This window comes from Brevibacterium samyangense (assembly GCF_039529845.1).
GTDB classification, from domain to species: domain Bacteria; phylum Actinomycetota; class Actinomycetes; order Actinomycetales; family Brevibacteriaceae; genus Brevibacterium; species Brevibacterium samyangense.
This window is the reverse complement of the sequence record NZ_BAAANO010000020.1, coordinates 4,980-49,620: the sequence shown is the minus strand read 5'-3', so window position 1 is coordinate 49,620 and position 44,641 is coordinate 4,980. Positions and strand designations below refer to the sequence as shown.

The window sequence follows — 44,641 nt, the reverse complement described above, 5'->3', positions numbered from 1 at the left end:
GACCCGAGGGGACAACCGCGTCAGCGGTTCTCGAACGCGTCCTTCGCTGCGGCGACGAGACGCGGGTCGCGGAACGCGGCGAGTGCGGTGGCCGCGAGGACGACGGCGCCGTCGGCGATCGTGGCCTCGGCCTCCTGCCCACCGGCCGCCGCCGTGAACTCACGCGTGTGGTTCGAGATCCCGTCGACGAGCGAGATCATCGGGTGCAGCGAGGGCACCTCGTAGCTCACATTGCCCATGTCGGTGGACCCGCCGGGACCCGCCTCCGGATCGATCTCACGGCCGACGGCGGCGAACGCCTCGGCCGCCAGGTCGACGAGCACCGGGTTCGAGATCATCGCGAGGTACGCCGGGGTGTTCTGCGCGATCGTCACCTCGCACCCGGTCGCGAGGGCGGCACCCTCGAAGCACTTCTCGACCTTCGGCACGAGCGTGCCGAGGAGGTACTCGCGGTCCTGCGCCCGGACGAAGCAGCGCAGCGAGGTGTGCTCCGGGATGATGTTCGGCGCCTGCCCGCCGTCGACGACGATCGTGTGGATGCGGGCGTCCGACTGGATCTGCTGACGCAGCAGACCGATCGCGGTGAGCGCGAGGGTCGAGGCGTCGAGCGCGTTGATGCCGTCCTCCGGGGAGGCCGCCGCGTGGCTGGCGCGGCCCGTGAAATCGACGTCGAGGGCGACGCGGGCGAGCGAGTCGAAGTCCGCGTCGTTCTGCCCGCTCGGGTGGATCATCATCGCGAGGTCGACGCCCTCGAGGACACCGCCCTCGATCATCGGCACCTTGCCGGCGGCACCCTCCTCACCGGGCGAGCCGATGACGAGGAGCTTCGCCGGGGTACCGGGGTTCGCCTCGAGGGAGTCCTTGACGAGCGCGGCCGCGCCCAGGCCGGACGCGGCGATGATGTTGTGCCCGCACGCGTGGCCGATGCCCTCGAGCGCGTCGTACTCGCAGAAGATCGCGATCGTCGGCGTCGTGTCGTCGGCGTCCGGGGTCTGCCACCGGCCGGTGAACGCGGTCGGCAGGTCCGCGAAACCGCGCTGCACCTCGAAGCCGAGCCCCTCGAGTTCCTGTGTGAGGCGTTCGGCGGCATGCACCTCGGTGAAGCGGATCTCCGGGTGGGCGTGGATGTCGGCGGCGACGTCGAGCAGCAGCGGCAGCCGTGCCGCGAGCGGACCTGCCGTGAGTTCTTCCACGATGGGGGTGGTGACGGTCATGGGGTGTCCTTCCGAGTTCGCGAGTGTGTCCGGGTGCGATGGGGAGTGGCGCCGGCCCGAGGCGCCACGCGGCCGGGAGCCGCGGGGCGCCTCGGGCGTGGATCAGGTGTGACCGGAGGTCACAGCATGATCGAGTGGCCGGGGCCGACCGGCAGACCGAGCAGACCCCACACGAGGAACTGCACGAGCCAGACGGCCCAGATCACGAGGGTGAACGGCAGGATGAGGCTGAACAGCGTGCCGAGTCCGGCCTTCGGGGCGAAGCGCTGCATGAGGCCGAGGACCACGGGGATCATCGGGTTCATCGGCACGAGCGTGTTCGTCGCGGAGTCGGTGATGCGGAACGCGGCCTGGGTGGCGGCGGGGTCGACGCCGGCGAGCATGAACATCGGGACGAAGATCGGTGCGAGGAGCGTCCACAGCGCCGATCCGCTCGAGATGAGCAGACCCGGGATCGTGACGAAGAGGCTGAAGATGAGGAGTCCCCACACGCCGTTGAGGTTCGTCGTCTCGAGGAAATCCGCACCCGAGGACGCGATGACGAGGCCGAGGTTCGTCCATCCGAACCACGCGATCGCCTGGGCCGCCGTGAAGATCACGACGATGAAGGGCACGAGTTCCTTCACGGACTCGGCCATCATCTCCGGCACCTGCTTCGCGTTCGTGAGCGTCTTCGCGGTGATGCCGAAGGTGACGCCCGCGAGGAGGAAGAGGAGCATGAGGAAGACCGGGATCGAGCTCATGAACGGCGACCGGAGGATGGCGCCCTCCTCACCGCGCAGGGGGGAACCGGCCGGGAGGACAGCGGCGACGAGGACCGCGATGTAGAGGACGAGGACGATCGCGGTGTTGCGCAGGCCCTTGCGCTCGGCCGTGGTGAGCGGCTCGGAGTCCGCGGTCGCATCGCCCTCGTAGGTACCGAGGCGCTTCTCGACGAAGCCGGTGGTGAGGGTGATCGCGACGGCGATGATGATCGTCGAGGCGGCCATGAAGAAGTAGTTCGAGACCGGGGTGACGACCGCTTCGGGATCGACGATCTGGGCCGCGGAGGTCGAGATCCCCGAGAGCAGCACGTCGGTGCCCGCAGGAATGACGTTCGCGCTGAAGCCCGCGGTGACGGCCGCGTAGGACGCACCGAAGCCCACGAGCGGGTGACGGCCGGCGACCATGAAGGCAACGGCGGCGAGCGGCGGGATGATCACCATCGCGGAGTCGGACGCGAGGTTGCCCATGATCGAGATGACGACGACGACGATCGTCACGAGCTGCTTGGGGGCCGCGAGGACGGCTCCGCGCATGAAGACGCTCAGCAGGCCCACACGCTCGGCGAGGCCGATGCCGAGCATGACGGTGATGATGAGGCCGAGCGGCGGGAACGACACGAAGTTGTCGATCGCGCTCGTGAGGGCGTAGACGAGCCCCTCGCCCGAGAGCAGGCTCTGCACCTGCAGTGTCTCGCCCGTCGCCGGGTCGGTGGTCGTCGCACCCGTCATCGCGACGAATGCCGACACCACGGCCACGAGGGCGGCGATGATCGCGAAGAGGTAGAAGGGGTGGGGCAGCTTGTTACCCACGCGCTCGATGCCGGCGAGAACCTTGGTGATTCCCGTGACGTTCGGGCCGAAGGCAACACCTCCCTGCTCGAACTGCGTCTTCTGGTCGGTACCAGTCATGAAGAATTCTCCAGATGTATCACTGTCCAATGATCGGACGACTGCGGAACACCCTAGGATGCGGATCACTTTTCCGTGAAACTTGGCGGAAAACACACCCTGTGATGATGAAATCGATGGAAACGTACACAGGAGACCGCACGAGCACGGCCGAGATGTCCGAAACGGACTACGCGGTCTTCGATGCACTCGCGGACGACCCCCGCCGCCCCTGGTCGGATGTGGCGCAGCTCACCGGACTTTCGGCCGTCACCGCACGGCGCAAGTGGCAACGCATGGTCGAGCGGGGCGCCGCCTGGGTGACGACGCATCCCGGTTTCGGTTCGGGTGCGGTGTACGCCCACGTCGAGGTGCAGTGCGCGCCCGGCGCCACGGAGTCCGTCGCCGCCCGGCTCGGCGCGCATCCCCGCATCCTCAGCGTCACAGAGGTGACCGGGGACTACAACCTCTTCCTCGTCGTCGCGGCCGAGGACATCGGGGAACTGCGGCGGATCCTCCAGCTCACGATCGGCGGCTCGGAACTCGTGAGGGGCGTGCGGTCGTCCGTCATCAACCGGGTCTACAGCGACGGGTCGACGTGGCGGGCGGGTGCGTTGCCGGGCAGCCGTTCCGTGTCCGCTCCCCCGGCGCCGGTCCGTCCGGGGATCGCCGACCCGCGCGCCCGGACCGTCCTCGGCGTGCTCGAACCCGACGGTCGTGCCCCCACGACCGCGGTTGCCGAGGCGCTCGGCACCTCGGAGGCCCACGCCCGCCGGTTCGTCAAGGAGACGGTGCGCACCGGCACGCTCGTCCAACGGATCGATCTGTCGCTCGAGCACTCCGACTGGCCGCACGGCCTCGCGCTCCACATGGTGGCCCCGGCGCACAGCCTCGATGCCTCCGCCGCCCGGATCCGGTCGATGCCCGGCACGCGACTGTGCACCGCGATCTCCGGTGGGCCGTACAACCTCTACGTCGTCGTGTGGTTACACACCCTCGAGGAGGCCGTCGAGGTGGAGAAGCAGCTCGTGAGCGAACTCGACGTCACGGTCGCGAACCGCAGCATCCTCCTCCACTACCACAAGCGGATGGGCCACCTCTTCGACGCGGACCGCAGGAGGATCGGCCACGTGAGTTGGTTGGGCGAGGAGGGGTAGGGGCCGATCCGTCTTCAGCTGCGGTCGTGACTCAGGGCGACCAATTCTTCGTCCGTGAGGATCTTGAGCTGCACCGTCTGCGCGTCGAATTCGCCGAGACGGGCAAGGCCGACTGCGTACGGAAAGACGTAGATCTCTGCGACGAACACCGAGGTGGGAGCTTCGGTGTTGTCGGCGCCTGTGTACTCCCAGACGAAACCGGGAACCTCCGCGACCTCGCCGCCGTCGACCTGCACGGTTCCGATGATGCCGCGACGGAGTCCGGGGTCCGCGGTTTCGGCCATCACCGTCATCGACAGAAGGGCATCGAGCGCTGCGTCCGGACCGCGGAGACCACGCAGTGCCAGCAGTGCTGCGCGACCTGCCCGCCCGGGCTCGCGCCGAACCAGGGCGCTCGTATCGTTCGGGTCCGTCACCGTCGACACCACTGCGTGGGCCGGCTCACCGGGGAACGCGTAGCGGATCTCGTCGATCGGCGAGAGCGGGTGACGGAAGTCCTCGGTGAACCATGCGGGCACGAGCCCTTCGTCGTGAACGAGGCCGCACACCGCGCGGGGAATCCCGTGTTCCACAGCTCTCTCCTCGCCTCGTGGGTGGTCGCGCACCCGGTGCTCGACACCCTAAGTGGATCACACGCGGGTGAGAAGGGTGATGACCTCGTAGTGATTCGACTGCGGGAACATGTCCATGACCCGCGCCTTCACCGGCTTCAGGGACGGCATCCGCGCGAGGTCCTTCGCGAGGGTGACGGCATTGCAGCTCGAGTAGAGCACGTGCTCCACTCCGGAATCCTCGAGCCAGGCGGACAGGTCCGCTCCGATCCCCCGCCGAGGCGGATTCACCACGACGAGATCCGGCACCTCCCCGACCGGCCGGGTCCGCGCCCACACCGTCGCGTCCGCGGCCTCCCACTGCATGCCCTCGAGCCCGAGTTCCGCCGCCGTGGTGCGGGCGCTCTCGATCGCCTCGGCGCTCAGCTCGATCCCGGTGACGGTGCGGCCGGGCGCCGCGAGGTGGAGGGCGAATCCGCCGACACCGCAGTACAGGTCCCACACCGACGACGGCGCAAGCGCCTCCACCCAGTCGCGGCCCTGCCGGTAGAGCGCCGCGGCGACCTCGGTGTTCGTCTGGAAGAAACTGCGCGAACGCAGGTGCAGGTTCATGCCGTTCACGTGCATGCGGAGGGAATCCGCCTCCGTGAGGAGGATCTCCTCGGGCCCCTCGAGGATCGCCTTGTGCTCGGGCTGGATGTTCGCGCTCGCGACGACGAGGGCCGGGAGCCGTTCCTGCAGACCGGCGAGGTGTTCCCGCAGCGCCGGGACGAGGTCGGTGGACCGGAGGACGAAACGGATCATGAGGTCACCCGAGGGCGCCTCGGTGACGAGGATGTGCTTGAGTTCCCCGCGCCTTGCCGGGACGTCGTACGGGGTGAGGCGGGCGGCCCGCACGAGGTTCGAGAGGACCCGGAGGGCCTCCTTCATCCCCGGCGAGCACAGCCCGCATTCCCGGAGGTCGACCCCGCGCCTGTCCGCGTCGAGGATGCCGAGCGTGGGGTGCCGGGTGGTACCACCGACGACCATCTTCGCCTTGTTGCGGAACCCGGACTCCTCACCGATGAAGGGATCGACCCATTCGACGTCCGGGTATGCGGCGAGGAGCGACTGCGCGTGCGCGACCTTCCCTGCGACCTGCTCGGTGTGCGGGACCCCCATGAGGGTGCACGACCGGCAGGTCCCGGCGTCGTAGTAGTCGCACTGCATCCCGCGGTCCTCGTTCCCCGTCGTCCTCACCCTGCGGAAGAGCTCAACCCTGCGCGAGGGTTCAGTTCCCGGCTTCCATCTCGCGGGAGCGGTCGGCGCAGGCCTCGGCCGCGCGGGCCATGACGCCGCGGATGTCGTCGTTCTCGAGGGAGGCGAGCGCAGCGGCGGTGGTGCCGCCCTTCGAGGTGACCGCGATTCGGAGGTCCGCCGGGCGCGGGTCCGAGGCGGCGAGCTGGCCGGCGCCGTTCGCCGCGCCGACGACCATGCGGGTCGCCGCCTCACGGCTGAGGCCCTGGGCGATCCCGGCGTCGATGAGCGACTCCATCACGAGGAAGAAGTAGGCGACGGAGGAACCGGCCATCGCGATCGCCGCGTGCATCTGCTCCTCGGGCACCGGGATGACGTCACCGGCGCCGGCGAGCAGCTGCGCGAGTTCGGAGATCGTTTCCTCGGACACGCCGTCCGCCGCGAGGGAGATGACCCCGAGTCCGATCGACGAGGGGGTGTTCGGCATGATGCGGACGACCGCGTGGCCCGGTGCCCCGGCCGCGAGCTGGGCGAGGGAGACCCCGGCGGCCATCGACACGACGACGGCGTTCTCGGCGATCGCGCCCTCGAGGTCGGCGAGGGTGTCGGCGATCATCCACGGCTTCACGCCGAGGAACACGTAGTCGGCGCCGGCGGCCGCGGTGCGGTTCGCGGCGGCGTCGGACTCGAGGTCGAGAACGGTGATGCCCAGCTTCTCGGCGAGTGCCTGCCCGGAGGCGGTCGATCGGGTGGTGGCGACCACCTCGGCGGCGGAACCGAGTTCCCCGGCGAGCACTCCCGCCAGCAGCGATCCGCCCATGTTCCCCGTACCGATGAAAGCGAGCTTCATACCTGTTCCGATCCTCCCGTGTGACGAATGCCTGTGTGGCGGGTGATTCCGTGGGCACCTGCACGATCCCGTGCAGGTGCAACCTCTCCAGTGTCCCGGAGTCCGGACGAGGGGGCGAATCCGGTCCGGGATTCCGCCGAAGCGCGGGCCGGGTGGGCAGGTCCCTCCACTCCGGTCCGCCCCGCCGGTCTCAGGAATGCGGGTGCGTGGCGAGGCCGAGGTGCCGCCGGGCGAACCCGAGGGATTCGGCGAGCATCTCCTCCCGGGTGGAACGCTTCGCGACGAACCGGGTATTCACCTCGACGACGACGTCGCCGTGCCAGTTCTGCTTCGCGAGGTACTGGAGGGTCTCGGCGACGGGCATGGTGCCCCGGCCGGGCACGAGGTGCTCGTCCTTGAGCGAACCGGCTCCGTCCGTGAGGTGCACGTGCCGGAGCTTCGGGAAGAGCTCCGCGACCGCCTCGAGGGCGTTCGTGCCGGCGGTGGAGGCGTGGGAGAAGTCGAAGGTGACGGCGTCGTAGTCCTGGCCGATCGGGTTCCAGTGCGGTGAGTACACGTGGACCTCCCGGACGCCGGCCCGCCACGGGTACATGTTCTCGACCGCGAGCGTCACACCGGTCTCCTCGGACACCCGGCGCACCCCGCTCACGAAGTTCCGTGCGTACTCCCCCTGCCACCGGAAGGGCGGGTGGACGACGACGGCACCGGCACCCACCTCGGCGGCGAGGCGGCACGTGATGCGGAGTTTCTCCCAGTGGTCCTTGTGGAGCACTCCCGGCATGAGGAGGAGCGTGGGCGCGTGGAGGCTGAGGACCGGCAGTCCCGTGCTCTGCACGAGGTCCTTCATGAACGCCGCGTCCTGGGTCTCCTCGTGGTTCGTCACCATGATCTCGACGCCGTCGTAGCCGAGGCGCTCTGCGGTGGAGAAGCACTCGGTCACCGTCATCGGATACACGGAGGACGTCGAGAGCCCGATGCGGATGGGGTTCTCGGAGATGTGGATCTCGGAGTGGTCGTACACGGGGTACTTCGCGAGGTATTCGCGGTGCAGACGCGACCTCGACCGGGCCTGATTGGGCACGGTCAGGGGCGCGCGCTTCGATGGGCGTGGTGTGCTCGCGGTTCCGTCACTCACGCATCGATTCTAGGACGCGGGCGTCATTCCGGCGCGGCCATCCGCTCCATGGAACCGAGGAGATCGAGTTTGCGCATGATGATGCCCTCACGCAGTGCCCACGGGGAGATCCGCATGTGACCGATCCCGAAGATCGTGAACGCCGCCTCCGCGACGATGGCACCGGCGAGTACCTGCCCGGCACGGGCCTCGGAGACCCCCGGGAGGAGGGCGCGTTCGGCCGGGGTCCGCGCCGCGAGACGCTCGACGATGCCGGTGAGGTCGGAACGACGGAGTTTGCGGGGGACGTAGATGCCGTCCCCGCTCGGGGCGGCACCGGCGAGGCGCGCGAGGGACCGGAAGGTCTTCGAGGACCCGACGACCTTCTCCGGTTTGCCGACCCGGTTGATGTCCCCGGCGATCCGACCGATCGTGAAGCGGGCGTGTTTGCGGAGCGCTTCGATGTCCGCGTCGCTCGGGATGTCCGCGGAGAGGAACTCCGAGTGCATCCGCCCGGCGCCGAGCGGCACCGAGGTCGCCGCATCGGGGAACTCGTCGCGGCCCGCGGCGATCTCGAGCGAGCCACCGCCGATGTCGAGGAGGAGGATGTTCCCGGCCGACCAGCCGAACCAGCGGCGGGCGGCGAGGAAGGTGATGCGGGCCTCGTCCTCACCGCTCATCACCTTGAGTTCGATGCCGGTCTCCTCACGGACCCGGGCGATCGTCGCCTCCCCGTTGGGGGCGGAGCGGATGGCGGAGGTGGCGAAGGCGAGGATCTCCTCGGCCCCCTGTTCCTCCGCGATGCGCTGGGCGTCCCGGCAGAACGCGACGAGGCGGTCCTGACCGAACGAGGAGATCGTCCCGTCGGGGCCGAGGTTCTCCGCGAGCCGCAGGACCTCCTTGTGGGAGGTCGCGGGCATGGGCGGGGCTCCCACATGGGCGTCCACCACGAGGAGGTGGATGCTGTTGGAACCGATGTCGAGGACTGCCAGGCGCATAGTGAGGGATTCTATTCCGTTCTACGCCGGGCTCATGCCGGGTCCGGCCACGTCGTGCGCTGCACGGAGAACTCGGGAGACCGTTTGGCGAAGAACGCCTCCTGGCCCTCCGCGATCTCACGGTCGTACGCAGCGGCGAGGCGTTCGGTCGTCGCTGCGTCGAACTCCTCACCGGCAAGCAGTCGGACGGTGGCGCCCTGGCTCAGTGCAGAACGGGACACGACGGTCCGGGCGAGCGCGAGTGCGGCATCGAGCGGGGCCGGGTCCACCGCATGGAGGAACCCGAGGCGCTCGGCGACCTCGTGGTCGATGAGGTTGCCGGTGACGAGGAGGTACTTCGCCCACGAGGTGCCGAACACCTCGGCGAGGCGCCGTGAGGGTCCCGGCGGGTACACGAGTCCCAGCTTCGCGGCGGTGACTCCGAACCGGGAGCCGGGGGCGGCGATGCGGAAGTCGCAGGCGGCGGCGAGTTCGGTTCCGCCGCCGATGCAGCTGCCCCGGACGGCGGCGATGGTGGGGATCCGGGCCTCGGCGAGGGCCGCCTCGGCGGTGGAGTTGAGGTCCCAGAAATCGGTGAGCGGAACGGCGAGGTCGTGGATGTCCGACCCGGCCGAGAAGTGGTCGCCGGCGCCGGTGAGGACGAGGACGCGCAGGTCCGGGTCCTCCTCCGCGGTGGCGACGATGTCCGGGAGGGCCCGCCACATGTCGCGCGAGAGCGCATTGCGGGCGGCGGGGCGGTCGATGACGAGGGTTCCGATCCCACCGGAGACGGTGAGATCGAAACCCTCGACCAGCGGATAGTTCTCGGTCATGAGAAGGGAACCCGGGCCTCAGGCCCCGGCGGCATCCTTGGCCGGAACGCTGCGCTGCTCCTGGCCGTGGTAGGCGCTGAGCGGGCGGATGAGCGCATTGGAGGCCTGCTGTTCCATGATGTGCGCGGTCCACCCGGTGATGCGGGACATCACGAAGATCGGGGTGAACTGCGGGGTGTCGAAGCCCATGAGGTGATAGGCCGGTCCCGAGGGGTAGTCGAGGTTCGGGTAGATGCCCTTGCGGCCGACGAAGTCCTCCTCGAAGGCGGTGTAGAGCGAGTAGAGGTCGCTCGCGCCCTTGACCTCGACCATCGCCTCGAAGGCCTTCTTCATGGTGGGCACACGGGAGTCACCGTTCTTGTAGACGCGGTGGCCGAAGCCCATGATCTTCTCCTTGCGCTCGAGTGCCGCATCGAGCCAGGCCTTCACGTTGTCGGCCGTACCGACCTCTTCGAGGGTCGCCATGACGGCCTCGTTCGCACCACCGTGGAGAGCACCCTTGAGGGCGCCGACGGCACCGGCGACCGAGGAGTACATGTCCGAGGTCGTCGAGGTGATGACGCGGGCGGTGAACGTCGAGGCGTTGAAGGAGTGCTCGGCGTAGAGGATCATCGACACGTCGAAGCAGCGGACGACCTCCTCGGCGGGAACCTCGTCGAAGACCATCTTGAAGAAGTTCGCCGAGTACCCGAGGTCAGTCGTCGGCGGGACCGGGTCGAGGCCGTGGCGGCGCCGGTGGTCGATCGCGACGATCGTGGGCAGCTGCGCGTAGAGGCGCTGGGCCTTCTCGTAGTTCGCGTCCTCACCGGTGGTCTCCGCCTCCGGGTCGACCGCGCCGAGGTACGCCACCGCGGTCTGCACGACGTGCATGGGGTGGGTGTCCTGGGGCAGCGCGAGGATGAGGTCGACGAGCTTCTGGTCGACCGCACGCTGCGAGCGTTCCTTCGCGGTGAACTCGGCGAGCTGCTCGGCGGTCGGGAGTTCTCCGTTCCAGATGAGGTAGGCGACCTCCTCGAAGCTGCAGTTCGCGGCGAGCTCCTGCACGGGGTAGCCGCGGTAGGTGAGCGAATTGGTTTCCTGCACGACCTTGGACACCGCGGTGGAGTCGACGACGACGCCCGCGAGTCCCTTCCTGATCTCCTGCTCGGTCATCGGTGACCCTCCTGTGAGAAATTGAAGATGTCGGTGTCGAAGCTGTTGTACGCCGCGTAGTCGATGGTCTCGTAGAGATCCGCCCGGGTCTGCATCCCGTCGACGAGGGACTCCTGCGTCCCCTCGGCGCGGATGGTCTCCAGACCGCGCTTGATCGCCCCCATCGCGATCCGCAGCGTCGTCACGGGGTAGATGACGAGCTTGACGCCGGCGTTCGCGAGCTGCTCGGTCGTGAACAACTCGCTCTTGCCGAACTCGGTCATGTTCGCGAGGATCGGCACGTCCACCGCAGAGGCAAACTTCTCGAACTCCGAGAGGTCCTTCATCGCCTCCGGGAAGATCATGTCCGCGCCCGCATCCGCATAGGCTCGGGCCCGGTCGATCGCCTTGTCGAGGCCCTCACCGGCGCGGGCATCGGTGCGGGCGCAGATGACGAAGTTCTCGTCCCGGCGGCCGCCGACCGCGGCGGAGATGCGCTTGCTCATCTCCTGGACGGAGACGACCTCCTTGCCGTCGAGGTGGCCGCACCGCTTCGGGTTCACCTGGTCCTCGAGGTGCATCCCGGAGATTCCTGCGTCCTCGAACTCCTGGACGGTGCGAGCCACGTTCATAGCCTCTCCCCAGCCCGTGTCCGCATCGATGAACGTCGGCAGGTTCGTCACCCGGGCGATGTTCCGTCCGTGTGCGGCGACCTCGCTCAGCGTCGTGAGGCCGATGTCCGGCAGGCCCATCGCGGCGGAGAACGCACCGCCGGAGATGTAGACCCCCTCGAACCCGGTCTGTTCGATGATCTGTGCATTGATCGGGTTGATGGCACCGGGGAACTGGACGATGGAGTCACCGGCCAGCAGTTCCCGGAACTTCGCCCGGCGCTCGTGGGCCGGAACGGTTGCGCCCAACATCAGAAGATTCCCTTCGATCCGGAGTGCTCGAGTCCCTCGACGACGAAGGACAGCTGTGCGACGTCCGCGGCGGAGAGGTCCGCGAGGTTCTGCGCGAGGTCGAGGAAGCGGTTCTGCTCGGCCTCGGTGACGATGCCCTCGGCGAGCGTCCGGAACTTCTCGATGTAGTTCTCGCGGGCGAACGGGCGGGCGCCGGCCGGGTGGGCGTCGGCCACGGCGAGTTCGTCCTCGAGAACCGATCCGTCCTCGAACTCGACGACGACGCGACCGCCGAAGGCGACCTCGTTCGGGTCCGTCGAGTGGTACCGGCGGGTCCACTCGGGGTCCTCGGTGGTCTCGATCTTGTGCCACAGCGCGATGGTCTCCGGGCGGCCGGCACGCTCGGGGGCGTAGGACTTCTCGTGGTGCCAGCCCTGATCCTCCATGGCGACCGCGAAGATGTACATGATCGAGTGGTCGAGGGTCTCGCGGGAGGCCTTCGGGTCCATCTTCTGCGGGTCGTTGGCACCGGTTCCGATGACGTTGTGGGTGTGGTGCGAGGTGTGGATCGTGATCTTCCGGATCTTCGAGAGGTCCTCGATCTGCCCGCCGAGCTTGCGGGCGAGGTCGATGAGCGCCTGGCCCTGGTACTCCGCGGAGTGCTCCTTCGTGTAGGTGTCGAGGATCGCGCGCTTGGACTCACCGATCGCCGGCAGCGGCACGGTGTAGCGGGCCTCCGGGCCGGAGAGGATCCAGGCGATGACGCCGTCCTCACCCTCGTAGATCGGGGAGGGTGCGCCCTCGCCGCGCATCGCCCGGTCGACGGCCTCGACAGCCATCTTGCCGGCGAACGCCGGGGCGTGGGCCTTCCACGAGGAGATCTCGCCCTTGCGGGACTGACGGGTGGCGGTCGTGACGTGGAGGGCCTGACCGACGGCCTGGTAGACGACCTCGGTGGGGAGCTTGAGGAGGGCACCGATACCGGCGGCGGCCGAGGGGCCGAGGTGCGCGACGTGGTCGATCTTGTGCTCGTGGAGGCAGATGCCCTTCGCGAGGTCGACCTGGATCTCGTAACCGGTGGCGATGCCGTTGATGAGGTCGGCGCCGTTCACGCCGACGTGCTGGGCGACCGCGAGGATCGGCGGGATGTTGTCGCCGGGATGCGAGTACTCCTTCGCGAGGAAGGTGTCGTGGAAGTCGAGTTCACGCACGGCCACACCGTTGGCCCAGGCGGCCCATTCGGGGGAGACCCGGGCGTCGAGAGGACGACCGAAGACGGTGGCGCCCGGTGCCGGGGTGGTGTGCGGGAGGGCCTGTTCGCGGGCGTGGGTGGGGGCCGAGCGACGGACCGAGGCGGCGGCCACGGAGGCGTTGTCGATGACGCGGTTGATGACCATGTCCGCGACGTCGGCGTCGACCGCGACGGGATCGGTCGCGACGGAGGCGATCTTCCAGGCCAGCTGGTCCTCGCGGGCCAGGTTCTCGGAGCTCTTGTAGGTGCGGACTTCGTGGTTGATCACGGAGGTTCTCCTTGTGTCGTCGTTGATCGTCGCACGGCCGGGTCCATCGGCCGCCCCGGTGTCGCCACACACTCTAGGCGCAGGCTCTGACACCGCAGTGGTGCAGGTGACAGTTTATCTCGACATCAAGTTACTTACAGGCCCGAAACACCGCAGGCTTAACGATCGTTCAGTGCCGTGTCCTGTGTCACCATGAGTGCATGACGCGGACCGCCCTGGACTTCGACGACAACTGGCTCGACCCCGACGAGATCGCCTCCCTGCGCCGGCGCCTCCCGATCTCCTATGTGAACGCCGTTCCGGTGCGCCTCGGCGACGACGGCGTCCCGGAGAAGATCGGACTCCTGCTGCGCACGCGCGAGGACGGCACGCTCGGACGGGAGATCGTCGGCGGCCGCATCCGCTTCCACGAGACCATCCGCAGTGCCCTCATGCGCCATGCGGAGAAGGACCTCGGACCGCTCGCCCTCCCGCAGCTGCCGCCGTCGATCGTGCCCTTCCACGTCGCCGAGTACTTCCCGACCGAGGGCTTCTCGAACCTCTACGACCCACGCCAGCACGCGATCGCCCTCTGCTACGTCCTCTCGGTCCAGGGCGAGTGCCAGCCGCGCAAGGACGCCCTCAGCCTCGACTGGCTCACGCCGGAGGAGGTCCTCCGCGAGGACGTCCTCGCGGAACTCACGCACGGCCAGGAGAACATCGTGAAGGCGGCCATCGGGCATCTCGGGCTGTACCCCTGAGCCCGGACCTCCGGTCCCCCACTCCCGAGCCGGCGCGTCCGACCCTGTTTCCGGCCCTTGCCCGCCGCCCCTCCGAGGGACTACATTCCTCGGCATACGACAGGGGAGCGCCGTCCAGGGGCGCTGAGAGTGCAGTGACTGCAGACCCTCGAACCTGATCCGGATCATGCCGGCGAAGGAAGTCGAGCTCTTTCTCCCCTCCTGCCCTCAGGAGGTTCTCATGAACACCGTTCCGTCCACCCGTCCGGCCACCGGCTCCGGATCCGCCCGCTCCCGTTTCTCGTGGCGCGTCGTCGACATCGTCGTCGCCTCGGTCCTCGCGGTCGCCGTCGGCGTCGTCTTCTGGGCGTGGAGCGCCTCGTGGTCGTTCCTGTCCCTCGGGTTCGCGGCCTTCCCCCCGGCCGCCGGTCTGCTCACCGGAGTGTGGGTGCTCGCCGGTCCGCTCGGTGCGCTCGTCATCCGCAAGCCCGGCGCCGCCCTCTACTGCGAGGTGCTCGCGGCCACCGTCTCCGCGGTCCTCGGCACCCAGTGGGGCCTCCAGGTCCTCGTGTCCGGTGCGGTCCAGGGTCTCGGCGCCGAGCTCGTGTTCCTCCTCCTCGCGTACAAGCGGTTCGGCCTGCCCGCGGCGCTGCTCTCGGGGCTCGGGGCCGGTCTCTTCCTCGCCGTGAGCGAGAACCTCATGTACAACGCGCTGTGGGCGCCGTCGTGGCAGCTCGTCTACGCGGTGTGCGCGGCGATCTCCGGAGTCGTCCTCGCCGGGCTCGTGAGCTGGCTCGCCGTCGGGGCGATCGCCCGCACCGGTGCGCTCTCCGCCTTCGCCGCCGGCCGCACCGCGGCGCGCGTATGACCCCGGTGGTTCCCGGGCCCGAGGCGCCACGCAGCTCCCGGCTCTCGGCACCGTCGGAAGCGGCACCGTCGGAGGCGGCACCTGCCGACCCCCGCCGGGAGGCGGCTCACCCGCCCCGGGCGCGGGGCGCCTCGGGCGTGGAGGAGGGCTTCGGGTGGCGGCACGCCGCCCGGAAGGACCCCGCGTTCACGGACCTCGACCTCGAGATCCCGGCGGGGCAGAAGGTGCTGCTCGTGGGCGCCTCGGGCGCGGGGAAGTCGACGTTCCTCCACGCCCTGTGCGGGGTGATCCCCGCGGAATCCGGCGAGAGCTCCGGAACGCTGCTCGTCGACGGCGCACCGCCGGACCCGCGGTCCGGAATCACGGGACTGGTGCTCCAGGACCCGGATTCGCAGGTGGTCCTCGCCCGGGTCGGTGACGACACGGCGTTCGGCGCGGAGAACCTCGGGGTGTCGCGGGTGGAGATCGCCCGGCGGGTTCCCGAGGCGCTCGCGGCGGTCGGCCTCGACGTGCCCCTCGGCCATTCGACGGCACTGCTGTCCGGTGGGCAGAAGCAGCGCCTGGCGATCGCCGGGGTCCTCGCGATGCGGCCGCGGCTCCTCGTCCTCGACGAACCGACCGCGAACGTCGACCCGGCCTCCGCTCCGGGGATCCGCGACGCCGTGCTCGCCGCCGTCGACCTCACGGGAGCGACGCTCGTCCTCGTCGAGCACCGGTACGAACTGTGGGCGGAGCACGTCGATCGCGTCGTCGTCCTCGGGCCCACAGGAGTCGAGCGGGACGGCGCGCCGGAGGAGATCCTGCCGGAACTGCTGCGGTTCGGCGCCGACCCGGATGCCGGGAGGTCCGGGGCCGGACGGACGGCGGATGGCACCGGTACCCCGCGCACTCGACCGACGGCAGCAGCAGTACCCCGTACGGAGGAGTCGACGGCCTTCGCTCCCGTCCTCCTGCATACCGCCGACCTCGCGGTCGGCCGCCGCGCACCCGGCGTCCGCCCCACACCCGTCCGCACCGGGATCGACCTCGAGGTGCGCGCCGGGGAGGCCCTCGCCCTCGTCGGTCCCAACGGTGCCGGGAAGACGACCACTGCCCTCACACTCGCCGGTCTGCTGTCGCCCCTGGCCGGCCGGGTCACCGCAACCGAGGCGCTCCTCCCGCCCGGCGTCCGGCACCCGGAGCCGCACCGCTGGCCGGCGCGGCGCCTCGTGAGCGCCATCGGCACGGTGTTCCAGGAGCCCGAACACCAGTTCGTGCGACAGACGGTGGAGGCCGAGGTCGCGCTGGGACTGCGCGGATGGAAGGACCGGGAGGCCGCCGGCGCGCGGGTGTCGGAAGTGCTGGAGCGCCTCGGGCTCTCCCGGTTGGCGCAGGCGCACCCGCAGACCCTCTCGGGTGGCGAGAAGAGGCGACTGAGCGTCGGGTGCATGCTCGCTCCCTCGCCGCCGCTGCTCGTGCTCGACGAGCCGACCTTCGGTCAGGATCCCGTCACGTGGCGGCAGATGCTCGCGCTCCTGCGGGAGGAACGCGCGCGTGGGACCGGCATCGTCCTCGTGTCGCACGACGAGGACTTCCTCGAGGCGCTCGGGGCGAGGCGTCACGACTTCGGGGTATCCGATCCCGGTCGTGAACGGGTCGGCGAACGTCCCGCACGGATCGGAGTGAACGCGTGACGGCTGATTCCGTTCCCGGCCTGAACCACGGTGTCGCTCCGGATGTGAACGTCCGGCCCGCTCCCCCGGTGAATCCCGTCGCTGCGCTCGGGGCCGGACTCCTCGTCACCCTCACGGTGCTGCTGAGCGTCGACCTCGTGTCGGCGGGGATCCTCCTCGCGTGCGAACTCGCGCTCGTGCCCGTCGTCGGCGTCGGTGTGCGCATTTTCGTCCGGCGCACGTGGTTCCTTCCGCTCCTCGCCCTCTCGGCCGGCTGGGGTACTGCGCTGCTCGCGGAGAAGACGGGCGAGGTCGTATTCGCGCTCGGTCCCGTCGTCCTCACGACGGATTCGCTGCTCGCGGGGGCCGCGATCGCGGTACGTGCGCTCGCGCTCGCGGTCCCGGCCGTCCTGCTCGCGCTCACGACGGATCCGACGGACCTCGCCGACGGACTCGTACAGAAGGTGCGACTGCCCGAGAGGTTCGTCCTCGCCGCGCTCGCGGCCGGGCGACTCGTCACGCTCCTCGTCGAGGAGTGGCGGATCCTCCGGATGGCCCGACGGGCGCGTGGCCTCGGCGCACGGACGGCTGTCGGGGAGGTTTTCGACGGGGTCACGAGTTTCTTCCCGCTCGCGTTCGCGCTCCTCGTCCAGGCGGTCCGCCGCGGCACCCGCCTCGCGATGGCGATGGAGGGAAGGGCGTTCGGGACGACCGGGCGCACGTGGTCGCGGGATTCGGTGTTCACCGGTCCTGACGGAGTGCTCGTGGCGGTCACGCTCGTGGTGTGCGCGGTGGCGGTGACGGCCGCCGTACTCACCGGTGCCTGGAACCCGATCCTCTGAGCATTCACCGTCGCCGATCATGCGGATTTCGGCCCCGAAACCGCACGATCGGCGACACCGAAGCGAGGACGGGGCCGTGCCCGACCATTCACATCGCGATTCCCCGAGGTGTCCCCGTCGAAGTCGCTAGTGAATGCTGGGTTTCGGCGAAACCCGGCATTCGATCGGGATCTCAACGGCCGGACCGCAGGGAATCGCGACGTCGAGGCGCGCGTACCCGCGCGGCTTCGCTGCGCTCACCTCAGCCCGCCGAGGGCCTCCTTGAGTTTCTGCCGGTACGCCTGGACCGCCTCGGGCGAGGGGAGCTTCGAGGCCTCCACGGCGACGGTCGACTTGTGCGGCGCCTTCGCTCCCGAAGAACCCGCCGAGGCGCCCGGTGCCTTCGCGGAGATCGTCGCCGTGAGTTTCGTGCCAGAGGCCAGGGTCGCCCTCCAATACCGCCACTTCGGAGTGACCGAGGTGCTCGGATCCCCCGCGAGCGCGTCACCGTCCAGTCCGCCGAGGCGGGCGAAGAGCTCCGTGAGGGCGGCGAGCGCCTCATCGGGATCACCGGAGTACGTCTTCGACGCCGACACCTTGAAGGTCCCGTCGGCCATCTGACCGGGGATGCGCCGCCCGATCACCTGTTCGTAGGCGACCGCCGCGCCCTGCGCCCACCACTCGTGGTTGGCGACGCGTCCCTCGAAGAGGTCCGCCGCCACGCGCGCCATCGCATGGTGCTCGAGACCGGCCCCACCGGCGCTCCTCATCGCCTTCTCGATCTCCGTCCAGCTCAGACCTGTGGCGTTCTCGATCGCGGCGATGTTGCTCGGGCGGGTGCCGGTGGCACCGGTGGCGGGGTTCTCGCTCATGGTTCAATCCTGCCGGGACAGGGGCGCGGTGGCCAGGGCCGGTTCCGCGAAAACCGTTTCGAGCGCCTCGACGACGGTCGCGATCTCCGGGCGGACCGCCATGTCCTCACGGGCCATGACGACGATCGTGCGACCGGGGTACCGCGCCGGTCGCACGAGACGCACTCCGTGCGGGGCGAGTGACATCATGATGTCCGTCGCGAGCGTGTACCCCATCCCGCCGGCGACCATGGCCATCGCCATCGCGGTGTCCATCGCGATGTGGGTCTCCCGCGGGACGAATCCCGCCTCGGTGCACGCGAACCGCAACCCGCGCCCGAAGGTCGTGTCGTTGGGGGCGAGGATCCAGTCCGCATCACGCAGCGTGTCGAGGTCCGGATCGGGAGCGCCCTCCGGCACGACGACCCCGAAGTCCTCCTCGCGCACGACGTGCATGAGCAGACCCCGCTGGGGTGCGAGCGGCGACGCCGGATAGTCGATGCCGAGGCCCACGTCGATCCGCCCGTCGAGCACGGCCTCCTGCATGATCTCGACGTCGACCTCGCGTGCCTGCAACTGGATCCCGGTACCGCGCAACTGCGCATATGCCGGGGCGAACGCGACGACGGACGCGGAACCGAAGACCCCGAGGGTGACGACCTGCCCGGCACCGGCCGGTCGGCCACGCATCGCCTCCTCCGCCTGCACCTCGGCGGCGAGGACTGCACGGGCCCGCGGCAGCAACAGCCCTCCCGCCTCGGTGAGCGCGAGGCGCCGCCCCCGGGACACCACGAGGTCCGTCCCCACGACCCTCCGCAGTGCACTCATGTGCTGACTCACCGCACCCGGGGTGTAGCCGAGGTGCACGGCCGCACGGGTCATCGTCCCGTGTTCGGCGACGGCGACGAAGGTCCGGAGCTGCCCGAGGGTCCACTGCATGGACACGAGCCTAGACGTCATCAGCAGGATTTTTAAGTATCACTGATATGAACACTCACGAACTATCGATTGCCCTGAAGGTAAAGGGCGCGCATTCTGGAACCCGAACCGGTTCGCATCCCCGCGAGGGCACTCGCATCCCCACCCGGCACCCGCCGGGCCCGACACCCCCGAACGTGAGCCACCATGACCGCAACCCCCACACCCCCGGCCGTGCCGTCATCCGCCTCCGTCGTCGTCATCGGCGGCGGCATCATGGGCGTGTCCACCGCCTACCACCTCGCACAGGCGGGCGTCGAGGACGTCGTCCTCCTCGAGCGCGACACGCTCGGCAGCGGCTCGACCTGCAAGGCCGCCGGCGGCGTCCGCGCGTCCTTCTCCGACGAGGCGAACATCCTCCTCGGCGCCCGCTCCCTCGAGACCTACCGCAGTTTCCCCACCCTCTTCGACCAGGACATCGACCTGGTCACGAGCGGCTACCTCTTCCTCCTCGACCGGGAGGAAGACGTCGCGGTGTTCGAGAGCAGCGTCGAACTCCAGCGCTCGCTCGGCGTCCGCTCCGAGATGGTGACGCCCACCCGCATCGCCGACCTCTCCCCGCTCGTGCGCACCGAGGACCTCGTCGCGGGCGCCTGGGGACCGGACGACGGCCATGCGACACCCGAATCGGCGGTGGCGGGGTTCGCCCGGGCCGCGCGGCGCCTCGGCGTCCGGATCCTCCAGCACACCGCGGTCACCGGCATCGCGGTCGAGGACGGGCGGATCACCGGCGTGGAGACGAACGCCGGCCCGATCGCCACGGGGACGGTCGTCTGCACGGCCGGGGCATGGTCGGGCGCACTCGGGGCGATGGTCGGCGTCGACCTGCCCGTCACCCCGCTGCGCCGCCACATCATGGTGACCGCCCCCGTCTCCTTCGACGCCCGGTCGATGCCCTTCACCCTCGACGTGTCGACGAGCTTCTACTTCCACTCCGAGGGTTCCGGCATGCTCCTCGGCGCACCCGACCGCACGGACGCGTGGGGCTTCGACATGCACCAGGACCCGCGCTGGTCGGAGTACCTGTGCGAGCTCATCGAGCACCGGGCACCGGGGCTCGCGGATGTGCAGGCGCATCGTGGCTGGGCGGGCCTCTACGAGGTCACGCCCGACCACAACGCACTCATCGGACGGGCCCACGAGGTCGAGGGGTTCCTGTATGCGTGCGGCTTCTCCGGCCACGGCTTCCTCCAGGGTCCGGCGGTCGGCGAGGTCCTCCGGGACCTCCACCTCGGCACCACACCCGTCGTCGACGTCTCCGGGCTGTCGGCCGACCGCTTCGCCGCCGAGAGCCTCCGGCCCGAGGCGTACATCATCTGACCTCCGTGCCGCCGTGCACCCGCCCGGTGGCGGGCCCTCCCCACTCATCCGACCCACCGTTCATCCGATTCCGGGCGCCGCAGAACCGGCCCCACAGACGAAAGGTTCCTCATGACCACGGCCCCCGCCGTTTCCCTCCCCACCTCCGAATCCGTTCTCTCCCTCGCCGAGGCGGGCCTGAGCGCCTGCGGCGTCGACCCCGCCGCCCTCTTCGTACCCGAGGCGCCGGGCACCGTCGCCGCCCGCTCACCGATCACCGGGACGGTGCTCGGCCACCTGGCCGCCCACGGTGCCGAGGACGTCGACCGGACGATCGCCTCGGCGGTGGAGGCCTTCGCGGCCTGGCGCACGGTGCCCGCCCCGGTGCGCGGGCGCCTCGTGCAGCGCTGGGGGCAGTTGCTCGGTGAGTTCAAGGACGACCTCGCCGCGCTCGTCACCGTCGAGGCCGGGAAGACGCCCTCCGAGGCCGCCGGTGAGGTGCAGGAGATGATCGACATCTGCGAGCTCGCGGTCGGGCAGTCGCGCCAGTTGTACGGCAAGACCCTGCCCTCGGAACGGCCGGGACACCGGCTCATGGAGACCTGGCACCCGCTCGGCGTCGTCGGCATCGTCACCGCGTTCAACTTCCCGGTCGCGCCCTATGCGTGGAACACCGCACTCGCGCTCGTCTGCGGCGACCCGGTCGTGTGGAAGCCGTCCGAGGCAACGGTGCTCTCCGCGCTCGCGACGACGGCCCTGCTGAACCGGGCGGCGGCGGAGGTCGGCGCTCCCGAGAACCTCGCGCAGGTGCTCGTGGGCGATCGGGCGGTCGGCGAACTCCTCGTCGACGACTCCCGGGTCGCGCTCCTGTCCGCGACCGGTTCGGTGCGGATGGGCCGGGAGATCGGGCCGCGGGTCGCCGCGCGCTTCGGCCGCGTCCTCCTCGAACTCGGCGGGAACAATGCGGCGGTCGTCGCCCCGAGTGCTGACCTCGACCTCACCCTTCGTGGTGCCGTGTTCGCCGCCGCGGGTACCGCCGGCCAGCGCTGCACGACGTTGCGCAGGCTCATCGTCCACGAGTCGGTCGCCGACTCGCTCGTCGAGCGGATCGTCGCCGCGTACGGCACCCTCTCGATCGGCTCGCCGACCGAGGACGGGGTGCTCGTCGGCCCGCTCATCGGGGAGGCGGCGTACGCGAAGATGCAGTCCGCGCTCGAGGCGGCCGTCGCCGAGGGCGGCGCCGTCCTGTGCGGCGGTGGCCGGGTCCTCGAGTCCGAGGCGCCGGACGCGTTCTACGTGGAACCGGCCGTCGTGCGGATGCCCGCGCAGACCCCGATCGTCTTCGAGGAGACCTTCGCCCCCATCCTGTACGTCATGGAGTACACGGACCTCGAGGACGCCGTCGCGATGAACAACGCGGTGTCCCAGGGGCTGTCCTCGGCGATCTTCACCTCCGACCTCTCCGAGGCCGAGTACTTCCTCGCGCACTCGGACACCGGGATCGCGAACGTGAACATCGGGACCTCGGGCGCGGAGATCGGGGGTGCGTTCGGCGGCAACAAGGAGACCGGGGGCGGCCGCGAGTCCGGTACCGATTCCTGGCAGGCGTACATGCGACAGGCCACGAACACGATCAACTACTCCGGCGAACTCCCCCTCGCTCAGGGCGTGGAGTTCATCTGAACGGTGCCGTCCTCCCCCTCTCCCACTGTCGGGGAGGGCGAGAACACGGGAAAGTTCCGTGACGGAGGCTCGCGCGAACCTCCATCACGGAACTTTCCCGTGTCCGCCGGTGACAGGTACCGCTCCGGTCGCGCCGGCCACCTGTGTCCGTGGCTGATGCCAGACTGAGGGCATGGCGTACACGTGCACTCAGTGCGGTCATCGGACCGCGAAATGGCTCGGGCGGTGCCCCGGCTGCGGCGAATGGGGAACCCTCGAGGAATCGAGCGGCACGGGTACCGCGATCAAGACGAAGGCCAAGCCCGCACCCGCCGGACAGAAGGCCTCCCCCATCACCGAGGTCGACGCGACTCTCGCGCAGAGCCGCCCCACCGGGGTGAGCGAGTTCGACCGCGTCCTCGGCGGCGGACTCGTCCCCGGCGCCGTCATCCTCCTCGCGGGTGAACCCGGCGTGGGCAAGTCGACGCTCCTCCTCGACGTGTGTGCCCGTGCCGCCCGCACCGGCAGCCGCGTCCTCTACGTCACGGGAGAGGAATCCGCAGGTCAGGTGCGGCTTCGGGCCGAACGCATCGGCGCTCTCGAGGAGAACCTCCTCCTCGCCGCGCAGACGGACCTCGGGATCGTCCTCGGCATGCTCGACACCGAGAAACCCGACGTCCTCGTCATCGACTCCGTGCAGACCCTCTCCTCGAGCGATGTCGACGGTGTTCCCGGGGGCGTCACCCAGGTCCGGGAGGTCGCCGCCGGCGTCATCCGCGCCGCGAAGGACCACGGCATCCCCACCGTCCTCGTCGGCCACATCACGAAGGACGGGACGGTCGCCGGTCCCCGCCTGCTCGAACACCTCGTCGACGTCGTCTGCCAGTTCGAGGGCGACCGCCACTCCCGCCTCCGCATGCTGCGGGCCTCGAAGAACCGTTTCGGCCCCACCGACGAGGTCGGCTGCTTCGACATGACGGAGGCCGGCATCCACAGCCTCGCGGACCCTTCGGGACTCTTCCTCTCCCGCTCCCGGATCGCCGCCCCCGGCACCTGTCTCACCGTCACCCAGGAGGGCCGCCGCCCCATGACGGTCGAGGTCCAGGCCCTCGTCGACTCGAGCAGCAACGGTCCCGGCCGCCGTACCGTCACCGGACTCGACTCCGGCCGCGTCGCCATGATGATCGCGGTGCTCTCGAAGCTCATCGGCCTCGGCTCCCACGACGTCTTCGTCGCAACGGTGGGCGGCGTCCGCATCGCCGAGCCCGCCTCGGACCTCGCGATCGCCCTCGCCCTCGCCTCCGCCGCCTCGGACCGCAAGCTCTACTCCCGCCTCGTCGCCATCGGGGAGATCAGCCTGTCCGGGGAGATCCGACCGGTCCCGGACATGGAACTGCGCCTCGCCGAGGCCGCCCGACAGGGCATCACGAACGGGGTCGTCGCCCGCGGCGCACTCGAGAACATCCGCACACCCGAGGGCATGCGACTCAAGGAGTGCGACACCGTTCAGGAGGTCATCGAACTCCTCCTCGGATCACCGGAGAGCGCCCCCGAGAAAGCCGGGTGACCTGCGGTCGACCACCGCACGATCACTGCATGTCCACCCCGTTCGGGACGGGGAACCCCACTGTCGTGGACACCTCCGAGCGCGCGGAATCCGCGTATAGGCTTGCCCCGTGCGCAACTCCCTCTTCACGGACCCCGTCCCGACCGGCGACGCCGAGGCCGCGAGCCACGAACTCATGCTCGCCACCCTCGCTGCGGTCGCCCCCGGTACCGAACTGCGTGACGGCCTCGAACGGATCCTCCGCGGCCGGACCGGAGCGATCATCGTGCTCGGCACCTCCCGCGTCGTCGAGAGCATCAGCACCGGCGGGTTCCCCATCGACATCGAGTTCTCCGCGACCCGCCTGCGCGAGCTCGCGAAACTCGACGGGGCAGTCGTCCTCGACCGCAATGCGACCCGGATCCTCGCCGCCGGGGTCCAGCTCCTTCCCGATCCCACGATCGAGACCGGGGAGACCGGCACCCGCCACCGCACCGCCGAACGCTCCGCGAAGCAGACCGGGTTCCCCGTCATCTCCGTGAGTCAGTCCATGCAGATCGTCCAGCTCTACGTGCACGATCAGCGTCGGGTTCTCCAGCCGTCCGAGCGGATCCTCTCCCACGCCGCCCAGGCCGTCGACACCCTCGAGCGTTACAAGTCGCGGCTCGACGAGGTCGAGGAGAGCCTCACGTACCTCGAGATCATGGACCGTGCGACTCTCGCCGATGTCCTCGTCGTCCTCCAACGGCAGGAGATGGTCCGTCGCATCAGCCGGGAGATCGAGGCGTACATCCTCGAACTCGGTGCCGACGGCCGCCTCATCACCCTCCAGCACGAGGAACTCATGGGGTCTTTCGGAGACTCCCAGGAATCACTCCTGCGCGATTACCTCGATGCGATCCCGGGACACGAGGACGTGTCCACCGCCCTCGACAACCTGGCTCATCTCACGAGCGCCGACCTCATCGACATCGACCGGATCGCACGCACACTCGGCGCCTCCGCGTCCGCGGAGTCCCTCGACCTCGAGGTCTATCCGCTCGGCTACCGGGTCCTGTCCTCGATGCGGCGGGTACCCCCGATCGTCGTCGAGCGCATCATCGAACACTTCGGCCGCTTCACGAACCTCCTCGCCGCGACCGGGGAGGAACTCCTCGAGGTCGAGGGCGTCGGCGGGAACCGTGCGAAGATCATCCGGGAAGGGCTCGATCGCCTCGTCGCCGAGGTCACCGACCGGTAGTCCCTTCGAAAAGTCTCCGGACCTCCAAAACGTCCCGGCCGTCCAGGTACATTTCCGCCGTCCCCTCCCGGGGCAACGAACCTCCCGCCTCACGGTCCCTTCCGCAGCACCACGTGCACGACCAACCCTGCGAGGAGCGCCCAGAACGCCGCCCCGATCCCGGCCACGGTGATCCCGCTCGCGCCGATGAGGAACGTGACGACCGCCGCCACCCGGGTCGACTCGATCCGCACGGCCCCGGCGATCGAGGACGCGAGCGTCGGCAGCAGAGCGAGGCCCGCGACGGCCGCGAGCACGGTCGGGGACACCGCGACGAGCGAGGTGAGCGCCGTCGCGAGCACTGCGAGCACGAGGTACACGCATGCGGTGAACCGCACGACCTTCCAGCGCTTGTCGGGGTCCTCCAGGGCCTCCGGGGACACCGCGAGCGCGGCACTGATCGCCGCGAGGTTGATCGCATGCCCGCCGAACGGCGCCCCGAGCACGGTCCCGATCCCCGTCACCGTCATCGACTCCCGCCACGGCACCGTGAAACCATAGGACTTCAGCACCGCGACGCCGGGCACGTTCTGCGAGGCCATCGTCACGATCGCGAGCGGCACCGCGAGTCCGATGACCGCCTGCCACGTGAACTCCGGGACCACCGGTACGAGCACCGGTAGCACCGGCCCGTCCACTCCCCCGTTCTGCACCGCTTCGATGCCGAGGACCGCCAGTCCCACCGCGAATGCCGCCGGAGCAGCCCAGGTCGGGGCCAGCCGCATGAGGACGAGCCACACGAGCACGATCGGCACGATCGCGAGCGGATCCTCGAGCACCCCGGTCACCGGTGCCAGGCACAGCGAGACGAGGACGCCCGCGAGCATCGCCTGGGCGATCGACGTGGGGATCGCCGCGACGAGGGCGGAGAGCGTGGGCCACAGTCCGGTGAGCACGATGAGCACACCCGTGACGACGAACGCGCCCAGCGCCACCGGCCACCCGCCCTCGGGCTCCACTCCGGAGGCCAGGAGCGCCGCCCCGGGTGTCGACCACGAGAGCACGATCGGGAGCCTCGTCCGGATCGCGAGCCACAACATGCCGAGTGCCTGGGTCACACAGAGGATCACGAGCCCGGAGGCGGCCTGGGAACCCGAGGCGCCCATCGCCTCGAGCCCGGCGAGGACCACCGCGGAGGAACTGGCGAACCCGACGAGGGCGGTCGTGAGCCCGGACAGGGCGATCTGGCGTCGTTCCATGTGAGCCACCTTATAAAGCCGGCACCCGGACGGTTCGGGACCCGTCACATACCGGCCGGCCGGGCGCCTCGCTCATTCCGGGAGGAACACCCGCACATCCTCCGCGATCCGCTCGGGGAACTCGCCGTTGATCGCGTGCGAGGCGCCCGGATACACCCGCACGGTGCCGTGCTGCAGTTCCGCCCGCGCGGTCCGGGCGACCGCCTCGGCGCGGTGCATGGGTGAATCGCCGGCCACGAGGACGAGCACCGGCACCGTGATCCCACCGAGGCGCCGGGCCGGGATCCGAGCGATCGCCGGCTGTCGCACGTCGTACGCCTGCATCCCCGCCTCGATCATCCGTCCGACGGGTTCGTCCTCGACCGGGACCCCTCCGGCGCTCCAACTACTGAACGTCTCCCGCCACGCCTTCGGGAACCACCGCACGCTCGCCGGGATCGACCGGAGGTCCACCTGCCACGACAGCCCGGCGAACACATTCACCGGTTCGACGAGCACGAGGGACGCGATCGATTCCTCCGAGGCGAGGGCACAGTTCACGGCCGTCCACCCGCCGATCGAGAGCCCGCACAGGTGGAACCGCCGTTCGGGAAGCGTCCGGAGCACCTCGTGCAGCCACGCCGCCTGGTCGGCGGCCGAGGCGATCGGTGCGGTCTGCACGCTCCGGCCCGGTTCGCCGAGCAGGTCGAGGACGTACACCGGGGCGCACTCCCGGAGGCCGGCGAGGTTGTCGGCGAAGACCGGAGCACCGGACCGCGTACCGGGCAGGAGGACGAGCGGGGCGTGTGCCCGGGCCTCCCGCGTCGTCGGCGCGTAGTAGTACACCCGTACGGTGCCGTACGCGGTCGGCAGGTCGCGGATCTCGTCCGGGATCGGCATGAGCGCCATCGCCGCGTCGTACGCCGCGAGGTACCGCCGCCGGACCTCCGGCGAGGTGAAACCGCCGAGGCGCCGCTCCCCCTCCGCAGACCGCCGCAACCGGGGCACTGTCAGCCTTCCGACTCCGCGTCGTCGGCGGGCTCGCCTGCGCCGTCCTCACCCTCCGGCGCTGCGGACTCCTCGGCCGCGGACTCCTCCGCCTCCGCCTGCTCCCGCTCCCGGCGTTCCTTCTCCTCGCGCTCGGCGACGACCGCGGGGTCCTCCTCGAGGACGAAGTCGACGGCGGCGCTCTCGGTGTCCCCGAGCTTCACGACGAGTTGGTAGTCGCCGGGTTCGAAGGCGTCCGCCGTCCTGTTGCAGTTCTCGTCGACGGGGATCCGGTTCCACTGGAGGGAGGAGCGCTTCTCGGAACCGGCCGCGAACACCTGCTCGACGTCGGCGGCGTCACCGTCGGCAGCGGGGTCCGCGCAGTACCGGGTCGTCCACACGACCCTGCCGTCGTGCTTGACCATGTACTCCTGCTGGTTCGTCCCGACTGCGATCCTGCATGCCGCCGAGTGGTTGTTCTTCACGATGTACTCGAACGTGACGGTCGCGTCGTGCGCGTACGACTCCTTGTCGGGCCTGCCCGTGAGTCCCACCGCATCGGTCGGGCACATGCCGCTCGCCTCGCTCTCCTCGGGAGCCGGAGCCGCGGGGTCCTCGGTCACGGCCTCGGTGGGTGCCGCGTTCATCTCGGTGGACCCCTCCCCCGCGGCCCGCACCTGGGCCTGGATGCCCTTGACGAGCAACCACCCCGCGAGCACGAGGAGAACCACGACGACGAGAGCGAAGACGAGCACCGCGAGCCTGCGGCGTCGGTAGACTGCCGGGGTCGGTTTCCGCGTACGCGAGCCGGAACGCGCGGTGGACCGGGCGGAGGCACGCGTGGCGGACGCGGCGTTCTTCGCCTGCGTACGACGTGGCTGGGAGCCGGGAGGACGAGCACTGGGAGACATCACTGTGAGCCTACGACCAGGACGGGAAAGCGCCGGTGGGACACACCGGGAAGCACCCGTGCCGGTGGCATCCGCCGTGCACCCCCGGGTCCTCGAATGGTTCGCGGACAACGCCCGGGACCTGCCCTGGCGTACTCCCGGGACCTCGGCGTGGGGTGTCCTCGTGAGCGAGGTGATGAGCCAGCAGACCCCGATGAGTCGGGTCGCCCCGAAGTGGGAGGCGTGGATGGCCACCTGGCCGACGCCGGCGGACCTCGCGGCCGCGCCGACGTCCGAGGTCCTCATCGCCTGGGACTCCCTCGGATACCCGCGCCGGGCGCTCCGGCTGCAGGAGTGCGCCCGGGCGATCACGGAGCGCCACGACGGCGTCGTCCCGTCCACGGAGGAGGAACTCCTCGCACTGCCCGGCATCGGGTCCTACACCGCGGCTGCCGTCGCGTCCTTCGCCCACCGCAACCGCGCCACCGTCCTCGACGTCAACATCCGCCGCGTCCTCTCCCGCGTCTTCGCCGGAGTCGAACACCCGATGGCCGCGCTGTCGAAGAAGGAAACGGCCTGGGCCGCGGGCCTCGTCCCCACGCACGACCACGTCGAATGGAATGCCGGAGTCATGGAACTCGGGGCCCTCGTGTGCACGTCCCGCTCACCGCGGTGCGCGGAGTGTCCACTGCAGGACCTCTGCGTGTGGAACCTCGCGGGCCGTCCCGCCGCTCCCGAACGGAAGCCTCGGACGCAGTCATGGGCGGGCACCGACCGGCAGCTGCGCGGCGCGATCATGAAGGTACTGCGGACCGCCACCACCGCCGGGCTGCCCACCCGGCTGCTCACCGCCTCGGCGCTCGATCTCACGACCACGGACGAGGAGACCCTCGCCGGTCTGCCCGCACCGGTGGTCGCGGCCGTCGAGCGCGTCCGGGATCTCGGAACGGCCGACCGCATCGACCGGCTCGTGACGGACCTCGTGTCCGACGGCCTCGCGGTCCTCGAGGACGGGCGGCTCCGCCTGCCCTGATCCCACCGCCGGGTCACCCCGGCCGCCGGCTCAGAGGTGGCGGATCATCCGCGTGTTGCCAAGGGTGTTCGGCTTCACGCGGGCGAGATCGAGGAACTCCGCGGTGCCCTCGTCGTGGGACTGGAGGAGCTCCTGGTAGACGTCCGGCGACACGGGGGTGCCGGCGATCTCCTCGAATCCGAGCGAGCCGAAGAAGCCGGTCTCGAAGGTGAGGCAGAAGACGCGCTCCACCCCGATCGCCCGGGCGTCGTCGAGGATCCGCTCCACGAGGGCCCGGCCGGCGCCTCGGCCCCGGTAGTCGGGATTCGTCGCCACGGTCCGGATCTCCGCGAGGTCCTCCCACATGACGTGGAGTGCCGCACAGCCGACGAGGGTCTCCTCCCCCGACTGCGCATCCCGGTCGACGACGAGCCGGAACTCCTGCAGGCCCTCGAAGTAGCTCACCGGCGGCTTCGCCACGAGGATCCGGTCGAGGGCGAGGGGTGCGACGAGATCGCGGATCGCACGGACGTCCCCGGCCCGGGCCCGGCGCATCACCAACCCGGAGGGGAGGAGGGTCTCGTCGAGGGCGGTCGCGGTGGGGAGGTCCATGCGTTCATTTGTACACCGCGCAGGCCACGGGGCGTGAATACACCGGAAGGGCCGATCGGAACGCGCAGGTTCCGACCGGCCCTTCCGATCGTGGTGGGGATACCCCGTCGCCGAGGCGCCCCACCGGGGAGTGCGTCACTCCCCTGCGTGCGTCACACCGGGAGTCAGGCGCCCTGCTCCGCCGGCTCGAGAGCATCGCCCTCGACGTCCTCCGGCAGTTCCGTGCGCATGCGCTCGTTGTCGACACCCTCGAAGGTGAAGACCGCGTCCACGCCCTCGCCCTCGATGTCGACCTTCACGTGCTGACCGTTCTTCAGTTCGCCGAAGAGGATCCGCTCGGAGAGCTGGTCCTCGATCTCGTGCTGGATGGTGCGGCGCAGCGGACGTGCACCGAGCACCGGGTCGTAACCGCGGTCGGCGAGGAGGTCCTTCGCCGCCTGCGTGAGCGAGATGCTCATGCTCTGGTCCTTCATCCGCGTGTCGAGACGGGCGATGAAGAGGTCGACGATCTTGACGATCTCGTCCTTGCTCAGCTGCGGGAACACGATCGTGTCGTCCACGCGGTTGAGGAACTCGGGGCGGAAGTGCTGCTTGAGCTCCTCGTTCACCCGCTGCTTCATGCGCTCGTAGTCGTTGGCGGTGTTGCCCTCGACCTGGAAGCCCATCTGCACACCACGGTTGATGTCCCGGGTACCCAGGTTCGTCGTCATGATGATGATGGTGTTCTTGAAGTCGACCTCACGGCCCTGCGAGTCGGTGAGACGACCGTCCTCGAGGATCTGCAGGAGCGAGTTGAAGATGTCCGCGTGGGCCTTCTCCACCTCGTCGAACAGCACGACCGAGAACGGCTTGCGGCGAACCTTCTCGGTGAGCTGGCCGCCCTCCTCGTATCCGACGTAGCCCGGGGGCGAACCGAACAGACGCGAGACGGTGTGCTTCTCGGAGAACTCCGACATGTCGAGCGAGATGAGCGAGGACTCGTCGCCGAAGAGGAACTCGGCGAGGGACTTCGCGAGCTCGGTCTTTCCGACACCCGTGGGGCCGGCGAAGATGAACGACCCCGAGGGACGCTTGGGGTCCTTGAGGCCGGCACGCGTGCGCCGGATCGCGCGGGAGATGCTCTTGATCGCATCCTCCTGCCCGATGACGCGCTTGTGCAGCTCCTCCTCCATCTTGAGAAGGCGCGAGGACTCCTCCTCGGTGAGCTGGTAGACCGGGATACCGGTGGCGAAGGCGAGCACGTCGGCGACGAGTTCCTCGTCGACGATCTGGGCCTTCGCGGCGTTCCCGCCCGCCTTCCACTCCTTCTCCAGCTCATCACGCTTGGCCTGGAGCTTCATCTCCGCATCGCGCTCATTGGCGGCGAGCTCGAAGTCCTGTGCGTCGATCGCGGCCTCCTTGCGGTGGCGTGCGTCGAGGATCTTCGAGTCGAGCTCCTTGAGCTCCGGCGGAGCCGACAGCCGCGTGATGCGCAGCTTCGCACCGGCTTCGTCGATGAGGTCGATCGCCTTGTCCGGCAGGAAGCGGTCGTTGATGTACCGGTCCGACAGGTTGACGGCGGCCGCGAGGGCACCGTCGGTGATCGTCACCTTGTGGTGGGACTCGTAACGGTCGCGCAGACCCTTGAGGATCTCGATCGAATCGGACAGGGTCGGCTCCGGCACCTGGATCGGCTGGAAGCGGCGTTCGAGAGCCGCGTCCTTCTCGATGTTCTTGCGGTACTCGTCGAGCGTCGTCGCGCCGATCGTCTGGAGCTCACCGCGGGCGAGCATCGGTTTGAGGATCGAAGCGGCGTCGATCGCACCCTCGGCGGCACCGGCACCGACGAGGGTGTGGATCTCGTCGATGAAGAGGATGATGTCGCCGCGCGTGCGGATCTCCTTGAGGACCTTCTTGAGGCGTTCCTCGAAGTCACCGCGGTAGCGCGAACCGGCGACGAGCGAGCCCAGGTCGAGCGTGTAGAGCTGCTTGTCCTTGATGGTCTCCGGCACGTCCCCGGCGACGATCGACTGGGCCAGGCCCTCGACGACCGCGGTCTTGCCGACACCGGGTTCGCCGATGAGGACCGGGTTGTTCTTCGTGCGGCGGGAGAGCACCTGCATGACGCGCATCATCTGGTCCTTGCGACCGATGACCGGGTCGAGCTTGCCCTCGCGCGCGGCGGCGGTGAGGTTCCGACCGAACTGGTCGAGCACGAGCGAACCGGACGGGGTGCCCTCGTCGCGTCCTCCGGCGGCCACGGGCTCTTTGCCCTGGTAACCGGAGATGAGCTTGATGACCTCCTGGCGCACCCGGCCGAGGTCCGCGCCGAGCTTGACGAGCACCTGTGCGGCAACGCCCTCGCCCTCACGGATGAGGCCGAGCAGGATGTGCTCGGTGCCGATGTATGTGTGTCCCAGCTGCAGCGCCTCCCGGAGGCTCAGCTCGAGGACCTTCTTGGCGCGCGGCGTGAACGGGATGTGGCCGCTGGGGACCTGCTGTCCCTGGCCGATGATCTCCGTGACCTGCTCGCGCACCTGTTCCAGGGAGATTCCCATGCCTTCGAGGGCCTTGGCGGCGACGCCCTCACCCTCGTGGATGAGGCCGAGCAGAATGTGCTCGGTACCGATGTAGTTGTGCTTGAGAAGCTTGGCTTCTTCCTGCGCCAGTACGACTACACGACGGGCGCGATCCGTGAAGCGTTCGAACATTAGCCCTCCTCGGTCTCGTGGTTCCAAGCACTCTAACGAACTTCCTCCCGGGAAATTTCGCATTTCGCCCTGGGCCGAATACCGGGCAAAGCATTCGGCCCACAGCGAAAAAACGCTGTGGGCCGAGTGGTGTCACCCGCGGACCGGGCTCCTGTGGGGAGCCTGCGACGGGGATGCCGGATCAGTTGCCGGCGGCGATGTACGCCTCCTGGATCTCCCGCGGAATGCGACCGCGGTCCGAGAGGTTCGGCCACCCGTTGGACCGGGCCCAGGCACGCACTGCCGGGATGTCGAGGCCGGACTCCGACTTGCCGCGGGAAGCGGGCTTCGCCGAGGTGCGGGCCGGCTGCGTCACGCGTCGTGCCTTCTCGACGTACGGAGCGAGCACGTTGCGGAGGGCCGCGGCGTTGTCCGACGAGAGCTCCATCTCGTAGTCCTTGCCGTCGAGCGAGAACGCGACGGTTTCGTCCGCCTCGGTGCCGTCGATGTCGTCAGTGAGGATCTTGACCGTCTTGACCGCCATGAGAACCCTTTCTCCGATTCGTGGAATCCGCGGAACCACCGGCGGGAGTGCCGCCCTCGGCCGGTTCGACGGATGCGTCGACCGCGACCTCGGCAGCCCCTTCGGCGGCTTCCAATTCCTCGTAGTACTTGTCCATTTCCTTGCGCTCGATGCTGTCCGCTCGCACAACGGTACGGATGACGTACCAGAAAAGCAGACCCACACAGATGGAAGGAAGGAGCACTTTGATGTATTCCACGATTTATCCTAACGATTCCTCTCGGGGAAGTGAGAGTTCCGGACGGGAAATTCTGCGGATTCCTTCGAAAAAGTCTTCCGATTCCCTATTCGCCGCGAAAGAAACCGGGCAAACGACATCGGAACGCTTTCCGAACGCTCCGCGGATCGCCGATCAGTTCTCGATCGGCTTCACGAGCGGGAAAAGAATGGTCTCCCGGATACCGAGGCCCGTGATCGCCATGAGCAGGCGGTCGATCCCCATTCCCATTCCGCCGGTCGGCGGCATTCCGTGCTCCATCGCGGCGAGGAAGTCCTCGTCGAGGCGCATCGCCTCGTCGTCGCCACGGGCGGCGTCCCGCGCCTGGGCCTCGAAGCGTTCGCGTTGGATCACCGGGTCGACGAGCTCGGAGTAGCCGGTGGCGAGCTCGAAACCGCGGACATAGAGGTCCCACTTCTCCACGACACCCTTCTTCTCCCGGTGTTCGCGCACGAGTGGGGAGGTGTCGACCGGGAAATCGGTGACGAAGGTCGGCGCCCAGAGTTTGTCGGAGTAGAAGTGTTCCCACATCTCCTCGACGTACTTGCCGTGGGACCGGAATACCCCGTCGAGGGAGATATCGTGCTGCTTCGCGATCTCCTCGAGTTCCTCGACCGTCGTTTCCGGGGTGACCGTGGTGCCGGATTCCTCCGAGAGCGAGTCGTACATGCTCACGACCGCCCATTCCCCACCGAAGTCGTATTCGGAGCCGTCCGGAAGCGTCACCGTGAGAGAACCGGTGGCGTCCTTCGCCGCGTTCTGCACGAGCGACTTCGTGAGTTCGGCGATCGAATGGTAATCGCCGTAGGCCTGATATGCCTCGAGCATCGCGAATTCCGGGGAATGCGTGGAATCCGCGCCCTCGTTACGGAAATTCCGGTTGATCTCGAAGACGTTGTCGAGGCCTCCGACGACCGCGCGCTTGAGGAAGAGCTCCGGGGCGATCCGCAGGTAGAGGTCGATGTCGTAGGCGTTGATGTGCGTGGTGAACGGACGAGCCGAGGCGCCACCGTGCATGGTCTGGAGCATGGGGGTCTCGACCTCCATGAACCCGGCCTCGTCGAAGGTCCTCCGCAGCGACTTCATGACGTTCGCCCGGATCTGCACCGTCTCCCGCGCGGCATCGCGCGTGATGAGGTCGATGTAGCGCTGCCGCACCCGGGTGTCCTCCGCGAGTTCCGTGTGGAGGGTGGGAAGGGGGCGGAGCGCCTTCGCCGCGAGCTGCCACTCGTCGGCCATGATCGAGAGCTCCCCGCGGCGGGAGGAGATGACCCGGCCGTGGAGGAACACGTGGTCGCCGAGGTCGACATCGGTCTTCCACGCGTCGAGGCGGTCCTGGCCGACCTCCGCGAGGGAGAGCATGCCCTGGAGGCGGGTGCCGTCACCGGCCTGGAGGGTGACGAAGCAGAGCTTGCCGGTGTTCCGGACGAACACGACGCGTCCGGCGACGCCGACGACGTCGTCGGTCTCCTGCCCGGCCTCGAGGTCCGGGTACGCCGCGCGGACCTCGGCGAGGGTGTGCGTCCGGGCGACCGCGACGGGGTAGGCCTCCTGGCCCGATTCGAGCAGCCGGGCCCGCTTGTCCTTGCGGATGCGGAGCTGTTCGGGATCGAGATGTTCGGCAGGCGCCTGACCGTTCACGGCCTCGGGATTCACGTTTTCGGGCATGGCTCCAAGGCTACCGTCCGAGGCGCCACGCCCGGAAAACACGAGACGAAGGTCTCAGGCGGAGCCGGCGCCCGGTCCGCCTGCCGCATCCCCGTCCGTGGATCCCTCGTCGAGGAGGCCGAGGATCCCGAGCACCGTGGACTCCGTGATGGTGCCGTTCCGCAGCGCACGACCGGCGGTCGCCCGGGCGAGGGCCCGGTAGGTCTCGAGGGTGTCCGTCGCCCCGGTCTCCGCGGCGAGTTCCGCGAGCCCGGCGAGGTGCGCCTCGACGGTGCTCACATCGCCCCGACTCACCGGCCCCGTGAGGGCACTCGGTCCGGACTGCAGGACGTTGCCGACGCTCGCGTACACGAGGGAGGAGAGCACCCGCGCGGGGTCCTCGACGCCGATCTCCCGCAACACCTCGGCGGCCTGCGAGAGCACGACGACGGTGTGGTTCGAGGCGTGCGAGAGTGCCGCGTGGTAGAGAGTCCGATCGGCCTCGGGGACGACGACCGGTTCCGCGCCGATCTCGAGGACGAGTGCCTGCCCGATGGGAAGCACCGGTTTCGGAGCCGTCACCGCGATCGTCGACTCACGCAGGCGCGGCAGGTCGATACTCGTCCCCGTGAAACTCAGGGCCGGGTGAAGCGCGAGGGTGATGGCACCGAGCGCGGCCGCCGGGCGGAGGACCTCGGTGCCGTAACGGCCTGCGCAGTGCACGACGATCTGCCCGGGAGTGAATCGGCCGAGGTCCGCGAGGCCCTGGACGAGTTCCGGCAGCACGTCGTCGGGAACGGTGAGGAGGAGGAGTTCGGCACGTTCGACGATCGTCTCGACGTCGAGCACCGGGACGTCCGGCAGCAGAGCCTCCGCCCGGTCGCGGCTCGCCTCGGATCCGGCACTCACGCCGATGACCGCGTGTCCGGCAGCCCGCAGGGCATTGCCCATGACCGCGCCGACGCGTCCGCTCCCGATGATGCCGACTCCCAGCCGCGTCGCGTCCTCGTGATTCATGCCGACCAGGGTACGCCAGTCGGTCTCGCACACCGCAGTCGGAGGTACCGCAGGCAACGCTGCCCGTCGCTCCGCACGCCCGTCAGTCGAGGCGCCCGTCGAGTTCGGCGCGGGCCAGGCGGGTCGTCTCCGCGTGGGAGTAGAAGAGTTCTTCCGCATCGGCTGCCGCGAGGTGATTCACTCGTGCATGGACGGGCCCCGCGGTCGAGTGCAGGTGCACGTTCGCGAGTCCGAGGCGCTTCTCGAGCGGCCCCCGCCGCAGCGCCATCGACTGGACGCGCGCATGCGGGACCGCGATCGCGCTGCGGTGCAGGCGACCGGAGCGGATGAGGAGGAACGTGGGGGTGACGACATACCCGTTGCGTTTCCACGTGAGGGGGTCGAGCCAGCGCGAGGACCGGGCGTGCTTTCGGAACCGGGGTTCGACCTCGGCGGCCTCCGGTGCGGCGTCCGCGAGCATCGCCCGCGTGAAGAGGGCGCGGGCGTCGTCCTCGGGTTCCGGCAGCGCGAGGCCGAGCATGAGGAGCGCCTCGTCGAAGGTCCCGACCGGCAGGAGCACATTGTCCGATCCCACGGATCTCGTGTCCGCGCCCCCGGCGGTGTTGAACCGCACGAGCCACCAGCCGAACCGACGCCACAGCAAGGGTTGGCACACCTCGACCGACTGCAGCCGCGAGAGCGGGATGACCTTCCGCGTGGTGTTCGTGAGTCCTCTTTCGACCGCGAGGCCGTCCTCCGTGAGACGGACCCGGAAGTTCGCCTGGTCGAAAGCGCCCTTGACATGGGCGAAGGCGGCACCACCGATACCGAGGAGGCTCGGGATGAGCATGCTGAGGCCGGCCTCGGTGTCGACCGTCGCCATGAGGATCCCCGCACCGACGAACAGGACGACCACCGCCAGCAGAAGAACGACCGTCGTCGGGCTCACGAGTTTCGACAGGAGCACCCGGTGCGCAGGAACCCGGAGGAACTCGCCGGACTCGTCGGTCCGGGCGACGACGCCGTAGGGCGCGAGGAACTCCGTGATCGTGTCCCCGAAGTCCGCCGCGACCGTATCGACGGTGCCCGACAGATCGAGCTGGAGCCGGGCTGCCAGTCGGGTCCCGAGGTTCGTCCCCGTCCGGTGCGCCACGGCGGGCTCGATCCGGTCGCCCGCGGCCCCGCTGTCACCGGTGCCCGGGGCGCCTCCGACCTCGGTGCCCGAGGCGCCGCCGCGGGCCTCCGGTGCCGTCGCCTCCGGATCCCCGGCCTCCCCGGGGCTCCCGAGGGGTGCCGGGGAGAGGTGATCGGTGGTGCCGCGGGGCGCCGCGGCGGTGGTGGCCGGAGTGGTGCCGGGAGTGCCGGCACGGGCGGCGGCCCTCGCTCGCCGCACCCGGCCGAGCATCTCCTCGCGGAGTTCCTCCGCCTGCTTCTTCGTGAGGAAGGAGATGTCGACCGAGCTGCCGGTACCACCGGCGACGTCGAGCTTCAGGGACGCGAAGCCGAGGAGGCGGGCGATGAGCGTCTGCGTGATGTCCACCGACTGCACGCGGTCGAGCCGTGCCTGTTTCTGTTCGCGCGTGAGGACGCCCTTGCGGAGGACGACGACGTCCCCCTCGACCCGGAACCGTGTGAAGCGCCAGTCGAGCCAACCGAAGAAGAAGATGAGTGCCAGCAGGAGTACGAGTCCGCCGAGGATGACGGCGATCATCCAGGGACGCTCACCGAGCCAGTGCCCGGTCTGCGACTCCCGCCCTGTCACGAGGGCGCCGATGATCTCCCGCAGGAGGTCGTCCGAGTTCACGAGAATCCCACCGATGACCGCGACGAAGATGAGACAGCCGCGCAACACCGGGGTGAGCGGATGGACGCGCCGCCACGCGGGATGCTCCTCGGTCGATGACGACTGCGGGGAGGCGGACCCTTCGGCGGGCAGGTGGGCGTCGTGCGATCCGGTCATCGTCACAGCCCCGCGAGTGCGGCCGAGCCACGGGCCGCGATCTCGTCGCGCAGTCGTTCGGCGTCCGCACGCGGGAGTCCTCGGATCTGTGCATCCGATTCCGCGGACGCGGTGTGGAGCCTCACGGTCGCGAGCCCGAATCCGCGTTCGATCGGGCCGCTCTCGACCTCGACGTACTGGAGACGGCCGTACGGCACGACGGTGATCTTGCGCCACATGATGCCGCGGCGGATGAGGATGTCGTCCTCGCGTTCCGCGTATCCGAGGGCACGGATCGCGCGGGGAACCACGATGAGCACGACGACGACGAAGAGGGCCCATGCGGCGAGACCGGCCCACAGCACCCACAGCGTCGCGGTGTTCGCGGAGATGATCGCGGGCAGGACGACCGGGACCAGGATCCCGAGGAAGAAGATCGCCCAGCCGATGAGTTCGACACGGACGTACTTCGGGGACACCGGTACGAAGTCGGGAGGCTGTTGATCGGTCACGGCCCCAGCCTATGCGCGCGCACCGTTCCGGCGCAGTGGGGTAATCCGGACGCCGGCTCCGCTGCGCGCGTCAGGCGGGTTCGGGATCCGGCCCGCCGCGGCGCGGGGAGTCACCCGTTCCCTTCGCTCCGGTCCCCTTCCCCGGACCACCCTCGGGTGGCAGCCTGCACCACTGCTCGACGACGAGGCCCGCGGCCATGAGCGCTGCTGCGGCGGCCACTGCGACGAGGCCGCCGAGCGCGAGGGTGACGCGCAGCCCGGGAACGCTCAGGAGCAGATAGAGCACCCATCCGAGGTACCAGCCGGTGAGGAGGGAGCCGGCGAGGGCGGCAGCCTTGGCGAGCATCGCGATGCGCGCGGCCTGGACGTGGTCGATGTCCTTCGTCCTGTCGCCCTCGTTCCACTTCTTCACCGGCCATCCGATGACCACGAGGGCACCGGCGAGAAGGAGCATGCCGAGGACGGCCGGCCACGGGACGCCGGGCAGGACGCGGCCGAGGGACTCCCAAGTGAAGTGGAAGCCACCGGACAGGACGAGCCCGAGGAATCCCCAGGTGAGGACCTGTGCGGTCGAGGTCGGTTTCACGGCGCCCTCCTTCCGGTGTCTTCGATGACGGGCGGCTGTCGCCCCGGCGGACCGGTTCTGCGCACGGGCGTCCGGCGCCGCCTCTTCCAGTGTGTCAGGTGAGCGAGAGCTCGGTGGGGCGGATCCCGTCGGAATCGGCGGCCCGGTCCACGGCCTCCCCGATCGGGAGGATCTCGTCCCCGCAGGCCACCCGTGCCTCCGGCCGGACGTCGGCCCACGGACCGAGGACGAACGCACGTTCATGGGCGAGGGGGTGCGGAAGTGTGAGGACCTCTCCGGTGAGGCGCACCTCCGCGGCGGGATCGTCGAGGTCGGCTCCCGCCGGAACGTACCGGACGAGGTCGAGGTCGAGGGTCCGCGGTCCCCAGTGGAGTTCCCGGGTGCGGCCCGCGGCGACTTCGATGCCCTGACACACCGAGAGCAGTTCGACCGGGGCGATGCTCGTCGCCACGGTCACGGCGGCGTTGAGGAAGTCCGGTTGATCGGTCCGGCCCACGGGCGCCGTGCGGTAGATGCGGCTCGTGCCGGTGACGGTGATCCGCGGGTGCCGGTCGAGAGCGCTCACGGCTTCGCGGAGCGCCGTGACGGGGTGACCGAGGTTCGCCCCGAGAGCGATGACCGCCTGTGCCTCGCCGGGAGCAGCGAGGTCACCGGGCGCCGCGGTCCGCACCGGCGCGGCGGCCGCACGGAACCGTTCGATGTGCACCTCGACGTCGTCGAAGGCGTGGGCGATGGGTGCCTGTGGTTTGTGGACCGTCACCTCGACGTGCGCACACAGCGTGAGGCAGTGGTCCGCGATGCGTTCGGCGAGGGTCTCGATGAGGTCGAGGGAGGGCCCCTGCACGATCTCCACGACGGCGTCCGCGAGGGTGCCGTAGTCGAGGGTGTCGCGCAGATCGTCGGAGGCCGCAGCCGCGCGCGTGTCCGTGTGGAGGACCACGTCGACGAGGAAGTCCTGCCCGTTCTCCTTCTCGTGCGCGAAGACCCCGTGGTGACCGCGGGCCCGCAGTCCGGTCAATCGGATCCGGTCCGTACTCATGCCTGTCCCTTCGCCAGTTCCGTCGCGACATCGACGGCGATCCGCGAGGCGCGTGCCTCGTGGACGCGCACCGCCCATGCGCCGGCCTGTGCCGCGTACATCGTGAGAGCGGCGGTCGCGGCGTCCCGATCGGCGATCGAGGCGGCCCCCGGGTCCTCGGGCGACACGAGGGTCGCGAGGAAGCGTTTGCGGGAGACGGCCACGAGCATCGGGAACGGGAGGGCGAGCAGCTCGTCCAGCCCGCGCAGGAGGTCCCAGTTGTGGTGACCGTTCTTGGAGAACCCCGGGCCCGGATCGAGGATGATGTTCTCGCGTCGGATGCCGAGAGCCTCCGCCGCGGCGACCCGCTCGAGGAGTTCCGTGGTGACCTCTCCGACGACGTCGTCGTAGTGGAAGCTCGCCTCCGCCTGGCTGAGGTATCCCCGCCAGTGCATGAGGACGATGGGCGCCTCGTACTCGGCGGCGAGTTCGAGCATTCCCCCGTCGCTCTGGCCGGCGGAGACGTCGTTGATGATGGTCGCACCGGCGTCGAGCGCGGCCCGGGCGACGGATGCGCGCATCGTGTCGACGCTGATCGTCACCCCCTGCGCGGCGAGCTCACGGGTCACCGGGACGACCCGGCGCAGTTCCTCGTCCTCGGGGACGCGCACGGAACCGGGGCGGGTGGACTCCCCGCCGATGTCGACGAGGTCGGCTCCGCTCTCGACGAGCGCGAGTCCGTGGTCGATCGCGGTGCGCGTCTCGAACCACTTCCCGCCGTCGGAGAAGGAGTCGGGAGTGACGTTGAGGACCCCCATGATGCGGGTCCGGCCGAGCGGCTGGAGGATCTCCGGCGCGGTCACGTCGGTCACTTCCCGAGGATGAGGCTCATGGCCTCGGCGCGGGACGCGGCGTCGCGGAGCTGGCCGCGCACCGCGGAGGTGATCGTCGAGGCGCCGGGCTTCTGGATACCCCGCATCGACATGCACAGGTGTTCGGCCTCGACGACGACGATGACTCCACGCGGGTTCAACTGCTCGACGAGGGCGTCGGCGATCTGGCTGGTGAGGCGTTCCTGCACCTGCGGGCGGCGGGCGTAGATCTCGACGAGACGGGCGAGCTTCGACAGGCCCGTCACCTTGCCGTCCTTGCCGGGGATGTATCCGACGTGGGCGACCCCGTGGAAGGGCACGAGGTGATGTTCGCATGTCGAGTACATCTCGATGTTCCGCACGAGGACCATCTCGTCGTACCCGATGTCGAAACTCGCACTCAGCACTTCGGAGGCGTCCCTGCCGAGACCCGAGAACACCTCCCCGTAGGACCGGGCCACCCGGGCCGGGGTGTCCCGCAGACCGTCGCGGTCCGGGTCCTCGCCGACGGCCAGGAGGATCTCCCGGACCGCGGCCTCGATACGTGCGTGGTCGACCACGTCCTCGCCTTTCGGTCGTGTGTTTCGTGAGTGACCGGCCGCACGGGCGCGGAACGGTCGGATGCGCCGGGCCTCACGGACCGGACGCCGCGGTCCGCCGGGAGACGCACGGTCCTCGTGCGCCTCCCGCCGGAGCACTCAGTGGCGCGGCCGGTACCCCCGGGAGTCCGGTCCCTCCTCGGGACCCGGGCCCTCCTCGGGGCTGCCCGGACCACCGGGATCACCGTACGGTCCCGGGATTCCCGGCGCAGGTGTACCCGGTGCGGGGTGGCCCTGGCCGGGTGCGCCGTGACCCGGCGCACCCTGACCCGGGCCGTACGGCGGCGGGACGGGCGGCTGGGCCGGGGGCACCGGAGGCTGAGCGGGCGGGAACAGATCGCCGGGGCGGTAGCCACCGGGAGCGGGCGGGAACAGGCTGCCCGGACCCTGCTGTCCCGGCGCACCGTAGGGTCCCGGTCCGTTCCGGGGCCCGTCCGCCTGTCCCGGCACGCCGTGTCCCGGCGGGCTCTGTCCCGGCTCACTCTGTCCCGGAGCGCCCGGGCCGTGCGGGCCCGGAGCCTCGGGAGCGGGCGGCTGTTCGTCCGCCGGCTCCGGATCGACGACGAGGCGCGGGGGCACGGTGATCGGCGGACGGTCGGAGACCGGACGGTCGTCGTGGGCGAGCCACACGTCGCGGCGGGGACGTTTGACGACGTCCTTGAAGATCTCCGCGAGTTCGGCCTGGTCGAGGGTCTCCTTCTCGAGGAGTTCGTGCGCAAGACGATCGAGGACGTCGCGGTTCGTGTTGATCGCCCAGTGGGCGTCCGCGTGGGCGCCGTCGATGAGGGCGCGCACCTCCTCGTCGATCTGGTGGACCGTCGTGTCGGAGTGGAGTTCGGACTGACCGTAGCCGCGCCCGGCGAAGGGCTCGGAGTTGTCGTCCCCGATCTTCACCATGCCGACCTTCTCGCTCATGCCGAACTGGGTCACCATGCGGTGGGCCGTCTTCGTCGCCTTCTCGATGTCGTTCGAGGCGCCCGTCGTCGGATCGTGGAACACGATCTCCTCGGCAGCACGGCCACCCATCGCGTAGGCGAGTTCGTCGAGGAGCTCGTTGCGGGTCGTCGAGTACTTGTCCTCCGCCGGCATCACCATCGTGTAGCCGAGGGCCCGACCGCGCGGGAGGATCGTCACCTTCGTCACCGGGTCGGTGTCGTTCATCGCCGCGGCGACGAGTGCGTGACCGCCTTCGTGGTACGCGGTGACGAGTCGTTCCTTGTCCTTCATGAGGCGGGTGCGCTTCTGCGGGCCCGCGATGACCCGGTCGATGGCCTCGTCGACGGCGTCCATGTCGATGACCTTCTTGCCCATGCGGGCGGTGAGGAGCGCTGCCTCGTTGAGGACGTTGGCGAGGTCGGCGCCGGAGAAACCGGGCGTGCGCTTGGCGACCATCTCGAGGTCGACGTCGTCCGCGAGCGGCTTGTTCCGCGAATGCACCTCGAGGATGTGCCTACGCCCGGCCATGTCCGGGGCCTCGACCTGCACCTGGCGGTCGAAACGGCCCGGTCGCAGGAGGGCGGGGTCGAGGACGTCCGGGCGGTTGGTCGCCGCGATGAGGATGACGTTCGTCGTCGCGTCGAACCCGTCCATCTCCACGAGGAGCTGGTTGAGGGTCTGTTCGCGTTCGTCGTGACCGCCGCCCATGCCGGCGCCGCGCTGGCGTCCGACGGCGTCGATCTCGTCGATGAAGATGATGCACGGCGAGTTGTTCTTCGCCTGGTCGAAGAGATCACGGACACGGGAAGCACCGACACCCACGTACATCTCCACGAAGTCCGAACCGGAGATCGAGTAGAAGGGCACCCCGGCCTCACCGGCGACGGCCTTCGCGAGGAGCGTCTTGCCGGTACCCGGCGAACCGTAGAGGAGCACGCCCTTGGGGATCTTCGCGCCGACCTCCTGGAACTTCGTCGGTTCGGCGAGGAACTCCTTGATCTCCTCGAGTTCCTCGAGGGCCTCGTCGACACCGGCGACGTCCGCGAAGGTGACGTCCGGGTGCTCCTTGTTCACGAGCTTCGCCTTCGACTTGCCGAAGTTCATGATGCCCTTGCCGCCGCCCATCTGGGAGAGGAAGAACCAGAAGATCGCGATGATGATGACGAAGGGCAGGAGGTTGAGCAGTAGCGTCGTGATCCACGACTGCCGTGCGATCTCGTCGGTGAAGCCCTTCTCCGGGGCCGCCTCGTCGACCGCGGCGACGATGTCGTCACCACGTGGCTCGACGTAGAAGAACTGGACCTGCTTGCCGAAGTCGTGTCCCTCGAAGGAGTAGTCCTCCGTGAGCACGAGGTCGACGCGCTGATCGTTGTCGACGATCTTCGCCTGTTCGACCTTCCCGTCCTCGAGCAGCTGCAGTCCCTGTTCGGTGTCGATCCGCTGGAATCCACCGCCGCTGAGCAGCATCGCGCCGAACGAGACGATGATGACGGCGAGCACGATCCACACGAGCGGACCACGGGCCATCTTCTTCACGTTCGGACGGCTGTCTTTCGTGTCTGCCATGGGTCCTCTCAGGCGGGAAATGGGGAACGGAGCACCGGCAGCCTAGTGGGTCGGTGTGTGTGGCGGCTGTGCTCGACGGGACGAGCGACCCGAACGGGGTCCGCTCAGCTGTAGACGTGCGGGGCGAGCGTCGCCACGAACGGCAGGTTGCGGTACTTCTCCGCGTAGTCGAGGCCGTAACCGATGACGAACTCGTTCGGCACGTCGAAGCCGACGTACTTGACGTCGATCTCCACCTTGAGGGCTTCGGGCTTGCGCAGGAGGGTGGCGATCTCGACGGTCGCAGCCCCACGGGACCTGAGGTTCTTCACCAGCCAGGACAGGGTCAGACCGGAGTCGATGATGTCCTCGACGATGAGGACGTCGCGGTCCTTGATGTCGGTGTCGAGGTCCTTGAGGATGCGCACGACGCCGGAGGACTTGGTGCCGGAGCCGTAGGAGGACACGGCCATCCAGTCCATTTCCACGTGGGAGTGGAGTGCGCGGGCGAGGTCGGCCATCACCATGACGGCGCCCTTGAGGACTCCCACGACGAGGATGTCGCGGCCCTTGTAATCACGGTCGATCTCCGCGGCGATGGCGGTGAGGCGGTGCTTGATCTGCGCCTCCGTGACCAGCACGCGCTCGATATCGGTGCCCAGGTCCTTTTCATCCACGACGGGTGCTCCTCTATTCGCGCGCACCGGGTTCCGGTGCGCAGCCGGACGATCTCGACTCACATTATCGCAGGGGACGGACACACTCCGGGGCCGGGAGCCGGGCCGGTGTGACGGATCTCTTAGGCCCCGGCCCCGTCCGGGCCACCGTGCACCCGGCGGTACTCGAGGGCACCGTCCGTCCTGCGGTGCACCCGGGCGGCCCCCGGGACCGACACCGCTCCCCGTGCCGCGCCGGTGAGGAGCGCGTCGACGGCCCGCACGTGGTGCCGGCCGATCTCCTCGGAGGTGCCGCTGCACCGGCGCAACCAGTCGCGCAGCACCCGGGTGCGCACCGCCTCGGCCATCGCCGAG

The 44,641-nt window shown here is 69.4% G+C and carries 41 protein-coding genes and 1 riboswitch; of the genes, 10 read left to right on the top strand and 31 right to left on the bottom strand.

Features of this window, described 5'->3' with window-relative positions; translation table 11 throughout:
• Positions 1 to 20: 20 nt before the first annotated feature.
• Together ABD172_RS10860 and ABD172_RS10855 are read right to left on the bottom strand one after the other, a co-directional pair.
• Positions 21 to 1,214, bottom strand: coding sequence for an amidohydrolase (locus ABD172_RS10860; protein ID WP_344309546.1), 1,194 nt, complete (start codon positions 1,212 to 1,214; stop codon positions 21 to 23).
• 119 nt (positions 1,215 to 1,333) lie between these two features.
• Positions 1,334 to 2,887 carry an AbgT family transporter gene (locus tag ABD172_RS10855; protein ID WP_344309545.1) on the bottom strand — a complete coding sequence of 518 codons (1,554 nt, stop codon included), beginning with the start codon at positions 2,885 to 2,887 and terminating at the stop codon, positions 1,334 to 1,336.
• A 116-nt stretch (positions 2,888 to 3,003) separates the two neighbouring features.
• Here ABD172_RS10855 and ABD172_RS10850 point away from each other — a divergent pair, with 116 nt between their 5' ends.
• On the top strand, positions 3,004 to 4,023 hold the full coding sequence (locus ABD172_RS10850) for an Lrp/AsnC family transcriptional regulator (RefSeq protein WP_344309544.1): 1,020 nt from the start codon (positions 3,004 to 3,006) through the stop codon (positions 4,021 to 4,023).
• 14 nt (positions 4,024 to 4,037) lie between these two features.
• Here ABD172_RS10850 and ABD172_RS10845 read toward each other — a convergent pair whose 3' ends face one another.
• From ABD172_RS10845 to ABD172_RS10805, 9 genes are all read right to left on the bottom strand, one after another.
• Positions 4,038 to 4,595, bottom strand: coding sequence for a hypothetical protein (locus tag ABD172_RS10845; RefSeq protein ID WP_344309542.1), 558 nt, complete (start codon positions 4,593 to 4,595; stop codon positions 4,038 to 4,040).
• A gap of 57 nt (positions 4,596 to 4,652) precedes the next feature.
• Positions 4,653 to 5,783 (bottom strand): 23S rRNA (uracil(747)-C(5))-methyltransferase RlmC, encoded by a 1,131-nt coding sequence (rlmC, locus tag ABD172_RS10840; protein WP_344309540.1) that lies wholly within the window; start codon positions 5,781 to 5,783, stop codon positions 4,653 to 4,655.
• A 61-nt stretch (positions 5,784 to 5,844) separates the two neighbouring features.
• Complete coding sequence (gene proC / locus ABD172_RS10835; RefSeq protein WP_344309538.1) at positions 5,845 to 6,660, bottom strand: pyrroline-5-carboxylate reductase; 816 nt, start codon at positions 6,658 to 6,660, stop codon at positions 5,845 to 5,847.
• A 190-nt stretch (positions 6,661 to 6,850) separates the two neighbouring features.
• A complete protein-coding gene (locus tag ABD172_RS10830; RefSeq protein ID WP_344309536.1) occupies positions 6,851 to 7,795 on the bottom strand; it encodes a sugar phosphate isomerase/epimerase family protein in 945 nt (314 codons plus the stop codon).
• Positions 7,796 to 7,818: 23 nt separating this feature from the next.
• Positions 7,819 to 8,772 carry a Ppx/GppA phosphatase family protein gene (locus ABD172_RS10825; RefSeq protein ID WP_344309534.1) on the bottom strand — a complete coding sequence of 318 codons (954 nt, stop codon included), beginning with the start codon at positions 8,770 to 8,772 and terminating at the stop codon, positions 7,819 to 7,821.
• Between the two features lie 32 nt (positions 8,773 to 8,804).
• Positions 8,805 to 9,584: an enoyl-CoA hydratase/isomerase family protein gene (locus tag ABD172_RS10820; protein ID WP_344309532.1), complete on the bottom strand. Its 780-nt coding sequence runs from the start codon at positions 9,582 to 9,584 to the stop codon at positions 8,805 to 8,807.
• A gap of 18 nt (positions 9,585 to 9,602) precedes the next feature.
• Complete coding sequence (locus ABD172_RS10815) at positions 9,603 to 10,736, bottom strand: bifunctional 2-methylcitrate synthase/citrate synthase (protein WP_344309530.1); 1,134 nt, start codon at positions 10,734 to 10,736, stop codon at positions 9,603 to 9,605.
• A complete protein-coding gene (gene prpB / locus ABD172_RS10810) occupies positions 10,733 to 11,638 on the bottom strand; it encodes a methylisocitrate lyase (RefSeq protein ID WP_344309528.1) in 906 nt (301 codons plus the stop codon). Before prpB ends, ABD172_RS10815 begins: the two co-directional genes overlap by 4 nt.
• Positions 11,638 to 13,137, bottom strand: a complete 1,500-nt coding sequence (locus ABD172_RS10805) for an MmgE/PrpD family protein (protein WP_344309527.1) — start codon at positions 13,135 to 13,137, stop codon at positions 11,638 to 11,640. Before ABD172_RS10805 ends, prpB begins: the two co-directional genes overlap by 1 nt.
• A gap of 200 nt (positions 13,138 to 13,337) precedes the next feature.
• Here ABD172_RS10805 and ABD172_RS10800 point away from each other — a divergent pair, with 200 nt between their 5' ends.
• The 4 genes from ABD172_RS10800 to ABD172_RS10785 all read left to right on the top strand — a co-directional run bounded on the left by ABD172_RS10800 (position 13,338) and on the right by ABD172_RS10785 (position 17,218).
• Entirely contained in the window at positions 13,338 to 13,877 is a 540-nt protein-coding gene (locus ABD172_RS10800; protein ID WP_344309525.1) for a DUF4916 domain-containing protein, read from the top strand.
• Between the two features lie 91 nt (positions 13,878 to 13,968).
• Positions 13,969 to 14,075, top strand: a riboswitch (TPP riboswitch).
• Between the two features lie 22 nt (positions 14,076 to 14,097).
• Positions 14,098 to 14,724 (top strand): ECF transporter S component, encoded by a 627-nt coding sequence (locus tag ABD172_RS10795; protein ID WP_344309523.1) that lies wholly within the window; start codon positions 14,098 to 14,100, stop codon positions 14,722 to 14,724.
• Positions 14,721 to 16,397, top strand: a complete 1,677-nt coding sequence (locus ABD172_RS10790) for an ABC transporter ATP-binding protein (RefSeq protein ID WP_344309522.1) — start codon at positions 14,721 to 14,723, stop codon at positions 16,395 to 16,397. The genes ABD172_RS10795 and ABD172_RS10790 overlap by 4 nt, the downstream gene beginning before the upstream one ends.
• A complete protein-coding gene (locus tag ABD172_RS10785) occupies positions 16,394 to 17,218 on the top strand; it encodes an energy-coupling factor transporter transmembrane component T family protein (protein WP_344309521.1) in 825 nt (274 codons plus the stop codon). The genes ABD172_RS10790 and ABD172_RS10785 overlap by 4 nt, the downstream gene beginning before the upstream one ends.
• 236 nt (positions 17,219 to 17,454) lie before the next feature.
• On the opposite strand, the gene ABD172_RS10780 is transcribed toward ABD172_RS10785, so the two are convergent.
• A complete protein-coding gene (locus ABD172_RS10780) occupies positions 17,455 to 18,069 on the bottom strand; it encodes a hypothetical protein (protein ID WP_344309518.1) in 615 nt (204 codons plus the stop codon).
• A gap of 3 nt (positions 18,070 to 18,072) precedes the next feature.
• The gene (locus tag ABD172_RS10775) at positions 18,073 to 19,008 is read right to left on the bottom strand and encodes a LysR family transcriptional regulator (protein WP_344309516.1); all 936 of its coding nucleotides are present in this window, start codon (positions 19,006 to 19,008) and stop codon (positions 18,073 to 18,075) included.
• A gap of 165 nt (positions 19,009 to 19,173) precedes the next feature.
• Here ABD172_RS10775 and ABD172_RS10770 point away from each other — a divergent pair, with 165 nt between their 5' ends.
• From ABD172_RS10770 to disA, 4 genes are all read left to right on the top strand, one after another.
• A complete protein-coding gene (locus ABD172_RS10770) occupies positions 19,174 to 20,346 on the top strand; it encodes an NAD(P)/FAD-dependent oxidoreductase (RefSeq protein WP_344309515.1) in 1,173 nt (390 codons plus the stop codon).
• 111 nt (positions 20,347 to 20,457) lie between these two features.
• Positions 20,458 to 22,008: an L-piperidine-6-carboxylate dehydrogenase gene (gene amaB / locus ABD172_RS10765; RefSeq protein WP_344309512.1), complete on the top strand. Its 1,551-nt coding sequence runs from the start codon at positions 20,458 to 20,460 to the stop codon at positions 22,006 to 22,008.
• A 172-nt stretch (positions 22,009 to 22,180) separates the two neighbouring features.
• Positions 22,181 to 23,554 carry a DNA repair protein RadA gene (gene radA / locus ABD172_RS10760; protein ID WP_344309510.1) on the top strand — a complete coding sequence of 458 codons (1,374 nt, stop codon included), beginning with the start codon at positions 22,181 to 22,183 and terminating at the stop codon, positions 23,552 to 23,554.
• 175 nt (positions 23,555 to 23,729) lie between these two features.
• The gene (disA, locus tag ABD172_RS10755; RefSeq protein WP_425546681.1) at positions 23,730 to 24,773 is read left to right on the top strand and encodes a DNA integrity scanning diadenylate cyclase DisA; all 1,044 of its coding nucleotides are present in this window, start codon (positions 23,730 to 23,732) and stop codon (positions 24,771 to 24,773) included.
• Positions 24,774 to 24,862: 89 nt separating this feature from the next.
• On the opposite strand, the gene ABD172_RS10750 is transcribed toward disA, so the two are convergent.
• The 3 genes from ABD172_RS10750 to ABD172_RS10740 all read right to left on the bottom strand — a co-directional run bounded on the left by ABD172_RS10750 (position 24,863) and on the right by ABD172_RS10740 (position 27,888).
• Complete coding sequence (locus ABD172_RS10750) at positions 24,863 to 26,011, bottom strand: benzoate/H(+) symporter BenE family transporter (RefSeq protein ID WP_344309506.1); 1,149 nt, start codon at positions 26,009 to 26,011, stop codon at positions 24,863 to 24,865.
• 72 nt (positions 26,012 to 26,083) lie between these two features.
• Positions 26,084 to 26,989, bottom strand: a complete 906-nt coding sequence (locus ABD172_RS10745) for an alpha/beta fold hydrolase (RefSeq protein WP_344309504.1) — start codon at positions 26,987 to 26,989, stop codon at positions 26,084 to 26,086.
• Positions 26,990 to 27,000: 11 nt separating this feature from the next.
• On the bottom strand, positions 27,001 to 27,888 hold the full coding sequence (locus tag ABD172_RS10740; protein WP_344309502.1) for a hypothetical protein: 888 nt from the start codon (positions 27,886 to 27,888) through the stop codon (positions 27,001 to 27,003).
• 58 nt (positions 27,889 to 27,946) lie between these two features.
• Here ABD172_RS10740 and ABD172_RS10735 point away from each other — a divergent pair, with 58 nt between their 5' ends.
• The gene (locus ABD172_RS10735) at positions 27,947 to 28,900 is read left to right on the top strand and encodes an HhH-GPD family protein (protein WP_344309501.1); all 954 of its coding nucleotides are present in this window, start codon (positions 27,947 to 27,949) and stop codon (positions 28,898 to 28,900) included.
• A 30-nt stretch (positions 28,901 to 28,930) separates the two neighbouring features.
• Here ABD172_RS10735 and ABD172_RS10730 read toward each other — a convergent pair whose 3' ends face one another.
• The 15 genes from ABD172_RS10730 to ABD172_RS10660 form a co-directional block, all read right to left on the bottom strand.
• Positions 28,931 to 29,491: an amino-acid N-acetyltransferase gene (locus tag ABD172_RS10730; protein WP_344309500.1), complete on the bottom strand. Its 561-nt coding sequence runs from the start codon at positions 29,489 to 29,491 to the stop codon at positions 28,931 to 28,933.
• Between the two features lie 164 nt (positions 29,492 to 29,655).
• Entirely contained in the window at positions 29,656 to 32,181 is a 2,526-nt protein-coding gene (locus ABD172_RS10725) for an ATP-dependent Clp protease ATP-binding subunit (RefSeq protein ID WP_344309498.1), read from the bottom strand.
• Between the two features lie 181 nt (positions 32,182 to 32,362).
• Entirely contained in the window at positions 32,363 to 32,704 is a 342-nt protein-coding gene (locus ABD172_RS10720) for a histone-like nucleoid-structuring protein Lsr2 (RefSeq protein ID WP_344309496.1), read from the bottom strand.
• Positions 32,673 to 32,942, bottom strand: coding sequence for a hypothetical protein (locus tag ABD172_RS10715; RefSeq protein ID WP_344309493.1), 270 nt, complete (start codon positions 32,940 to 32,942; stop codon positions 32,673 to 32,675). The genes ABD172_RS10720 and ABD172_RS10715 overlap by 32 nt, the downstream gene beginning before the upstream one ends.
• 153 nt (positions 32,943 to 33,095) lie before the next feature.
• Positions 33,096 to 34,628, bottom strand: a complete 1,533-nt coding sequence (gene lysS / locus ABD172_RS10710; protein ID WP_344309491.1) for a lysine--tRNA ligase — start codon at positions 34,626 to 34,628, stop codon at positions 33,096 to 33,098.
• Positions 34,629 to 34,682: 54 nt separating this feature from the next.
• The gene (locus ABD172_RS10705) at positions 34,683 to 35,624 is read right to left on the bottom strand and encodes a Rossmann-like and DUF2520 domain-containing protein (RefSeq protein ID WP_344309489.1); all 942 of its coding nucleotides are present in this window, start codon (positions 35,622 to 35,624) and stop codon (positions 34,683 to 34,685) included.
• 82 nt (positions 35,625 to 35,706) lie between these two features.
• Complete coding sequence (locus tag ABD172_RS10700) at positions 35,707 to 37,563, bottom strand: PH domain-containing protein (protein ID WP_344309487.1); 1,857 nt, start codon at positions 37,561 to 37,563, stop codon at positions 35,707 to 35,709.
• A gap of 2 nt (positions 37,564 to 37,565) precedes the next feature.
• Entirely contained in the window at positions 37,566 to 38,054 is a 489-nt protein-coding gene (locus ABD172_RS10695) for a PH domain-containing protein (RefSeq protein ID WP_344309485.1), read from the bottom strand.
• A gap of 70 nt (positions 38,055 to 38,124) precedes the next feature.
• The gene (locus ABD172_RS10690; protein WP_344309483.1) at positions 38,125 to 38,640 is read right to left on the bottom strand and encodes a DUF3180 family protein; all 516 of its coding nucleotides are present in this window, start codon (positions 38,638 to 38,640) and stop codon (positions 38,125 to 38,127) included.
• A gap of 94 nt (positions 38,641 to 38,734) precedes the next feature.
• Positions 38,735 to 39,679 (bottom strand): 2-amino-4-hydroxy-6-hydroxymethyldihydropteridine diphosphokinase, encoded by a 945-nt coding sequence (gene folK, locus ABD172_RS10685; protein ID WP_344309481.1) that lies wholly within the window; start codon positions 39,677 to 39,679, stop codon positions 38,735 to 38,737.
• Positions 39,676 to 40,530: a dihydropteroate synthase gene (folP, locus tag ABD172_RS10680; RefSeq protein WP_344309480.1), complete on the bottom strand. Its 855-nt coding sequence runs from the start codon at positions 40,528 to 40,530 to the stop codon at positions 39,676 to 39,678. The genes folK and folP overlap by 4 nt, the downstream gene beginning before the upstream one ends.
• Complete coding sequence (gene folE / locus ABD172_RS10675; RefSeq protein ID WP_344309478.1) at positions 40,527 to 41,090, bottom strand: GTP cyclohydrolase I FolE; 564 nt, start codon at positions 41,088 to 41,090, stop codon at positions 40,527 to 40,529. The genes folP and folE overlap by 4 nt, the downstream gene beginning before the upstream one ends.
• A 138-nt stretch (positions 41,091 to 41,228) precedes the next feature.
• Positions 41,229 to 43,631 (bottom strand): ATP-dependent zinc metalloprotease FtsH, encoded by a 2,403-nt coding sequence (ftsH, locus tag ABD172_RS10670; protein ID WP_344309476.1) that lies wholly within the window; start codon positions 43,629 to 43,631, stop codon positions 41,229 to 41,231.
• A 104-nt stretch (positions 43,632 to 43,735) separates the two neighbouring features.
• Positions 43,736 to 44,287 carry a hypoxanthine phosphoribosyltransferase gene (gene hpt, locus ABD172_RS10665; RefSeq protein ID WP_344309475.1) on the bottom strand — a complete coding sequence of 184 codons (552 nt, stop codon included), beginning with the start codon at positions 44,285 to 44,287 and terminating at the stop codon, positions 43,736 to 43,738.
• A gap of 122 nt (positions 44,288 to 44,409) precedes the next feature.
• A partial coding sequence (locus ABD172_RS10660) for a TilS substrate-binding domain-containing protein (RefSeq protein WP_344309473.1) occupies positions 44,410 to 44,641 on the bottom strand: 232 nt, incomplete at its 5' end.

What these genes read in the sequence shown, in the direction of transcription:
- proC (WP_344309538.1), bottom strand. Translation starts at nt 6,660, where the DNA reads ATGAAGCTCGCTTTCATCGGTACGGGGAACATGGGCGGATCGCTGCTG.
- ABD172_RS10705 (WP_344309489.1), bottom strand. Translation starts at nt 35,624, where the DNA reads ATGAATCACGAGGACGCGACGCGGCTGGGAGTCGGCATCATCGGGAGC.
- ABD172_RS10825 (WP_344309534.1), bottom strand. Translation starts at nt 8,772, where the DNA reads ATGCGCCTGGCAGTCCTCGACATCGGTTCCAACAGCATCCACCTCCTC.
- disA (WP_425546681.1), top strand. Translation starts at nt 23,730, where the DNA reads ATGCTCGCCACCCTCGCTGCGGTCGCCCCCGGTACCGAACTGCGTGAC.
- ABD172_RS10815 (WP_344309530.1), bottom strand. Translation starts at nt 10,736, where the DNA reads ATGACCGAGCAGGAGATCAGGAAGGGACTCGCGGGCGTCGTCGTCGAC.
- ABD172_RS10740 (WP_344309502.1), bottom strand. Translation starts at nt 27,888, where the DNA reads ATGTCTCCCAGTGCTCGTCCTCCCGGCTCCCAGCCACGTCGTACGCAG.
- ABD172_RS10860 (WP_344309546.1), bottom strand. Translation starts at nt 1,214, where the DNA reads ATGACCGTCACCACCCCCATCGTGGAAGAACTCACGGCAGGTCCGCTC.
- radA (WP_344309510.1), top strand. Translation starts at nt 22,181, where the DNA reads ATGGCGTACACGTGCACTCAGTGCGGTCATCGGACCGCGAAATGGCTC.
- ABD172_RS10700 (WP_344309487.1), bottom strand. Translation starts at nt 37,563, where the DNA reads ATGACCGGATCGCACGACGCCCACCTGCCCGCCGAAGGGTCCGCCTCC.
- ABD172_RS10820 (WP_344309532.1), bottom strand. Translation starts at nt 9,584, where the DNA reads ATGACCGAGAACTATCCGCTGGTCGAGGGTTTCGATCTCACCGTCTCC.
- ftsH (WP_344309476.1), bottom strand. Translation starts at nt 43,631, where the DNA reads ATGGCAGACACGAAAGACAGCCGTCCGAACGTGAAGAAGATGGCCCGT.
- ABD172_RS10770 (WP_344309515.1), top strand. Translation starts at nt 19,174, where the DNA reads ATGACCGCAACCCCCACACCCCCGGCCGTGCCGTCATCCGCCTCCGTC.
- ABD172_RS10790 (WP_344309522.1), top strand. Translation starts at nt 14,721, where the DNA reads ATGACCCCGGTGGTTCCCGGGCCCGAGGCGCCACGCAGCTCCCGGCTC.
- ABD172_RS10800 (WP_344309525.1), top strand. Translation starts at nt 13,338, where the DNA reads ATGACGCGGACCGCCCTGGACTTCGACGACAACTGGCTCGACCCCGAC.
- lysS (WP_344309491.1), bottom strand. Translation starts at nt 34,628, where the DNA reads ATGCCCGAAAACGTGAATCCCGAGGCCGTGAACGGTCAGGCGCCTGCC.
- ABD172_RS10775 (WP_344309516.1), bottom strand. Translation starts at nt 19,008, where the DNA reads ATGACGTCTAGGCTCGTGTCCATGCAGTGGACCCTCGGGCAGCTCCGG.
- ABD172_RS10795 (WP_344309523.1), top strand. Translation starts at nt 14,098, where the DNA reads ATGAACACCGTTCCGTCCACCCGTCCGGCCACCGGCTCCGGATCCGCC.
- ABD172_RS10720 (WP_344309496.1), bottom strand. Translation starts at nt 32,704, where the DNA reads ATGGCGGTCAAGACGGTCAAGATCCTCACTGACGACATCGACGGCACC.
- amaB (WP_344309512.1), top strand. Translation starts at nt 20,458, where the DNA reads ATGACCACGGCCCCCGCCGTTTCCCTCCCCACCTCCGAATCCGTTCTC.
- ABD172_RS10855 (WP_344309545.1), bottom strand. Translation starts at nt 2,887, where the DNA reads ATGACTGGTACCGACCAGAAGACGCAGTTCGAGCAGGGAGGTGTTGCC.
- ABD172_RS10750 (WP_344309506.1), bottom strand. Translation starts at nt 26,011, where the DNA reads ATGGAACGACGCCAGATCGCCCTGTCCGGGCTCACGACCGCCCTCGTC.
- ABD172_RS10725 (WP_344309498.1), bottom strand. Translation starts at nt 32,181, where the DNA reads ATGTTCGAACGCTTCACGGATCGCGCCCGTCGTGTAGTCGTACTGGCG.
- ABD172_RS10850 (WP_344309544.1), top strand. Translation starts at nt 3,004, where the DNA reads ATGGAAACGTACACAGGAGACCGCACGAGCACGGCCGAGATGTCCGAA.
- folK (WP_344309481.1), bottom strand. Translation starts at nt 39,679, where the DNA reads ATGAGTACGGACCGGATCCGATTGACCGGACTGCGGGCCCGCGGTCAC.
- ABD172_RS10730 (WP_344309500.1), bottom strand. Translation starts at nt 29,491, where the DNA reads ATGGACCTCCCCACCGCGACCGCCCTCGACGAGACCCTCCTCCCCTCC.
- ABD172_RS10780 (WP_344309518.1), bottom strand. Translation starts at nt 18,069, where the DNA reads ATGAGCGAGAACCCCGCCACCGGTGCCACCGGCACCCGCCCGAGCAAC.
- rlmC (WP_344309540.1), bottom strand. Translation starts at nt 5,783, where the DNA reads ATGCAGTGCGACTACTACGACGCCGGGACCTGCCGGTCGTGCACCCTC.
- prpB (WP_344309528.1), bottom strand. Translation starts at nt 11,638, where the DNA reads ATGTTGGGCGCAACCGTTCCGGCCCACGAGCGCCGGGCGAAGTTCCGG.